At 71.2% G+C, this 56,882-nt stretch carries 51 protein-coding genes and 1 tRNA gene (2 of these 52 only partly in view); 21 read left to right on the forward strand and 31 right to left on the reverse strand.

What is annotated here, in order from left to right:
- Together galE and galT are read right to left on the reverse strand one after the other, a co-directional pair.
- Positions 1-199, reverse strand: the start of a protein-coding gene (gene galE, locus ACFYWX_RS18480) for a UDP-glucose 4-epimerase GalE (RefSeq protein ID WP_389425088.1). Its footprint begins 770 nt before the window's first position; the window shows 199 of its 969 coding nt (coding positions 1-199); its start codon is at positions 197-199; its stop codon lies beyond the left edge, outside the window.
- The gene (gene galT, locus ACFYWX_RS18485; protein WP_389425089.1) at positions 196-1,257 is read right to left on the reverse strand and encodes a galactose-1-phosphate uridylyltransferase; all 1,062 of its coding nucleotides are present in this window, start codon (positions 1,255-1,257) and stop codon (positions 196-198) included. The genes galE and galT overlap by 4 nt, the downstream gene beginning before the upstream one ends.
- 141 nt (positions 1,258-1,398) lie before the next feature.
- Here galT and ACFYWX_RS18490 point away from each other — a divergent pair, with 141 nt between their 5' ends.
- Together ACFYWX_RS18490 and ACFYWX_RS18495 are read left to right on the forward strand one after the other, a co-directional pair.
- Entirely contained in the window at positions 1,399-3,078 is a 1,680-nt protein-coding gene (locus ACFYWX_RS18490; RefSeq protein ID WP_389425090.1) for a sodium:solute symporter family protein, read from the forward strand.
- Between the two features lie 36 nt (positions 3,079-3,114).
- Positions 3,115-3,486, forward strand: coding sequence for a hypothetical protein (locus ACFYWX_RS18495; protein ID WP_389425091.1), 372 nt, complete (start codon positions 3,115-3,117; stop codon positions 3,484-3,486).
- A 247-nt stretch (positions 3,487-3,733) separates the two neighbouring features.
- Here the strand turns inward: ACFYWX_RS18495 and ACFYWX_RS18500 are convergent, their stop codons facing one another.
- The 10 genes from ACFYWX_RS18500 to rsmI all read right to left on the reverse strand — a co-directional run bounded on the left by ACFYWX_RS18500 (position 3,734) and on the right by rsmI (position 16,500).
- A complete protein-coding gene (locus ACFYWX_RS18500) occupies positions 3,734-4,423 on the reverse strand; it encodes a LuxR C-terminal-related transcriptional regulator (RefSeq protein ID WP_389425092.1) in 690 nt (229 codons plus the stop codon).
- Between the two features lie 261 nt (positions 4,424-4,684).
- Positions 4,685-6,517, reverse strand: coding sequence for a PQQ-binding-like beta-propeller repeat protein (locus tag ACFYWX_RS18505; protein ID WP_389425093.1), 1,833 nt, complete (start codon positions 6,515-6,517; stop codon positions 4,685-4,687).
- Between the two features lie 64 nt (positions 6,518-6,581).
- Entirely contained in the window at positions 6,582-8,435 is a 1,854-nt protein-coding gene (locus ACFYWX_RS18510) for a PQQ-binding-like beta-propeller repeat protein (RefSeq protein ID WP_389425094.1), read from the reverse strand.
- 212 nt (positions 8,436-8,647) lie between these two features.
- The gene (locus ACFYWX_RS18515; protein WP_389425095.1) at positions 8,648-10,450 is read right to left on the reverse strand and encodes an ABC-F family ATP-binding cassette domain-containing protein; all 1,803 of its coding nucleotides are present in this window, start codon (positions 10,448-10,450) and stop codon (positions 8,648-8,650) included.
- A gap of 166 nt (positions 10,451-10,616) precedes the next feature.
- A complete protein-coding gene (locus ACFYWX_RS18520; RefSeq protein WP_389425096.1) occupies positions 10,617-11,510 on the reverse strand; it encodes a 4-(cytidine 5'-diphospho)-2-C-methyl-D-erythritol kinase in 894 nt (297 codons plus the stop codon).
- Positions 11,507-12,376: a 16S rRNA (adenine(1518)-N(6)/adenine(1519)-N(6))-dimethyltransferase RsmA gene (gene rsmA / locus ACFYWX_RS18525; RefSeq protein WP_389425097.1), complete on the reverse strand. Its 870-nt coding sequence runs from the start codon at positions 12,374-12,376 to the stop codon at positions 11,507-11,509. Before rsmA ends, ACFYWX_RS18520 begins: the two co-directional genes overlap by 4 nt.
- A gap of 150 nt (positions 12,377-12,526) precedes the next feature.
- Positions 12,527-13,927 (reverse strand): ubiquitin-like domain-containing protein, encoded by a 1,401-nt coding sequence (locus ACFYWX_RS18530; RefSeq protein WP_389425098.1) that lies wholly within the window; start codon positions 13,925-13,927, stop codon positions 12,527-12,529.
- 108 nt (positions 13,928-14,035) lie between these two features.
- Positions 14,036-14,962 (reverse strand): TatD family hydrolase, encoded by a 927-nt coding sequence (locus ACFYWX_RS18535; RefSeq protein ID WP_389425099.1) that lies wholly within the window; start codon positions 14,960-14,962, stop codon positions 14,036-14,038.
- 48 nt (positions 14,963-15,010) lie between these two features.
- Positions 15,011-15,391, reverse strand: a complete 381-nt coding sequence (locus ACFYWX_RS18540; RefSeq protein WP_389425100.1) for a hypothetical protein — start codon at positions 15,389-15,391, stop codon at positions 15,011-15,013.
- A gap of 263 nt (positions 15,392-15,654) precedes the next feature.
- A complete protein-coding gene (gene rsmI / locus ACFYWX_RS18545) occupies positions 15,655-16,500 on the reverse strand; it encodes a 16S rRNA (cytidine(1402)-2'-O)-methyltransferase (RefSeq protein ID WP_389425101.1) in 846 nt (281 codons plus the stop codon).
- 85 nt (positions 16,501-16,585) lie between these two features.
- Between rsmI and ACFYWX_RS18550 the strand changes: the two genes are divergently transcribed.
- The 3 genes from ACFYWX_RS18550 (at position 16,586) to ACFYWX_RS18560 (ending at position 21,922) form a co-directional block, all read left to right on the forward strand.
- On the forward strand, positions 16,586-18,328 hold the full coding sequence (locus ACFYWX_RS18550) for a dolichyl-phosphate-mannose--protein mannosyltransferase (RefSeq protein WP_389425102.1): 1,743 nt from the start codon (positions 16,586-16,588) through the stop codon (positions 18,326-18,328).
- A 150-nt stretch (positions 18,329-18,478) separates the two neighbouring features.
- A complete protein-coding gene (locus tag ACFYWX_RS18555) occupies positions 18,479-20,128 on the forward strand; it encodes a penicillin-binding transpeptidase domain-containing protein (protein WP_389425103.1) in 1,650 nt (549 codons plus the stop codon).
- Positions 20,129-20,242: 114 nt separating this feature from the next.
- Entirely contained in the window at positions 20,243-21,922 is a 1,680-nt protein-coding gene (locus ACFYWX_RS18560) for a penicillin-binding transpeptidase domain-containing protein (RefSeq protein WP_389425104.1), read from the forward strand.
- A 92-nt stretch (positions 21,923-22,014) separates the two neighbouring features.
- On the opposite strand, the gene ACFYWX_RS18565 is transcribed toward ACFYWX_RS18560, so the two are convergent.
- The gene (locus tag ACFYWX_RS18565; RefSeq protein ID WP_389425105.1) at positions 22,015-22,371 is read right to left on the reverse strand and encodes an SsgA family sporulation/cell division regulator; all 357 of its coding nucleotides are present in this window, start codon (positions 22,369-22,371) and stop codon (positions 22,015-22,017) included.
- A gap of 188 nt (positions 22,372-22,559) precedes the next feature.
- Here ACFYWX_RS18565 and ACFYWX_RS18570 point away from each other — a divergent pair, with 188 nt between their 5' ends.
- The 6 genes from ACFYWX_RS18570 to ACFYWX_RS18595 all read left to right on the forward strand — a co-directional run bounded on the left by ACFYWX_RS18570 (position 22,560) and on the right by ACFYWX_RS18595 (position 27,491).
- Positions 22,560-23,606, forward strand: a complete 1,047-nt coding sequence (locus ACFYWX_RS18570; RefSeq protein WP_389425106.1) for an energy-coupling factor ABC transporter permease — start codon at positions 22,560-22,562, stop codon at positions 23,604-23,606.
- Between the two features lie 4 nt (positions 23,607-23,610).
- Entirely contained in the window at positions 23,611-24,372 is a 762-nt protein-coding gene (gene cbiQ / locus ACFYWX_RS18575) for a cobalt ECF transporter T component CbiQ (RefSeq protein ID WP_389425107.1), read from the forward strand.
- A complete protein-coding gene (locus ACFYWX_RS18580; protein ID WP_389425108.1) occupies positions 24,360-25,133 on the forward strand; it encodes an energy-coupling factor ABC transporter ATP-binding protein in 774 nt (257 codons plus the stop codon). Before cbiQ ends, ACFYWX_RS18580 begins: the two co-directional genes overlap by 13 nt.
- A 53-nt stretch (positions 25,134-25,186) precedes the next feature.
- Complete coding sequence (locus ACFYWX_RS18585) at positions 25,187-25,657, forward strand: MarR family winged helix-turn-helix transcriptional regulator (protein WP_389425109.1); 471 nt, start codon at positions 25,187-25,189, stop codon at positions 25,655-25,657.
- Between the two features lie 134 nt (positions 25,658-25,791).
- On the forward strand, positions 25,792-26,256 hold the full coding sequence (locus ACFYWX_RS18590; protein ID WP_389425110.1) for an organic hydroperoxide resistance protein: 465 nt from the start codon (positions 25,792-25,794) through the stop codon (positions 26,254-26,256).
- Between the two features lie 74 nt (positions 26,257-26,330).
- The gene (locus ACFYWX_RS18595; RefSeq protein WP_389425111.1) at positions 26,331-27,491 is read left to right on the forward strand and encodes a serine hydrolase domain-containing protein; all 1,161 of its coding nucleotides are present in this window, start codon (positions 26,331-26,333) and stop codon (positions 27,489-27,491) included.
- A gap of 15 nt (positions 27,492-27,506) precedes the next feature.
- Here the strand turns inward: ACFYWX_RS18595 and ACFYWX_RS18600 are convergent, their stop codons facing one another.
- The gene (locus ACFYWX_RS18600; RefSeq protein WP_389425112.1) at positions 27,507-27,782 is read right to left on the reverse strand and encodes a DUF1876 domain-containing protein; all 276 of its coding nucleotides are present in this window, start codon (positions 27,780-27,782) and stop codon (positions 27,507-27,509) included.
- 116 nt (positions 27,783-27,898) lie between these two features.
- On the opposite strand from ACFYWX_RS18600, the gene ACFYWX_RS18605 reads away from it, so the two are divergent.
- On the forward strand, positions 27,899-29,194 hold the full coding sequence (locus tag ACFYWX_RS18605; protein ID WP_389425113.1) for an MFS transporter: 1,296 nt from the start codon (positions 27,899-27,901) through the stop codon (positions 29,192-29,194).
- Positions 29,195-29,355: 161 nt separating this feature from the next.
- Entirely contained in the window at positions 29,356-30,042 is a 687-nt protein-coding gene (locus ACFYWX_RS18610; protein WP_389425114.1) for a maleylpyruvate isomerase N-terminal domain-containing protein, read from the forward strand.
- A gap of 258 nt (positions 30,043-30,300) precedes the next feature.
- Here the strand turns inward: ACFYWX_RS18610 and ACFYWX_RS18615 are convergent, their stop codons facing one another.
- Together ACFYWX_RS18615 and ACFYWX_RS18620 are read right to left on the reverse strand one after the other, a co-directional pair.
- Positions 30,301-32,502, reverse strand: coding sequence for an MMPL family transporter (locus ACFYWX_RS18615; RefSeq protein WP_389425115.1), 2,202 nt, complete (start codon positions 32,500-32,502; stop codon positions 30,301-30,303).
- A 156-nt stretch (positions 32,503-32,658) separates the two neighbouring features.
- Entirely contained in the window at positions 32,659-33,258 is a 600-nt protein-coding gene (locus tag ACFYWX_RS18620) for a TetR/AcrR family transcriptional regulator (protein ID WP_389425116.1), read from the reverse strand.
- Between the two features lie 180 nt (positions 33,259-33,438).
- On the opposite strand from ACFYWX_RS18620, the gene ACFYWX_RS18625 reads away from it, so the two are divergent.
- The gene (locus tag ACFYWX_RS18625; protein WP_389425117.1) at positions 33,439-36,684 is read left to right on the forward strand and encodes a S41 family peptidase; all 3,246 of its coding nucleotides are present in this window, start codon (positions 33,439-33,441) and stop codon (positions 36,682-36,684) included.
- A gap of 135 nt (positions 36,685-36,819) precedes the next feature.
- Here ACFYWX_RS18625 and ACFYWX_RS18630 read toward each other — a convergent pair whose 3' ends face one another.
- The 4 genes from ACFYWX_RS18630 to ACFYWX_RS18645 all read right to left on the reverse strand — a co-directional run bounded on the left by ACFYWX_RS18630 (position 36,820) and on the right by ACFYWX_RS18645 (position 40,447).
- Positions 36,820-37,032: a hypothetical protein gene (locus tag ACFYWX_RS18630; protein ID WP_389425118.1), complete on the reverse strand. Its 213-nt coding sequence runs from the start codon at positions 37,030-37,032 to the stop codon at positions 36,820-36,822.
- Positions 37,033-37,119: 87 nt separating this feature from the next.
- Positions 37,120-38,004, reverse strand: coding sequence for an SDR family oxidoreductase (locus ACFYWX_RS18635; RefSeq protein WP_389425119.1), 885 nt, complete (start codon positions 38,002-38,004; stop codon positions 37,120-37,122).
- The gene (locus ACFYWX_RS18640) at positions 38,001-38,924 is read right to left on the reverse strand and encodes an alpha/beta fold hydrolase (protein ID WP_389425120.1); all 924 of its coding nucleotides are present in this window, start codon (positions 38,922-38,924) and stop codon (positions 38,001-38,003) included. Before ACFYWX_RS18640 ends, ACFYWX_RS18635 begins: the two co-directional genes overlap by 4 nt.
- A complete protein-coding gene (locus ACFYWX_RS18645; RefSeq protein ID WP_389425121.1) occupies positions 38,921-40,447 on the reverse strand; it encodes a flavin-containing monooxygenase in 1,527 nt (508 codons plus the stop codon). Before ACFYWX_RS18645 ends, ACFYWX_RS18640 begins: the two co-directional genes overlap by 4 nt.
- A gap of 163 nt (positions 40,448-40,610) precedes the next feature.
- Here ACFYWX_RS18645 and ACFYWX_RS18650 point away from each other — a divergent pair, with 163 nt between their 5' ends.
- Positions 40,611-41,231: a MerR family transcriptional regulator gene (locus ACFYWX_RS18650; RefSeq protein ID WP_389425200.1), complete on the forward strand. Its 621-nt coding sequence runs from the start codon at positions 40,611-40,613 to the stop codon at positions 41,229-41,231.
- 35 nt (positions 41,232-41,266) lie between these two features.
- Here ACFYWX_RS18650 and ACFYWX_RS18655 read toward each other — a convergent pair whose 3' ends face one another.
- Positions 41,267-42,010 carry a helix-turn-helix domain-containing protein gene (locus ACFYWX_RS18655; RefSeq protein WP_389425122.1) on the reverse strand — a complete coding sequence of 248 codons (744 nt, stop codon included), beginning with the start codon at positions 42,008-42,010 and terminating at the stop codon, positions 41,267-41,269.
- Positions 42,011-42,263: 253 nt separating this feature from the next.
- On the opposite strand from ACFYWX_RS18655, the gene ACFYWX_RS18660 reads away from it, so the two are divergent.
- From ACFYWX_RS18660 to ACFYWX_RS18670, 3 genes are read left to right on the forward strand one after another with little or no spacing between them, the layout of a single operon-like run.
- Complete coding sequence (locus ACFYWX_RS18660; RefSeq protein ID WP_389425123.1) at positions 42,264-42,935, forward strand: DUF4097 family beta strand repeat-containing protein; 672 nt, start codon at positions 42,264-42,266, stop codon at positions 42,933-42,935.
- Between the two features lie 30 nt (positions 42,936-42,965).
- Entirely contained in the window at positions 42,966-43,934 is a 969-nt protein-coding gene (locus tag ACFYWX_RS18665) for an ATP-binding cassette domain-containing protein (RefSeq protein WP_389425124.1), read from the forward strand.
- On the forward strand, positions 43,931-44,722 hold the full coding sequence (locus ACFYWX_RS18670) for an ABC transporter permease (RefSeq protein WP_389425125.1): 792 nt from the start codon (positions 43,931-43,933) through the stop codon (positions 44,720-44,722). The genes ACFYWX_RS18665 and ACFYWX_RS18670 overlap by 4 nt, the downstream gene beginning before the upstream one ends.
- A 118-nt stretch (positions 44,723-44,840) precedes the next feature.
- Here ACFYWX_RS18670 and ACFYWX_RS18675 read toward each other — a convergent pair whose 3' ends face one another.
- On the reverse strand, positions 44,841-45,644 hold the full coding sequence (locus ACFYWX_RS18675) for an exodeoxyribonuclease III (RefSeq protein WP_389425126.1): 804 nt from the start codon (positions 45,642-45,644) through the stop codon (positions 44,841-44,843).
- 80 nt (positions 45,645-45,724) lie between these two features.
- Between ACFYWX_RS18675 and ACFYWX_RS18680 the strand changes: the two genes are divergently transcribed.
- The gene (locus ACFYWX_RS18680; protein WP_389425127.1) at positions 45,725-46,207 is read left to right on the forward strand and encodes a GNAT family N-acetyltransferase; all 483 of its coding nucleotides are present in this window, start codon (positions 45,725-45,727) and stop codon (positions 46,205-46,207) included.
- Here the strand turns inward: ACFYWX_RS18680 and ACFYWX_RS18685 are convergent.
- Entirely contained in the window at positions 46,197-46,811 is a 615-nt protein-coding gene (locus ACFYWX_RS18685; protein WP_389425128.1) for a response regulator, read from the reverse strand. The genes ACFYWX_RS18680 and ACFYWX_RS18685 overlap by 11 nt on opposite strands.
- Positions 46,812-46,828: 17 nt before the next feature.
- A complete protein-coding gene (locus ACFYWX_RS18690) occupies positions 46,829-48,163 on the reverse strand; it encodes a sensor histidine kinase (protein WP_389425129.1) in 1,335 nt (444 codons plus the stop codon).
- Between the two features lie 134 nt (positions 48,164-48,297).
- Here ACFYWX_RS18690 and ACFYWX_RS18695 point away from each other — a divergent pair, with 134 nt between their 5' ends.
- Together ACFYWX_RS18695 and ACFYWX_RS18700 are read left to right on the forward strand one after the other, a co-directional pair.
- A complete protein-coding gene (locus tag ACFYWX_RS18695; protein WP_389425130.1) occupies positions 48,298-49,050 on the forward strand; it encodes an ABC transporter ATP-binding protein in 753 nt (250 codons plus the stop codon).
- Positions 49,044-51,482, forward strand: a complete 2,439-nt coding sequence (locus ACFYWX_RS18700) for an ABC transporter permease (RefSeq protein WP_389425131.1) — start codon at positions 49,044-49,046, stop codon at positions 51,480-51,482. The genes ACFYWX_RS18695 and ACFYWX_RS18700 overlap by 7 nt, the downstream gene beginning before the upstream one ends.
- Before the next feature lie 48 nt (positions 51,483-51,530).
- Here the strand turns inward: ACFYWX_RS18700 and ACFYWX_RS18705 are convergent.
- From ACFYWX_RS18705 to galU, 7 genes are all read right to left on the reverse strand, one after another.
- Positions 51,531-51,604 (reverse strand) — tRNA-Ala (locus ACFYWX_RS18705).
- Between the two features lie 94 nt (positions 51,605-51,698).
- Entirely contained in the window at positions 51,699-52,958 is a 1,260-nt protein-coding gene (gene glpR / locus ACFYWX_RS18710; protein WP_389425132.1) for a gephyrin-like molybdotransferase receptor GlpR, read from the reverse strand.
- A gap of 187 nt (positions 52,959-53,145) precedes the next feature.
- Complete coding sequence (locus tag ACFYWX_RS18715) at positions 53,146-53,808, reverse strand: GNAT family N-acetyltransferase (protein WP_389425201.1); 663 nt, start codon at positions 53,806-53,808, stop codon at positions 53,146-53,148.
- Entirely contained in the window at positions 53,805-54,347 is a 543-nt protein-coding gene (locus ACFYWX_RS18720; RefSeq protein ID WP_389425133.1) for a molybdenum cofactor biosynthesis protein B, read from the reverse strand. The genes ACFYWX_RS18715 and ACFYWX_RS18720 overlap by 4 nt, the downstream gene beginning before the upstream one ends.
- A complete protein-coding gene (moaC, locus tag ACFYWX_RS18725; protein ID WP_389425134.1) occupies positions 54,344-54,856 on the reverse strand; it encodes a cyclic pyranopterin monophosphate synthase MoaC in 513 nt (170 codons plus the stop codon). The genes ACFYWX_RS18720 and moaC overlap by 4 nt, the downstream gene beginning before the upstream one ends.
- A gap of 85 nt (positions 54,857-54,941) precedes the next feature.
- On the reverse strand, positions 54,942-56,264 hold the full coding sequence (gene glp / locus ACFYWX_RS18730; protein WP_389425135.1) for a gephyrin-like molybdotransferase Glp: 1,323 nt from the start codon (positions 56,262-56,264) through the stop codon (positions 54,942-54,944).
- A protein-coding gene (gene galU / locus ACFYWX_RS18735; protein WP_389425136.1) for a UTP--glucose-1-phosphate uridylyltransferase GalU crosses the window boundary here: on the reverse strand, positions 56,261-56,882 show its 3' portion. 290 nt of this gene lie beyond the right edge of the window; 622 of the gene's 912 nt are visible here — the last part of the coding sequence; its start codon lies off the right edge, out of view; the stop codon is at positions 56,261-56,263. Before galU ends, glp begins: the two co-directional genes overlap by 4 nt.

A 56,882-nucleotide genomic window follows, 5' to 3' on the forward strand; every position in this document is an offset into this window, starting at 1 on the left:
CGTCGAAGGAGGCGTCGAGCCACTTGGCGGCGTCACGGATGTCGCCCTCCACGAAGGAGGCACCTGCCGGGACGCCCTCGCGGAAGCCGGTGGAGAGGTTGTCGAGGACGACGACCTCGTGCCCCGCCTCCAGCAGGTGCTGGGCGACCACGCTGCCGACGTACCCCGCACCACCCGTGACCAGATACTTCGCGCTCATGAACTCGCTACCTCTCGCAGTCGCTCGGCCGCGCGCTCCGGCGGCACGTCGTTGATGAACACGTTCATGCCGGACTCGGAACCCGCGAGGAACTTCAGCTTGCCGGAAGTGCGGCGGATGGTGAAAAGCTCGAGGTGGAGCGCGAAGTCGTCGCGGTTGACGCCGTCGAACTCCTCCAGCTGGCCGAACGGCGCCTGGTGCCAGGCGGCGATGTACGGCGTCGGAGGCTCACCCTCGCCGAAGATCCGGTCGAAGCGCTTCAAGAGTTCCAGATAGACCTTGGGGAACTCTGTGCGCGCCTCCTCGTCGAGTCCGAGCAGGTCGGGGACGCGGCGCTTGGGGTACAGGTGGACCTCGTAGGGCCAGTGCGCCGCGTATGGCACGAATGCCACCCAGTGTTCACCCTCCAGGACGACACGCTCGTCGGCGAGTTCACGCTCCAGGACGGCGTCGAAGAGGTTCTCCCCTCCGGTCGCGTCCTTGTGCGCGGCCAGCTGGCGCAGCATCAGGGCGGTGCGGGGCGTGGTGAAGGGGTAGGCGTAGATCTGCCCGTGCGGGTGACCCAGGGTCACGCCGATCTCGGCGCCGCGGTTCTCGAAGCAGAACACCTGTTCCACGGAGGACAGATGCGACAGCTCGGAGGTCCGGTCCGTCCACGCGTCGAGCACCAGTCGCGCCTGCTCCTCGGTGAGGTCGGCGAAGGCCGCGTTGTGGTCGGAGGTGAAGCAGACGACCTCACAGCGGCCGGAGTCGCCGGCGAGCGAAGGGAAACGATTCTCGAAGACGACGACGTCGTACGACGAGTCCGGGATCTCGCTGAGCCGGTCGCCCTGGGAGGGGCACAGGGGGCATTCGTCGGCGGGCGGGTGGTAGGTGCGGCCCTGTCGGTGTGAGGCGATGGCGACCGAGTCGCCGAGCAGCGGGTCGCGGCGTACCTCCGAAGTGGTGACGGTCCGCTCCAGGGGGCGCAGGTCCACCGCGTCGCGCAGCGAGTCGTCCTTCAGGTCGTAGTAGATCAGCTCACGACCGTCGGCCAGCCGGGTCGAAGTCTTCTTCACGCCGGACTCCCCATCCGTACACCGCTATAGGCGCTCAAGGCACTCAAAGCACTCAACAGAACCGAACACATCAAACCACAAACCCCCACGCTCGTCACCATCATAATCAAACAAAGAACACCAAAACGAAGCGAGCAGTGCATGCGAACCCCCACATACCTCGCGGCGGAGCTCCGGCTCCCCACAAACTGGCTCGACTACACGATCCTCGGGATCTACTTCGTCGTGGTTCTGGGCATCGGCTTCGCCGCCCGCCGCTCGGTGAAGACCAGCCTGGATTTCTTCCTCTCCGGCCGTTCCCTGCCCGCGTGGATCACCGGCCTCGCCTTCATCTCGGCCAACCTGGCCGCCACCGAGATCCTGGGCATGGCCGCCAACAGCGCGCAGTACGGCGCGTACACCGTCCACTGGTACTGGATCGGTGCCATCCCGGCGATGGTCTTCCTCGGCCTGGTGATGATGCCGTTCTACTACGGCAGCAAGGTCCGCTCGGTCCCGGAGTTCCTGCTGCTGCGCTTCGACCGCGGAGCCCACCTGCTGAGCTCGGCCCTGTTCGCCTTCGCCGCCATCCTGATCTCCGGCGTGAACCTGTACGCGCTCGCGATCGTCGTCGAGGCGCTGCTGGGCTGGCCGCAGTGGGTGGCGATCGTGGTCGCGGGCTTCTTCGTCCTGGCGTACATCACGCTCGGCGGCCTGTCCTCGGCGATCTACAACGAGGTGCTCCAGTTCTTCGTGATCCTCGCGGCACTGATCCCGCTGTCCGTGCTCGGCCTGAAGAGGGTGAACGGCTGGGACGGCCTGACGGACTCACTGACGACGACGCACGGGGACGACTTCGTGACGGCGTGGGGCGGCACGGGCATCGGCAGCGACAACCCGCTGGGGGCGAACTGGCTGACGATCGTGCTGGGCCTGGGGTTTGTTCTTTCGTTCGGTTACTGGACGACGAACTTCGCGGAGGTGCAGAGGGCGCTCTCGGCGAAGAACCTGTCGGCGGCGCAGCGCACGCCGCTGATCGCGGCCTACCCGAAGATCTTCATCGTGTTCCTGGTGATGATCCCGGGGCTGGTGGCGGCGGTGCTGGTGCCGAAGATCGGCACGGCGGACTCGGACCTGCAGTACAACGACGCGATTCCCTATCTGATGTCGCAGCTGTTGCCGAACGGGGTGCTGGGGATCGCGGTGACGGGTCTGCTGGCGGCGTTCATGGCGGGCATGGCGGCCAACGTGTCGTCCTTCAACACGGTGTTCACGAACGACGTGTGGGCGAGGTACGTGGTGCGGGGCCGGGAGGACGCATACTACGTCCGCTTCGGCCGGCTCATCACGGCGATCGGCGTCGCGGCCTCGGTCGGCACGGCATTCCTGGCGTCGTCGTTCTCGAACATCATGAGCTACCTCCAGACGCTGTTCAGCTTCTTCAACGTGCCGATGTTCGTCGTCTTCATCGTGGGGATGTTCTGGAAGCGGGCTTCCATGAAGTCGGGCTTCTGGGGGCTGCTGGCAGGCACCACGGCGGCGATGATCAACTACTTCGTCTTCTACAAGCAGGACGTCATCTCGATCCCCACCGATCAGGGCGCGAACTTCGTGTCGGCGATCGCCGGCTTCGTGGCGGGTGCGGTGGTGATGGTGGCGGTGTCGCTGTTCACGGCACCGAAGCCGGAGGAGGACCTGCAGGGTCTCGTGTACGGCACCCGCTCCCCGGGGATGGCCGAGCCCCCGGCCGCCGGTGACGACGCCTGGTACCGGAAGCCGGCGCTGCTGGGCTGGGGTGCCGTGATCCTGGCGGCGGCCTGCTACATCCCGTTCTCGTTCTGAGCCTGCTGGTGCGTATCGCAGGAGGATGGAAGAACCATGGCTGAGCAATTCGAACCCGACAAGCGCGCCGAGGCTGCCGAGCGGCTGCGGCGGGCGGGGTACTCCGAGGCGGACGTCCAGCGGGAGGTCACCGAGCTGGAGGAGAAGTCCGCGACCGCGGCCCGCATCTTCGACCTGCGCCGCATCATCGGTGGCCTGTTCGTCCTCTACGGCGTCATCCTCACGATCACCGGCCTGACCGACGGCGACGCGGCGATCGACAAGGCCCAGGGGGTCAACATCAACCTCTGGACGGGGCTCGGGATGCTGGCCCTGGGGATCTTCTTCCTGGTGTGGCTGTGGGTGAGGCCGGCTGCGCCGACTGCGCCGCCGTTGCCGGTGGCGGAGGAGAAGGGGGCGCCGGAGTAGGGGTGGTGTTGGGCGACGGGGCCGGAGTTCGCAGCAACGGGTCCGGCCCCGTGCGGCATACGCACCGGCTCGCTCTGACCCCTTCCGTCAAGTGGCCGTTGGGGCGGCCCTCGCGTCTGTTGAGGGGTGGGGCCGGCTCTTGGCGGATGTGGGCCAGGGCGTCGGGCGGAAGGCCCAGGAATGGGTGGTTCGGTGTGGCACACATCCGCCAATTACTCCCAGGGTCCGGCCCCGGGTGCGCCCAGGGCTAGGCGTCCGGGGTCGTGCCCAGGTGGGAGGCCGCTCGGTCCAACAACCCCGTTCTTGCTGCCAGGGCCGCTGCTTCCAGGCGGGAGCCGACGCCGAGTTTCATCAGGACGCGTTGGACGTGGGTGCGGGCGGTTGAGGGGGCGATGCCCATTCCTGCGGCGATGAGGCGGGTGTCCTCGCCCTCGGCGACGCGGACCAGGACCTCGACCTCGCGGGGCGTGAGCATCTGCAACAGGCGCTGGCCCTCGTCGTCCGGTTGGGCCGCGGGGTTCAGCAGTTCGCTGAAGGCCTGCTGCAACAGCTGCGGGGCCACTGCCGCCTCGCCTGCCCTTGCCTTCATGATCGCGCGCTCCACGCCCTCGATGCGTTCGTCGTGGCGTACGTAACCGGAGGCGCCCGCGGCGAAGGCCGCCGCGATGCCTCGGGGGCTCGGCACCGGGCCGAGGACGAGGACCGCCACCTGCGGGCGCTCGCGCTTGATGCGGACCACCGGGTCGAACATGCCCGGCTCGGCCGGTGTCGCCGTCCCCAGCAGGCACACCTCCGGCGCCCGGGTGATCACCAGTTCCGCCGCCCCGGCGGCCGGCGCCGCCGCGGCCAGCACCCGGTGCCCCCGCAACTTCAACGCCGAGGCGAGCGCCTCGGCCAGCAGTCGGTGGTCGTCGACCACCATCAGCCGCACTCCCATTGAGCAAACCCCCCAGTCCCCCCAATGGACCCCCACCGTGGATCGCCCACTATGGATGCCACTGGCCCACATGGACAGAGGGCGCCCCCCGGCACCCCCGCCCTTCATGCCCCCGGAAGCTACACGCTTGTTCGACGTTGCGCTTCCCCTACCGTTCAGAAGTGCCCTGGATCGCCGAAATTCCCCTCATTCGAGGGTGATGAGCGGTAAGTGAATGACCCCGCCCCTGAGCAGGGACGGGGTCGAGAGCGCGGGCGGGCGTCAGCTCTTTGTGCCGAAGCCGACCGCCAGGTACTCCTTCTCGCCGCTGCTGGAGGAGTCCGCGTACACCTGCGACATGAACAGGTGCCCCTGGGAGTACAGGATCTCGGAGTAGTCCGGGGACATGCTGGTCTCGATGTCCCGCACCGACTCGGTGTCCGGGTTCTGCAGCAGCTTCGTCTGCTTGAAGGAACCGCCGGCGATGCTGACGATCTGACCGCCCTCGTCGTACGGCGGACGCTTGTACGCGATCAGGTTGCTGCCGTCCATGCGCAGCGGAGTGATCTCGTAGCCGTCCCCGGCGTCGGCGCGCTGGCCGGTCTGCTTGCCGGTGCCCAGGTCGAAGGCGACGACCTCGTTGGTCCGGCTGTACTCACCGGTGCCGTCGTGTTCCTCCGTGGGGATGTAGAGGCGGTCGTTGCCGACGACCAGACCCGAGCAGTACTCGATCCTGGTGATGCCGTCGCAGCGGGCCGCGTACTGGTCGCCCGGCGCCGAGATACGGGTGCGCAGCTTGCCCGTCTTGTTGTCGATGGAGAAGAAGTCCGAGATGCCGCTGCCGTCACCGGCGCTGTCGCCGACGTCGGCGGCCACGACCAGGGGGTCGGTGGAGACGATGCTGGCGTATTCGATGCCCTTGGCCAGCTTGTACTCGGAGATCACCTTGCCGGAGGCCGGGTCGATGGTCTGGATGTGCAGCTCGCGTGCGTCGTAGTCACCGCACTTGCGCACAGCGACCAGCTTCGGGCCGCCGCCGTAACCGTCGTCGTAGCAGGTGTCGGTCGCCTTCGGCTGCCACAGCACCTTGCCGGAGCCGATGTCGAAGGCGGCGCCGCCGTCGGAGCTGCCCACGGCGACGGTCTTGCCGCTGAGGGTGATGTTGTCGAAGGTGATCGGGTAGTCACCGGATTCGACGGTCTTCTCCCACAGCTTCTTGCCCCCGGCGAGGTCGATCGCCGCGACCTGGCTGCAGCCGGCGGAGTCGTTCTTGGACGACATCTTGGGCCGGAAGACGATCGCCGTCTTGTCGTCCTCGGTGGCGAACCGGCTGGCCTGGCACACCTCGCCGGGCAGCTTGATGGTCCACAGCTTGGTGCCCTGGTCGAGGTCGTAGCCGACGATCTCGGCGAAGCCGGTCTTGACGTACGCCTTGTCGGTCAGCCAGGAGCCGTTCACCGCGGCGCTGTCGTCCTCGCCGACCTGTGGCGAGGGGACCTTGAAGAGGACCTGGGCGCTGGGGTCGGCGGGCGCCTTCTCCTTGCCGCCGGAGGACGTGCCGCCGGAGCCGCCCTTGTCGTCCTTGCCGCCGGTGCCGCCGCTGGAGCTCGCGGTGTCGTCCTTCTTGCTGTCGTCACCGGACGAGGACGCGTACCAGACACCGCCGCCGATGATCAGCGCGATCGCCACGACGGCCGCGACGATGATGGCCACCGGCGCGTTGAACTTCCGCCCGCCGCCACCGGCCTGCGGCTGCATCGGCATGGTCGGCTGGCCCGGGTAGCCGTAGCCGTTGCCGTAGCCGGGCTGCTGCTGGCCGTACGGGTTCGGCGGCTGGCCGTACGGCGGCTGCTGCTGCGTGTACGGGTTCGGCTGCTGAGGCGGCTGGCCGGGGTAGCCGTAGCCGGGCGGCGCCTGCGGGGGCTGGGGCTGCTGGCCCGCCTGCGGATACCCGTAGCCCGGCTGCGGAGCCGGCGGGGTCGGCGGGGCGGGCGGGGGCTGCGGCGCGCCGAAGCCCGGCTGCTGCTGCGGTGGCGTGTCCTGGGGCGGCTGGGGTGCGCCGAAGCCGCCCCCCTGCGGGGGCTGGTTGGGCGGTGGGGGCGGCGGCTGGGTCATGGTGTGGGTACCTCAAGAAGACGGAGCGGGAGAAGTCGGGGGTGGGGCGGGGGCGTCGGCCGGCTCACTTGCCGAAGGCGAGCATCAGCTTCTCCTTCGCCTCGTCCCTGCCCGACAACTGCGTGCTGGAGATGTAGAAGCGCCCGTCGACCCAGTCGATGTCCCGCGAGAAGAAGCTGTTCTCGATCTCGGAGGTGGCCTCCGGCAGTTGCAGCAGCTTCGTCGTCTTGTGGCTGCTGCCGATCGTCGGGATCGACACGACCTGCCCGGCGGCGTCGTACGACGGCTCGACGTACGCGATGAGCTTGCCGTCCTCGACCTTGATCGGCAGCATCGACTCGTCGGCCGGAGACTTCACGCGCCACTTCTCCTTGCCGTCGGCGAGGTTGATGGCGACGATCTCGTTGGCGCCACTGTTCGCCTCGGTGGGCAGGTAGAGGGTGGCCGCGTCGGCCGCGACGGCCTCGCAGCCGGTGAGGTCGCGCTGCAGGACGGTGAAGCCGCAGTCGGGGGCGAAGTTTTCGTCGAAGCCGACCTGGGAGCGGAAGCCACCCTCGGACTTGAACGTGGCGATGTTCCAGGCGTTCTTGTCCTTGTTGGTGCTGTAGACGACCAGCGGGTCGACGGAGAAGGTGTGTGAGACCGTCCAGCCCTTGTCGAACTTCTGGGTCCACTTGACCTTGCCGGTCGTCGGGTCCAGCTCCTGCATCTCGTCGTGCTCATTGGCGCCGGTGGCGTCGCAGGACGCGACGGAGATCAGCTTCGCGCCGCCCGCGAACGCGGACGGGAAGCAGGCGTCGCCGTACTTCGTCTTGTCGAACAGCTTCTTGCCGGTCTCCACGTCGAACGCCGAGCCCGACTGCGAGCGGCCCACCATCAGCGTCTTGCCGGTGATGGAGAGCTCGATGGAGAGCGCGCTGTCGAACAGCTCGCCGTCGGCGACGGTGCCGCTCCAGCCCTTCTCACCGGTGTTGAGGTCGATCTGCTGGAGCTGGTTGCACTTGGCGCGGTCGCTGGAGCCGCTCATGTACGCGACGACGATCTTGTCGTCGGAGGTCTTCTGCGGGGTGACCGCGCAGATCTTCTCCTTGAAGGTGATGGCGTCCCAGGTGGGCGTGCCGTTACCGACGTTGTAGGCGACGAGCTCCTTGTAGGCCGCCTTCACCGCGGTCTTGTCGGTGATCCACATGCCGGGAGCGTCGGCGCCGGAACCGGGCGCGTCGGGCGCCTCCTTGTACCAGAGCACCTTCGCCTCGCCGGTCTGTCGGTCGGCGTTGAAGTCCTCGGGGTCCTCGCCGCCGTCGCCGCTGCCGTCACCGGGGTTGACCGGGCTGTCGGTGGCGGTGGGCTTGGCGTCGTCGCTCTGCTTGGCGACCGGCTTCTTCTTGTCGCCGTCGTCGCCCGAGACGGCCCACACGGTGCCGCCGATGACGAGCAGCGCCGCCACCGCCGCCCCGATCACGATCGCGGGCTTGCCCTTGAAGGGGTTGCGCGAACCGGAGCCCGGCGGCGGGGTGCCGGGCGCGCCGGGGAACTGGGGCTGGGGCGGGTAGCCGTAACCGGGCTGGCCGTACGGGCCCGGCTGCTGCGGTTGCCCGTAGGGGCCCGGTTGTTGGGGCTGGCCGTAGGGGCCCGGCGTGCCGTACGGGCCGGGCTGCTGGGTGCCGGGGGCGCCAGGGGTGCCGTACGGGCCGCCGGGCTGGCCGTAGGGGCCGGGCTGCTGCGGGTAGCCGTAACCGGGCTGTTGGGCGGGCGGGCCCTGCGGTGCGGCGGGCGGTGGGCCCTGCGGCGCGGGCGGGCCCTGCGGTGGCGGCGGGGTCTGGGGAGCGCCGAAGCCACCGCCGCCCTGCTGCGGCGGCTGGTCCTGCGGTGCTCCGAAACCACCCTGCTGGGGCGGTTGGTTGGGCGGCTGAGTCATCAGCGTGTGTCCCCCTCGCTCACTGATTTTTAGCCACGCCCTGAGGTTTGTGAAGGACTCAGAGTCGTACTCATGCAGTTACAGACGGCTCTTTCTATCACCCGGCACCGACAGCGCACCGGCCCGGATCCGCCGCTGTTCCCAAGGGCGAACCGGGCCGTGATACCCCCGTTATGCGCCTTCACGCCCCCTTCACGCGGCGCGCGCGCCGCCTACGCGTCCTCGGCGAGTTCCAGCCAGCGCAGCTCGAGTTCGTCCCGCTCACCAGCCAACCCGCGCAGTTCGGCGTCGAGTTCGGCCACCTTGGCGAAGTCGGTGGCGTTCTCGGCGATCCGCGTGTGCAGCTTGGACTCCTTCTCCGAAATCTTGTCCAACTGCCGTTCGATCCGCTGGAGTTCCTTCTTGGCGGCGCGCTGGTCGGCGGCGTTCTTCTCCGGCGCGGGCCGGGCCGCCACGGGCGCGGCGGCGGCCGCGGCCTCCTCCATGCGCTGCCTGCGCTCCAGGTACTCGTCGATGCCGCGCGGCAGCATCCGCAGCGCGCCGTCGCCGAGGAGGGCGTACACCTTGTCGGTGGTCCGCTCGACGAAGAACCGGTCGTGGGAGATGACGATCATCGAGCCGGGCCAGCCGTCGAGGACGTCCTCCAGCTGGGTCAGGGTCTCGATGTCGAGGTCGTTGGTGGGCTCGTCGAGGAAGAGGACGTTGGGCTCGTCCATCAGCAGCCGCAGCAGCTGGAGCCGGCGCCGCTCACCGCCGGACAGGTCGCCGACCGGCGTCCACTGCTTCTCCTTGCTGAACCCGAACGTCTCGCACAGCTGCCCGGCGGTCATCTCGCGCCCCTTGCCGAGGTCGACGCGCTCACGCACCTGCTGCACGGCCTCCAGCACGCGCAGGGCCGGGTTCAGTTCGGCGACCTCCTGGGAGAGGTAGGCGAGCTTGACGGTCCTGCCGACGGCGACCCGCCCGCCGACGGGCTGGCGTTCCCCGTCGCTGCGGGCGGCCTCGGCCATGGCCCGCAGCAGGGACGTCTTCCCGGCGCCGTTCACCCCGACCAGGCCGATACGGTCGCCGGGGCCGAGCTGCCAGGTCACATGCTTCAGCAGCACCTTCGGCCCGGCCTGGACCGTGACGTCCTCCAGGTCCATGACGGTCTTGCCGAGCCGGGAGGAGGCGAACTTCATCAGCTCGGAGCTGTCCCGGGGCGGCGGCACGTCGGCGATGAGCTCATTGGCGGCCTCGACCCGGAAGCGGGGCTTGGAGGTACGGGCGGGCGCCCCGCGCCGCAGCCACGCCAGCTCCTTGCGGACCAGGTTCTGCCGCTTGACCTCCTCGGTCGCGGCGATGCGCTCGCGCTCGGCGCGGGCGAAGACGTAGTCGGAGTAGCCGCCCTCGTACTCGTGGACCGTGCCGCGCTGGACGTCCCACATGCGGGTGCAGACCTGGTCCAGGAACCAGCGGTCGTGGGTGACACACACCAGCGCGGAGCGGCGCACCTGGAGGTGCCGGGCGAGCCAGGAGATGCCCTCGACGTCGAGGTGGTTGGTCGGCTCGTCCAGGACGATCAGGTCCTGCTCGTCGATGAGCAGCTTGGCGAGCGCGATACGGCGCCGCTCGCCGCCGGAGAGCGGTCCGATGACGGTGTCGAGGCCCTGTGGGAAGCCCGGCAGGTCGAGCCCTCCGAACAGTCCGGTGAGTACGTCCCTGATCTTCGCGTTCCCGGCCCACTCGTGGTCGGCCATGTCCCGGATGACCTCGTGGCGGACGGTCGCCTCCGGGTCGAGGGAGTCGTGCTGCGTGAGCACGCCCAGTCGCAGCCCACCGGAGTGCGTGACCCGCCCGGTGTCCGCCTCCTCCAGCTTGGCGAGCATCCGGATCAGCGTCGTCTTGCCGTCCCCGTTGCGCCCGACGACCCCGATCCGGTCCCCCTCGGACACGCCGAGCGATACACCGTCGAGCAGGGCACGGGTCCCGTACACCTTGCTGACGTTCTCGACATTGACCAGGTTGACGGCCATTTCACTCCTGCCAGGGGATGGATCGACCCTCCAGGGTAGTCGGCTCGCACGCGGAGGATCGGGGGGATGCGTGGTGGGGCGGCTGCGGGTGCGTTGTGGTTGCTCGCGCCCACGCGGCGGAGCCGCACATCGATACAACCCCGCCCCCAGGGAGTTGGTGGGAGCGTCACACCACCGTCGCGCCCTGTGCGGGTCCCGACGCAATACGTACGGTCCGACATGATCCGGAGACTCCCAGCGCCTCCCCCACCTTCGCCGCCGACTCCGCGTCCCGCACCAGGAACGCCGTCGTCGGGCCGGAGCCCGAGACCAGCGCGGCGAGGGCACCCGCGGCGCGGCCCGCCGCGAGGGTGTCGGCGAGTTCGGGGTAGAGGGAGAGCGCGGCGGGCTGGAGGTCGTTGGAGACGGCCGCCGCGAGGGCGTCCGGGTCACCCTCGGCCAGGGCGTCGAGGAGTCGCTCGGAGGCGACGGGCTCGGGGATGTCCGTGCCCTCGCCGAGCCGGTCGAACTCCCGGAAGACGGCCGGCGTCGACAGCCCCCGCTCGGCCATCGCGAACACCCAGTGGAACGTGCCGCCGACCTCCAGGACCGTCAGCTTCTCGCCCCGCCCGACCCCGAGAGCCGCCCCACCCACCAGGCCGAACGGCACATCACTGCCCAACTCGGCGCAGATGTCGAGGAGTTCCTCGCGTGAGGCGCCCGTACCCCACAGCGCGTCGCACGCCACCAGCGCGCCCGCGCCGTCCGCACTGCCGCCCGCCATGCCCCCGGCGACGGGGATGTCCTTGGCGATGTGGATGTGGACGGCCGGGTCGATGCCGTACCGCGCGCCGAGCGCCTCGGCCGCGCGTGCCACCAGGTTCGTACGGTCCAGGGGGACCTGGTCGGCGCCCGGGCCCTCGCAGGTGACGGCCAGCTCGTCGGCCGGGGTCACCGTCACCTCGTCGTAGAGGCCGACCGCGAGGAAGACGTTGGCCAGGTCGTGGAAGCCGTCCGCGCGGGCCGCGCCCACGGCGAGCTGGACGTTGACCTTGGCGGGCACGCGCACGGTGAGGCTCACGCAGCGGTCTCCTTGTTCTCGGCGATGCGCGCGAACTCCTCGACCGTCAGCGACTCCCCGCGCGCCTGTGGCGAGACGCCCGCCGCGACGAGGGCTACCTCCGCCGCGGCCGCCGACCCGGCCCACCCGGCGAGCGCGGCGCGCAGCGTCTTGCGGCGCTGTGCGAACGCCGCGTCGATCACCGCGAAGACCTCCGCCCTCGACGCCGTGGTCTTGATCGGCTCGGTCCGCCGGACCAGCGAGACCAGTCCGCTGTCGACGTTCGGCGCGGGCCAGAAGACGTTGCGGCCGATGGCACCGGCCCGCTTGACCTCGGCGTACCAGTTGGCCTTCACGGAGGGGACGCCGTACACCTTGGAGCCCGGCGGCGCGGCGAGCCGGTCGGCGACCTCGGACTGGACCATGACGAGGGTGCGCTCGATGCTCGGGAAGGTCTCGAGCATGTGCAGCAGGACGGGCACGGCCACGTTGTAGGGCAGGTTCGCGACCAGCGCGGTCGGCGGCGGTCCCGGCAGCTCGGTGATGTGCATGGCGTCGGAGTGGACCAGCGCGAACCGGTCGGCGCGCTCCGGCATCCGCGCGGTGATCGTCGTGGGCAGCGCGGCGGCCAGCACGTCGTCGATCTCGACGGCGATGACCCGGTCGGCGGCCTCCAGCAGCGCCAGCGTGAGCGAGCCGAGCCCTGGCCCGACCTCGACGGCCACGTCCTCGGGGCGGACGTCGGCGGTGCGGACGATACGGCGGACCGTGTTCGCGTCGATCACGAAGTTCTGGCCGCGCTGTTTGGTGGGACGCACGCCGAGCGCGGCCGCCAGTTCGCGGATGTCGGCGGGGCCCAGCAGGGCGTCAGGGGTGGGGCTGCTCACGGCACAAGGGTACGGGGCGTTGGAGGCGGCCCGGTTTGTCGGTCACCGGTGCTGAGGCTGGGGTGTGGGTGGGTTCGCTCGCCCACGCTCGCGGGGTGCCGCTGCGCCCACCTGTGCCGCCCCAGCGGCACGACTGCCCGCAGCTCTGCCTTACCCGTGCAATCGCCCCCCGCAATGCGGCCACGGCGTAGCCCCCCGCCGCATGTACAGCTTCTTCGCGCGGTACGTCTGCTCCGCCGCCGACGCGTCCTGGGGCCGTCCGCTGCCGCCGAGGCTCTGCCAGGTCCGGGTGTCGAACTGGTAGAGCCCGCCGTAGGTGCCCGAGGGGTCGACGGCGTCGGGGCGCCCGCCCGACTCGCAGACCGCGAGGCCCCGCCAGTCGAGCCGTTCCGCGCCACCCATCGACGTCGGCAGCGGCTTGGTGCCCACGCGCACGACCTGCACCCGTGGCTCGCGCACCACCTCGGTCCTGGTCCGGCGCGGCTTCTGCCGTACCCCGTTGACGGTGCGCAGGAGGTACGTGATGCGGCGCAGCCCCGCCTGGCCCGCGCGGTCGACGACCTCCGTGCCCCGGAACAGCGAAGGGTCCTCGGTGCGCCGTGCCGCGAACGGGATCGCCTCCTCGCGGACCTCCTTCGTGCCGGTGATCCGCAGCACGGTGACGGTCTGCCCGTCGCGCGGGAAGCTGCCGGGCGGGACGGAGGTGGTGTCCTGGCCGCGCAGGGTGATCCCGGCCTGCTCGACGGCCTCGCGGACGGTCGCGGCGTTGGTGCGCAGGGTGCGGGCCCGGCCGTCCGCCATGATCGTCAGGGAGCGCTCGGTGCGCACGTCCAGCGCGAGCCCCTCGCGCCCGATCCGCAGGTGGCGTGCGGCGGAGAGGTACGCGCCCTCCGCTCGCACCCCGAGCTCTTCGAGCGCCTCCTCCACCGTGCGCGCCGTCGTCCACACGTCGTGCCGCCGGCCGTCCAGGGTGAGCCGTACGGGACGCCCGTAGTGGACGGCGATCTCGTCGCCGCTGGTGAGCGCGGTGCCGGGGGCGGGCGCCACCATGTCGTGCGCCCCCATGTGGATGCCCTCCTGGGCGAGCAGTTCGGTCACGTCGTCGGCGAAGGTGTGCAGGGTGCGCGGCTTGCCGTCGACGGTCAGCTCGATCGCCTTGTCCTTGGCGACGAAGGCGGTGGTGCCGCCGGCGAGGAAGGCGACGACCAGTGCCTGCGGGAGCAGTCGGCGCAGCGGGCCGTCGACGCGCTCGGCGTACCGCGCCCTGCGCCGGCGCGTGGAGCGCCGCCCCGCCACGGCGCGCGCGGGCTCGGCACCGTCCGCCTGGCGGGGAACCGTCGGCTCGGGCACCTCGTAGGCGGGGCGGTAGGTGTCCTCGTACGCCCCGGGCGCCGTGCGGACCCCGTACACGAGCGTCGCCGCACTGTGCAGGTCGCCGCCGGGCACGCCGGGGGGACGGGGAATGCCCGGTGGCTCGGGCACCCCCGGCGAGCCGGAGCCGCCGTACGGCTCGCTCGGGCCGTACGTCTCGAACGTCTGGTAGTTGCTCACGCCGACACGCTCCAGAAGGCCAGAGGGGTCCGGATCGGGCCCCCAGAACCTAGCGGAGCGGCGGTCACTCTCCAAAGCGACGCGGCTACGGACAGTCAGTCGATACGGTCAGTAACCGAAGGCGCGGGCCGTGTTCGCGGCGAGCGCCGTGGCGAGGGCGTCCTCGTCGATGCCGCGCACGGCGGCCATGGCGCGCACGGTCACCGGCACGAGATACGGGGCGTTGGGCCGCCCGCGGTAGGGCGCCGGCGTCAGGAAGGGGGCGTCGGTCTCCACGAGGACCAGCTCCAGGGGGGCGACGGCGAGGGCGTCGCGCAGGTTCTGGGCGTTCTTGAAGGTGACGTTGCCCGCGAAGGACATGTAGTAGCCGGCGCGGGCGCAGATCTCGGCCATTTCGGCGTCGCCGGAGTAGCAGTGGAAGACGGTGCGCTCGGGGGCGCCCTCCTCTTTCAGGACACGCAGGACGTCGGCGTGGGCGTCGCGGTCGTGGATCACGAGGGCCTTGCCGTGCCGCTTGGCGATCTCGATGTGGGCCCGGAACGACCGCTCCTGCGCCGCCTTGCCCTCGGGCCCGGTGCGGAAATGGTCGAGGCCCGTCTCGCCGACGCCCTTGACGTGAGGGAGCGCGGCCAGGCGGTCTATCTCGGCGAGTGCCTCGTCGAGGCCGGCGTCGCCGCCCGGCTCGCGCGTCCCCTGCCGCGACCACCCGTCGGGGTCTCCGTGGACGATCCGCGGTGCCTCGTTGGGGTGCAGGGCGACCGTCGCGTGGACGCTGTCGTACGCGGCGGCCGTCTCGGCGGCCCACCGGGAGCCGTTCACGTCGCAGCCGACCTGCACGACGGTGGTGACCCCGACGGACGCGGCTTTCGCGAGCGCCTCCGCCACGGTCCCCGACTGCATGTCGAGGTGGGTGTGGGAGTCGGCGACCGGTACCCGCAGGGGCTCCGGGAGCGGCGGTGCGGCGTTCTTGTCGCTCTTACCGCTCTTGTCGTGCTTGTTGCTCTTGTCGTTCTTGTCGGAGGCGTTCGAAGGCATGCCCCGATCCTACGAAAGGGGCACGCCCCTGCCCTCGGACCCGTTCGCTCAGCTCGCCTTGCGCTGGAACGGGTGCAGGAGGTCGGACAGGTGCCAGTGGTGGTCCCTGGCCGCCTCGTCCTGCGGGTGGCCCTCCGCCTGATCCTCCACCGTGGCCCCCTGCCGGGGCACCGGCGGCTGTCGCCGCGCCGCGCTGAGCGCCGACGAGACCTGTCCGGCACGCATGATGCGCACGACGTGGCCGTCGCAGTTCCTGCACGCGGGCCGGCTCAGCGGCGACGGCACGGCACTGCCGTCGGCTATGTACGTCACGAACTCCCGGCCCTCCCCGTCGACGTGGTGCTCGATGTCGTACGACTGCTCCCAGCCGTGTCCGCAGCGCATGCAGACGAAGGAATACGACTCGTGGACGACGGCGGTCTCACTCATGCCAGCTCCTCTTGTCCGCCGGTTGAGGGGGACGGGTCTGTTCCCCTCAACCCAGTGGACGCCTCCACCGGCGTGAACGCATCGGGCCTGTCGAGTGTTGGAGCCGATTTGGACTTTCCTTGCCGAAGCGGCCCCGGACGAGGGGGCTGGGCTTTGCCTTTCGCGCCCACCCTTTAACCGCTCATGGGGCGCCCGCTCATCGGAAATGCGCCCTGCTCAGAGGGTGTTCCTGGCTGAAGTTCGGTGGTGTTTCCGGCCGCGCCTCAAGAGGCGTTCTTCGCCGCCACCACCGCGTCGAACACCTGACGTTTCGGCAGTCCCGCCTCGACCGCCACGGCCGCGATGGCCTCCTTGCGCCGCTCCCCCGCCTCCTCGCGCACCCGCACCCTGCGCACCAGCTCCGCGGCGTCGAGTTCCTCGGGGCCGCGCTCGGGCGCGCCCTCGACGACGACGGTGATCTCACCCCGTACGCCCTCGGCCGCCCACGCCGCCAGCTCGTCCAGCGGACCGCGCTTGACCTCCTCGTACGTCTTGGTCAGCTCGCGGCAGACGGCGGCCCGCCGGCCGGTGCCGAAGACCTCGGCCATCGCGGCGAGGGTGTCGTCGAGCCGGTGCGGGGCCTCGAAGTACACGAGGGTGCGCCGCTCCTCGGCGACCTCGCGCAGCCGCGACAGCCGCTCGCCGGCCTTGCGCGGCAGGAACCCCTCGAAGCAGAACCGGTCGACGGGCAGGCCGGACAGCGCCAGCGCGGTGAGCACGGCGGACGGGCCGGGGACGGCGGTGACCCGGACGTCCTTCTCGACGGCGGCGGCGACCAGCCGGTAGCCGGGGTCGGACACGGACGGCATCCCGGCGTCCGTGACGAGCAACACACGCGCGCCGCCGAGCAGTTCCTCGACCAGCTCGGGGGTGCGGGCGGATTCGTTGCCCTCGAAGTAGGACACGACGCGCCCCTTGGGCGTCACACCCAGCGCCTGCGTCAGTCGCCGCAGCCGCCGGGTGTCCTCGGCCGCGATGACGTCCGCGCCGGCCAGCTCCTCCGCGAGCCGGGGCGGCGCGTCCGAGATGTCGCCGATGGGGGTGCCCGCCAAAACAAGGGTTCCAGTCACATATCCATCCTCGCAGGGACCGGCCCCGGCCATGGTTGGGGCCCAAGCACGGGACTCACACAGAACGGTTCCCTACGATGGCGCGGTGACCAGTACCGCGTCCTCCATGGACACCCGGCAGGGCCAGGCGCCGCACGACCAGCGGCCGACGTGGCAGCAGCGGCTGCGCCGTTTCGGATACCCGGCGAAGCCCGCCTCCGACGTCCGCGAGCGGCTCGTGCCGCCGTTTGTCCAGCCCAGCCCCCGGTTGTGGCAGGCGTTCGGGGTGCCACCGGTGCTCGCCGAGCGGATCACGCGCTGGTCCGGGTGGGGCGGCCCGCTGCTCGTCACGCTCATGGCGGGCTTGATGCGGTTCTGGAACCTCGGGAGCCCGAAGCGGGTGATATTCGACGAGACGTACTACGCCAAGGACGCGTGGGCGCTCGTCCACCGGGGCTTCGAGGTCAACTGGGACAAGAACGTCAACGACCTCGTGCTCTCCTCGAACGGGCACGTCCCGATCCCGACGGACGCGGCGTACGTGGTGCATCCGCCGGTCGGCAAATACGTCATCGGGCTCGGCGAGCTGATGTTCGGGTTCAATCCGTTCGGCTGGCGCTTCATGACGGCGCTCCTTGGCACCCTCTCCGTGCTGATGCTGTGCCGCATCGGCCGCCGCCTGTTCCGCTCGACCTTCCTGGGCTGCCTGGCGGGCGCCCTCATGGCCGTGGACGGCATGCACTTCGTGATGAGCCGCACCTCGCTGCTCGACGGCGTGCTGATGTTCTTCGTGCTGGCCGCGTTCGGCTGCCTGGTCATCGACCGCGACAAGGCGCGGGAGAAACTCGCGGCGGCGATCCCGGCCGACGCGGACGGCCGGTACCGCCCCGACGTGCACACCGCCGAGACCACCCGCTTCGGGTGGCGCCCCTGGCGCTGGCTCGCGGGTCTGATGCTGGGCCTGGCCATCGGCACCAAGTGGAACGGCCTGTACATCCTCGCCGCGTTCTGCGTGATGGCGGTGCTGTGGGACATCGGCTCCCGCAGGGTCGCCGGCGCCCGCCACCCGTACACGGCGGTGCTGAAGCGGGATCTGGGCATCGCGTTCCTGGCGACGGTCCCGGTGGCGATCGTCACCTACATCGCCTCGTGGACCGGCTGGATCCTCTCTTCCACCAACGGCTCGGGCGGCTACTACCGCGACTGGGCCACCGCCAACGGCAGGTCCAGCAGCTGGTCCTGGCTGTTCCCGGACTGGTGGCTGAGCCTGTGGCACTACGAGCACGAGGTCTACAAGTTCAACATCAACCTCTCCTCGCCCCACACCTACGAGTCCAACCCCTGGAGCTGGATCGTCCTGGGCCGCCCGGTCTCGTACTTCTACGAGTCGCCCTCCCCCGGCAAGGACGGCTGCCCCGCCGACGCGGGCGAGAAGTGCGCCCGCGAGGTCCTGGCCCTGGGCACGCCGCTGCTGTGGTGGGCCGCCTGCTTCGCGATCCTGTACGTCCTGTGGCGCTGGTTCTTCCGCCGTGACTGGCGCGCGGGCGCCATCGCCTGCGGTATCGCCGCCGGCTACCTCCCCTGGTTCCTGTACCAGGACCGCACGATCTTCCTCTTCTACACCGTCGTCTTCGTCCCCTTCCTCTGCCTCGCGGTGGCCATGCTCATCGGCGCCCTCGCCGGCCCACCCGGCTCCTCCGACACCCGCCGCGTCGCCGGCGCGACGGGCGCGGGCGTCCTGGTGCTGCTGATCGCGTGGAACTTCATCTACTTCTGGCCGCTGTACACGGGGACGGCGATTCCCATCGACTCCTGGCGTTCACGGATGTGGCTGGATACCTGGGTCTGAGTCATATCCCTGATCTCCGTTCGGACAACTTCTGTAAACACCCGTCACAACCGGTCCCTGTTCCGCTTACAGTGCGAAGCACGACCAGCTTTCTGAACGCGTTCAGAAAACGCGGGGGAAGCTCAACGGGGAACGGGGAAGGGAACGGGCATGCGCAAGGGGGCCAAGGCCGGCATAGTCGGCGCGGTGTTCACCGTGATGGTGGGCGGGGCCGGGTACGGCGCCTACAACTTCCTGTCCGCGCTGAACGGCGACGGCGGGACGGGCGGCACGAGCACAAACCAGGCAGGCACCGCGACGACGAAGAAGAGCGGTCCGCCGAGCAGTTCGGAAGTGAAGGAGACGACGGCCAAGTTCTTCGCGGCCTGGGAGAAGGGCGACGCGGCGACGGCGGCGGCGTACACCAACAACGCGGAGAAGGCCGAGCCGCTGCTGACCTCGTACGGCGAGACCGCGCACATCACCGGCGTGAAGATCACGCCCGGGACGGCGAGCGGCGACACGGTGCCGTTCACGGTCAAGGCGAAGGTCGCGTACGACGGCAAGTCCAAGCCGCTGGACTACAAGGGCACGCTGACCGTCGTGCGCGGGGTGTCGACCGGGAAGGCGCTGGTCGACTGGCAGCCCTCCCTCGTGTACCCCGGGCTGAAGAACATGGACGACACGCTCGTCACCGGCGAGTCGGCGAGCCCGCCCATCGAGGCCGTGGACCGCAACGGCAAGGTCCTGACGAAGGAGAAGTACCCCTCGCTCGGCCCGATCCTGGACGAGCTGCGCGCCAAGTACGGCGAGAAGGCGGGCGGCACCCCCGGCGTCGAGCTGGCGATCCACCACGCCGACCCGAACACCGCCGACACCTCGCTGCTGACCCTCGCCAAGGGCAAGGCGGGCAAGCTGACGACGACGATCAGCGCGAGCGCGCAGGCGGCGGCCGAGCAGGCGGTGAAGAGGTACGCGCAGTCCTCGGTGGTGGCCGTGAAGCCGAGTACCGGCGAGGTGCTGGCGGTCGCCAACCACCGCACCGACGAATGGAACGCCGCGTTCCTCAGCGAGGTCCCGCCCGGCTCCACGATGAAGATCGTCACCGCGGCCACGCTCATCGACAAGGGGCTCACCACCGCGAGCGGGCCCGCGCCCTGCCCCGACAGCGTGATGTGGGAGGGCCAGACCTTCCACAACCTCAAGAACATGAAGCCCAACGAGAGCGCCACGCTCGCCGACAGCTTCGCCCGCTCCTGCAACACCGCCTTCATCAAGTACGTGAAGTCCCTGCAGACCGAGTCGCTGACCGAGGAGGCCCAGAGCCGCTTCGGGCTCGGCCGGGACAACTGGAAGACCGGCATCCCGTCCTTCGACGGCTCGATCCCGGCGGCCGGCGGCCCGGACAAGGCGGCCAACCTCATCGGCCAGGGCCAGGTCCAGATGAGCCCGCTGAACATGGCCTCGGTGACGGCGACCGCGATGACGGGCACCTTCCGGCAGCCGGTGATCGTGGCGCAGAGCCTCGACGACCGTGAGCTGGCCACCGCGCGGGGCCTGTCCGCAAGTACGGTCCAGCAGCTGCGCGCCATGATGAACCGCACCGCCACCAGCGGCACCGCGGCCGGCGTGATGTCGGGCCTCAGCGGCCGGATCGGCGCGAAGACCGGCTCCGCCGAGATCGGCGGCCAGACCAACTCCGACAGCTGGTTCACCGGTTACCGCGACGACATCGCCGCCGCCGCCATGGCCCAGGACGGCGGTCACGGCAGTGACGCGGCCGGTCCGATTGTCGCAGCCGTGCTACGAACTGGAGGCTGACGTCACCCACGGAGATCGGGACTCTAGTGTGGTTGCCGTCGTTGGGGTGTGTGAGGACAACGAGGGCAAAGGGGCTGTGGGGGCGCCCCGCGATCACGCGGAGGAACGCAAACAGTGGGCAACAGAGGGCGCGCCGCCGAGCGGCGAAAGACGAAGCCCGCCGTCATCGGCGGGATGATCGCCGTGGTCGTCGGCGGCGCCGGAATCGGCGTCTACGCGCTGTACGGGGGCGGGGCGGCGGCCGACGACGGTACGACGGCGTCGGCCTCGGCCGGCAAGAAGTCGCCGTCGGTCAAGACCGGCCCGCTGTCGGCGACCGAGGTGACCACCGCGGCCCGGACGTTCCTCACTGCATGGCAGCAGGGCGAGGTCACCAAGGCGGCGGCCGGCACGGACGACTCCACGGCCGCCGCATCCCTCCTGACCGGCTACACCAAGGACGCCCACCTCAAGAACGTCACCCTCACCGCGGGCACGCGCGCGGGCGACAAGGTGCCGTTCTCCGTGAAGGGCACCGTGGACTTCAAGGGCGTCAGCAAGCCGCTGGCGTACGACAGCGCGCTGACCGTCGTCCGCCGGGCGAAGGACGGCAAGCCGCTGGTCGACTGGCACGCCTCCGTGGTCCACCCCGACCTGCAGGACGGCGACACGCTCGTCACCGGCGAGTCCGGCACCCCGCCCGTCAAGGCGCTCGACCGGGACGGCGGCGAGCTGACCACGAAGAAGTACCCGTCCCTGGAACCTGTCCTGGACGGACTGCGCGAGAAGTACGGCAAGAAGGCCGGCGGGAAGGCGGGCGTCGAGCTGCGGGTGATCCGCGGGAAGGCGTCGATCGCGAAGAAGGCGTCCGACAAGACGCTCCTCGAACTCAGCAAGGGCACGCCGGGCACGGTGAAGACGACGCTGAGCCCGGGCCTCCAGGCCGACGCCGAGCAGCAGGTGGCCAAGAAGGCACGCGCGTCGGTGGTGCTGCTGCGGCCGTCGACGGGCGAGATCCTCGCGGTGGCCAACACCAGCCACGGCTTCAACACCGCCTTCCAGGGCTCCCTCGCGCCCGGCTCCACGATGAAGGTCATCACCTCCTCGCTGCTGATCGACAAGAAGCTCGCCTCGGCGGACAAGGCGCATCCGTGCCCGAAGTACTTCAAGTACGGCGGCTGGAAGTTCCAGAACGACGACAAGTTCGAGATCAAGGGCGGCACGTTCAAGGCGAGCTTCGCCCGCTCCTGCAACACGGCCTTCATCAGCCAGGCGCCCGACCTCGAGAACGACGACCTGACCAAGCAGGCGCAGCAGGTCTTCGGCCTGTCGATGAACAACTGGGCGATCGGCGTCCCGACCTTCGACGGCCGGGTGCCGGTCCAGTCACAGGCCCAGATGGCGGCGTCCCTCATCGGCCAGGGCGGGGTGCGGATGAACCCGCTGAACATGGCGTCCGTGGCCGCGACGGTCAAGGCGGGCACCTTCCACCAGCCGTACCTGGTCGCCCCGTCGGTCGACGACCGCACCCTGGCCACCGCGTCGCGCACCATGTCCGCTTCCACGCTGTCCCAGCTGCGTGAGCTGATGCAGTACACCGCCGCCGCCGGCACCGCCGCCGAGGCGATGTCCGGGCTCGGCCCCGACTACGGCGCCAAGACGGGCTCGGCGGAGGTCGACGGCCAGAAGAAGCCCAACGGCTGGTTCACCGCCTACCGCGGCGACCTCGCCGCCGCCGGCGTCGTCCAGGCGGGCGGCCACGGCGGCGACACGGCGGGCCCGATCGTGGCGGCACTGCTCAAGGCGGGCGGCTGAACACCCACCGGCGCTGAACGCCCGTCAGTGCCGGACGCCCGTCAGTGCCGGACACACGTCAGTGCCGGACACACGTCAGTGCCGGACACACGTCAGTGGGGCACCGGCTTGGCCGCCGCCATGTATGTCCGGCGCAGGAAGCGCAGCAGCGTCTTGGACTCGAACTGCACGACCGAGACGCCCTGGGCGGAGTGGAACTCGACGACGGCCTGGACGCGTCCGCACGGCCACACGCGGACGTCTCCGGCGCCGGTCGGGGCACGCAGGCCCTGTTCGAGCAGGGAGCGCGAGAAGGTCCACTCGTGCGTGTCGGGGAGACGGACCCGGACCGAGCGGGGGTCGGTCTCCGGGTCGTAGCGCAGGATCACGGGGACGGCCTCGTGTTCTTCCTCGACCAGGTCCGCGTCCGTGACGACGTGGGCTCGCGCGTACTGCTCGACTACGGACATCGGACCGGCCCCTTACGCTGCGTGACCTGTGCGAAAGCTGTGCATCCGCTTCCCATCCAATGTCGCATATTTTCCGGGGCGCGCTTCTTGGGACCGACGTATCTCACATGTGCGATATACGCGATACACGCGATACACAAGTGATGCGCTCTTGCGAACCGTTCGCATCAAGCCACTATCATCGAACGGTGCACGTACCTGACGGATTCATCAACGCTCCGACCTCCGCCGTGACCGGAGTCGTCGCCGCCGGCGCCATCGCCGTGAGCCTGCGCGGCGCGCGCCGCGAACTCGACGAGCGGACGGCACCGCTGGCCGGTCTGGTGGCCGCGTTCATCTTCGCGGTACAGATGCTCAACTTCCCCGTGGCGGCCGGAACCAGCGGTCACCTCCTGGGCGGTGCGCTCGCCGCGATACTCGTGGGCCCCTTCACCGGGGTCCTGTGCGTGTCGGTCGTCCTGCTCATGCAGGGCATCCTCTTCGCCGACGGCGGGCTGACCGCGCTCGGCGTGAACATCACCGACATGGCGATCGTGACGACGGTCGTGGCCTACGCCGTCTTCCGCGGCCTGGTGAAGGTGCTGCCGCGCACCCGCCGCTCCGTCACCGCAGCCTCCTTCGTCGCCGCGCTGCTCTCCGTCCCGGCCGCAGCCGTCGCCTTCACGCTCCTGTACGCGGTCGGCGGCACCACGGACGTCGCGATCGGCAAGGTCGCCACCGCGATGATCGGCGTGCACGTGCTGATCGGCCTCGGCGAGGCCGCGATCACCGCACTGACCGTCGGTGCCGTCATCGCCGTACGGCCGGACCTCGTCTACGGCGCTCGTGGCCTCCAGCAGAAGCTGAAGCTCCGGGTGAACGGCGAGCTCGTCGACGCGCCGGCCGCCGAGCCGGTGCCGGTCGCCGCCCGGTCCCACCGCAAGGTGTGGATCACCGGCCTGGTCACGTCCCTCGTCCTCGCCGGGTTCGTCAGCTTCTACGCCTCGGCCAGCCCCGACGGCCTGGAGAAGGTCGCCGCGGACAAGGGCATCGACAAGAGGACCGAGGAGCACGCGTCCTCCGACTCCCCGCTCGCCGACTACGGCGTGAAGGACATCAAGGACGCCCGCCTCTCCGGCGGCCTCGCGGGCGTGATCGGCGTCGGCGTCACCGTCGTCGCGGGCAGCGGCGTGTTCTGGGCGGTGCGCAGGCGCCGTACCGCGGACGCGTCCCCCACGGCCGTCGAGAACGTCTGACGTCATGGGTGCCGGACACGCGCACAAGCTCTACCGGCACGGGCACTCGCCCGTGCACGGTCTGCCGCCGCACACCAAGCTCGCCGCCGTGTTCACCTTCGTGGTGGTCGTGGTGTCCACACCGCGGGAGGCGATGTGGGCGTTCGGCCTGTACGCGGTGCTGCTGGGCGTGGTCGCCCACCTCGCGCGCGTGCCGGCCGGCTTTCTGCTGCGCCGGCTGCTGATCGAGGTGCCGTTCGTCGCGTTCGCCGTGCTCATGCCGTTCGTGGCGGAGGGCGAGCGGGTCGAGGTGCTGGGCATGTCCCTGAGCGTGAACGGCCTGTGGGGCGCCTGGAACGTCCTCGCCAAGGGCACCCTCGGCGTCGCCGCCTCCGTCCTCCTCGCCTCCACCACCGAACTGCGCGAACTCCTCCTGGGTCTGCAGCGGTTGAAGCTGCCGCCGCTGCTCGTGCAGATCGCGTCCTTCATGATCCGCTACGGCGACGTCATCACCGACGAGATGCGCCGCATGCGGATCGCCCGCGAGTCCCGCGGCTTTGAAGCGAAAGGCATACGGCACTGGGGTGTGCTCGCCAAGTCGGCGGGCGCGCTGTTCATCCGCTCCTACGAGCGCGGCGAGCGCGTGCACCTGGCCATGGTCAGCCGCGGGTACGCCGGTTCGATGCCCGTCATCGACGAGGTGACCGCCTCCCGGGCGCAGTGGTCCTACGCCCTCGCCCTCCCGTTCGCCGCCCTCGTCGTCTGTCTGCTGGGATGGACCCTGTGACTGCTTCCCTTTCCCTGGAGGTCTCCGGCCTCGCCTTCGCCTACCCCGACGGCCACCAGGCCCTGTTCGGCGTGGACTTCTCGATCGAGCGCGGCGAGCGCGTCGCGCTGCTCGGGCCGAACGGCGCCGGCAAGACGACCCTCGTGCTGCACCTCAACGGCATCCTGAGCGGCGGCACGGGCACGGTGACGGTCGCCGGGCTGCCCGTGAGCAAGCGGCACATGGCCGAGATCCGGCGCAAGGTCGGCATCGTCTTCCAGGACCCGGACGACCAGCTGTTCATGCCGACGGTCCGCGAGGACGTCGCCTTCGGCCCGGCCGCAGCCGGGATCAGGGGCGCCGAGCTGGAGGAGCGCGTGGAACGTGCGCTTATGCGGGTCGGCATGGCGGAGTTCAAGGAGCGCCCGCCGCACCACCTCTCCTTCGGCCAGCGGCGCCGGGTGGCCGTGGCGACCGTGCTGGCGATGGAGCCGGAGATCCTCGTCCTGGACGAGCCCTCCTCCAACCTCGACCCCGCATCCCGCCGCGAACTCGCCGACATCCTGCGCTCGCTGGACGTGACCGTCCTCATGGTCACCCACGACCTGCCGTACGCGCTGGAGCTGTGCCCCCGCTCGCTGATCCTGAGCGACGGGGTGATCGCGGCGGACGGGAAGACGGCGGAGCTGCTCGGCGACGACGAGCTGATGCGCGCCCACCGGCTGGAGCTCCCGTTCGGCTTCGACCCGCGTTCCGTGTCGGCGGGCACGAATCGTCCGTGACATTCGGCCCATGCCGCGACGGGGTGCACCGGCCGTCCGTGACAATGGGGCGCGTGACGAACGAGGAGACCACCGCGGAGGGCGCCTCGCTGCTCCTCGACGAGCAGCTGTGCTTCGCGCTGTACGCGGCCCAGCGCGCGGTGACGGCCGCGTACCGCCCGCTCCTCGACGAGCTCGGCCTCACCTATCCGCAGTACCTGGTCCTGCTGGTGCTGTGGGACCGGGGCGAGACCACGGTCAAGGAGCTGGCCGAGGCGCTGCGGCTCGACTACGGGACGGTCTCGCCGCTGCTGAAACGGCTGGAGGCGGCCGGGCTGGTACGGCGGGAGCGCTCGGCGCGGGACGAGCGCTCGGTGCTGGTGGCGTGTACGGGGCGCGCGGAGGACCTCAAGGAGCGCGCGACGCGCGTACCCGGCGCGCTTCTCGAGTCGACGGGGCTCGACGTGGCAGCGGTCGGGCGGTTGCGCGAGGAACTGTGGCAGCTCGCGGAGAAGGCGAACGGCGCGGCGGGACGGTCCCGCTGAGACTCGCTGAGGCCGCTGAGACCCCACCTGGAGTTACCCCCGGTTACTACCCCCTGGTAGCCGAACCCCTCCCTACCGGTCGGTACCTTGTGCACGATGTAATTGGGGAGAATGAATTCCGGGGGAGGTCCGCCGTGACAGAAGGCGCTGCCGTCGACTCCGTCGACACCGTCGACACCCGTCCGACGAAGATCATGTACGTCGCCGAAGCCACCGCGCACGGCGGCCGGGACGGCTATGTCACCAGCCAGGACGGCCAGATCGAGCTGAAGGTCGCGATGCCCCCGGCACTCGGCGGCGACGGCAACGGCACCAACCCCGAGCAGCTGTTCGCGGCCGGCTACAGCTCCTGCTTCCACAACGCCCTCGTCCTCGTCGGCCGCCGGGCGGGCTTCGACCTCACCGGCTCCACGGTCGCCGCGAAGGTCGGCATCGGCCCCAACAAGCAGCGCGGCTACGGCCTCGCCGTCGCCCTGAGCGTCTCCCTCCCGGTCCTCGACGCGGACATCGCCGGCAAACTGGTCGACGCGGCCCACGAGGTCTGCCCGTACTCCAACGCGACCCGCGGCAACATCGAGGTCACGATCCTGCTCGGCTAGCGCAACCAGGGAATCGCAGGCTCTTTCCGGGTGTTGCCCGCACAGTCGCAGGCGAGCCGGAGGGAAGTGCGGGCGTGGACGTGAACGGCACAGTGGCCGAGGGCTTCGAGCCGGTCAGGGAGGCGTTCGCGGGCAACTTCGAGACGCTCGGGGAGCGGGGCGCCGCGGTGACCGTCTATCGCGACGGGCACAAGGTCGTCGACCTGTGGGGCGGCACGAAGGACGTCGACGGCACGGCCCCCTGGGAGCAGGGCACCGCCCAGATCGTGCGCTCGGCGACCAAGGGCGTCGCCGCCGCCGTACTCCTGCTGCTGCACCAGCGCGGAGAGCTGGACCTGGACGCCCCGGTCGGCGAGTACTGGCCCGAGTACAAGGCGGCCGGCAAGGAGCGGACCCTCGTACGGCACCTGCTCGCGCACCGCGCGGGCGTGCCCGTGCTGGACCGCCCGCTGACGCCCGCCGAAGCCGCCGACCCGGTGCTCGGCGCGGAGGCCGTCGCGGCGCAGGCACCGGTGTGGGAGCCGGGGACCGAGCACGGGTACCACGCGCAGACGTACAGCTGGCTCACCGGCGAGCTGGTGCGCCGGATCACCGGCCGTCCGATCGGCGAGTGGATCGCGACCGAGATCGCCGGCCCGGCCGGAGCGGACCTCTGGCTCGGACTGCCCGCGGGCGAGGCCGGGCGCGTGGGCCGGGTCGGCAAGGTCGAGGCCCCGGTCCAGGCGGGCGCGCTGCGGACCCGCCCCAAGCGGGCGGTCTCCGAGGCCTACGCCGACCCCGAGTCACTCACCCGCCGCGCCTTCGCCGCGATCACCCCGCTGCCGGACGAGAACGACCCCGCCTACCGGGCGGCCGCCCTGCCCGCCTCCAACGGCATCGCGACCGCGGAGGGCCTGGCCCGCTTCTACGCCTCACTCATCGGCGAAGTGGACGGCGGGGTACGGCTGTTCACCCCGCCGACCATGGAACTGGCGCGCGGCGAGCAGTCGGCGGGCCCCGACCGTGTCCTGGTCATCGGCACCCGCTTCGGCCTCGGATACATGCTCCACGGCAGCGCGTCCCCCCTCCTGTCCGTTGGCTCCTTCGGCCACCCCGGCCGCGGCGGCGCCCTCGGCTTCGCCGACCCGGACTCCGGCATCGCGTTCGGCTACGTGACGAACGGCTTCCGCAAGAGCGTGACGGCGGATCCGAGGGCGCAGGCGTTGGTACGGGCGCTGCGAACCGCGCTCGCGTGACAGACCTCGCGTGACTCAGACGTTGATCGGGTGCGAGGTCCGGCCGGACGCCGCGTCGATCTCCTCGTGCGCTTTGGTCAGCAGCTCCATCGCGAGTTCGTTGAGCGCGCGCGCCCCGGCGATCTCCTCACCGACCCTCGGCTGATTGGAGTCGGTGTGGTGCCGGCTTGCGTGCCCGCGCGCCCTTACCTCGGAGCCATCGGGCAGCCGCACGAGCGCGGCCGCCCGCGTGTGCTCGTCGTCCTCCTGGAACTCCAGCTCGACATGCCATCCCACTGTGGTGTGCATCATGACGATCACCTCCGGAACACCTGCTTCCAGGGTGCTCCTACGGAGGGGCGGGCGCACCCACGGGGCGGTGGGTGTATAGAAGAGAGCGAGAATTGAAGAGGCGCGGAGGTGCGGGCTTGGGGGGCGGGCGGGCTCTGGGACGGCAGTTCAGGTGGCTGTGGACGGCGTACACGGTCAGTACGTTCGGCACGTGGATCGCCTTCGACGCGTTCCCGCTGATCGCGATCACCGCGCTGCACGCCGGTACGGCCCAGGTGTCGCTGCTCGCGGCCGCGGGGCTCGCGGTGGGGGCGGCGGTGGCGGTGCCGCTCGGGCCGTGGGTGGAGTTCCGCCGCAAGCGGCCGGTGATGATCGCGACGGACCTCGTCCGGTGCGCGGCGCTGCTGAGCATCCCGGCGGCCTTCGCGCTCGGCGGACTCTCCTTCGCCCAACTGCTGGTCGTGGCCATCGTCGTCGCCGCGGCCGACATCACCTTCAACGCGGCGAGCGGCGCCTGCCTCAAAGCCCTCGTACCGCCCGAGAACCTGCTCGTCGCCAACTCCCGCTTCGAGTCCACGACCTGGACCGCCACCGTGGTCGGCCCACCGCTCGGCGGGGCCGCGATCGGGCTGTTCGGCCCGGTGACGACGGTACTGGCCGACGCGGTCAGCTACCTGCTGTCGGCGGCGGGCATCCGGGCGATCGGGGGGAACGAGCCTCGCCCGGCGCCTCGCCCGGCGCCGAAGGACGCTCCGCGACTGCGGGTCGGTGACCTGCTGGAAGGCTGGCGGTACATCCTCACCCACCCCTCCCTGCGTCCCCTGTTCCTCAACACCGTGCTGGTCAACGGCCTGATCATGGCGCCCACCCCCCTCCTCGCCGTCCTCATGCTGGGCCCTCTCGGCTTCGCCCCCTGGCAGTACGCCCTCGCCTTCGCGGTGCCCTGCACGGGCGGCCTGATCGGCTCCCGGCTGGCCCGCCCGCTCGTCGCCCGCTTCGGCCGGCCCGCGGTGATGCGCACCACGGGCATCCTGCGCGCCTGCTGGGGCGTCGGGCTGGCGTTCGTCCACTCCGGCACGACGGGGCTGCTGCTCGTGATGGGCGTGGAGTTCGCGCTGATCACGTGCTGTGCCGTGTACAACCCGGTGTACGCGACCTACCGGCTGGAGATGACGCCGACGGACCGCACGGCCCGTACCCTCACCGCCTGGTCGGTCACCAGCAAGGCGACGACCGCGGCGCTGACGGCGCTGTGGGGCCTCCTGGCCACCCTGACCGGCCCCCGCACGGCGATCGCGATGGCGGGCGCCCTGCTGCTGGCGACGCCGCTGCTGCTGCCCCGGCGGGTGGAGGAGGGGGGCCGGGAGGAGCAGGGCGAGCGGGAGGAGCAGGGCAAGCGGGAGGGGCGGGATGAGCAGGCCGGCGCCCGTTGACGTCGGGGGACTCACCCGGGTGGGGGCGGGCGGGCTCACCCGGCCCGCAGCATCAAAGAAGAACACCGCCCCGATGGCCGCACCCACGATGATCGATCTGTCCCTCAGAGCGCGTTGAAGCTCTGCTGCTGCACCAGTTCTGGCCGGGTAACTTGATCGGCATGAACCAGGGGCGGGTAGTTGAAGCGTTTCGTCTTGAGGCTGGGCAGCTCACACAGGCGATGGCCGGGGCCTCAGCGGCCGAGTGGCGTCTGCCGACGCGGTGTGTGCCGTGGACAGTGAGCGAGTTGCTGGCGCATGTCCGTGTGGTGATTGCCTGGCTGCCGGGCATGCTGGCCGAGCCGGCACCGACCCGTGCCGAGGTCTCGGCAGTGGAGTACTACCGCCCCGACGACCGTTTCGCTCCGGATACCAACGCGGCTCGGATCGCTCTGGCCCAGGACCATGCGGCCGAGCAGCTCAGCGGTTCTGCGCTTGCCGAGGACTTCAACGCCACCTGGCAGAAGGTGGATCGACTGTGCCAGGCCGAGCCGGAAGGCCGTGTGGTTCGCACCCGGCACGGCGATCCGATGCTTCTGTCGGAGTTCCTGCTGACGCGGGTGGTTGAGATCGCCGTGCACGGCCTGGACCTGGCCGACGCCCTGGGGCGCAAACCGTGGCTCACTTCCCAAGCCGCAGATTTGGTGCAGGATCTTCTGCTCGGCGGCCCGGATGGCGCTGCGGCGCTGGACAAGCTGGGCTGGGGTCAGCTTCGCTTCTTGCGTAAGGCGACGGGGCGCGAGCCGATCACCAGAGAGGAAGCCTTGGACGTCAGCCGCCTGGGCATCCGCTGGCTCACACTCGGTTGAGAACATCTTGCGCCCCGGCAACCGCACACAGTCCGCGCCCCCCGAGTGGGTGGGTGGAATTGGCGGGGTTGGGCCATGCTCCAGCCCACTGGCCCGCTGGGATCGGCCCGCGCCCTGGCGCGAACCCTCCAACACGGCCCACTCGGGCTGCCTGACGGATGGCTCTGGCCCGAAGAGGCCCGCACGAAAGAAGCCGGTGAAGGCAGCCCCGTCCCCACGGAAGCCCTCACCGGCCGGTCTTTCAGAGGAGCCTGTGCGTCAGGCGCGGACCAGTTCCTTGTCACGGTCCTCGTCATGCACGCGCAGGCCCTCGCCCTCGACGTCCACGTTGGGCAGGACGCGGTCCAGCCACTTCGGCAGCCACCAGGCCTTCTTGCCGAGCAGCGCCAGGACCGCCGGGACGATCGCCATGCGGACGATGAAGGCGTCGAAGAAGACCGCGATCGCGAGGCCGAAGCCGATCATCTTGATCATCGACTCGCCGGAGCCGATGAAGCCGGCGAAGACCGCCATCATGATCACCGCGGCCGCCGTGACGACCCGTGCGCCGTGCTTGAAGCCCGTGACGATCGCCTGGCTGGGCTTCTCGCCGTGGACGTACGCCTCCCGCATCCGGGTCACGAGGAACACCTCGTAGTCCATCGCGAGGCCGAAGACCACGCCGACCATGAAGATCGGCATCATCGACATGATCGGGCCGGTCTCCTCGACGCCCATGAGGCCGGACAGCCAGCCCCACTGGAAGACCGCGACCACGGCGCCGAGGGCCGCCATCACGCTCAGCAGGAAGCCGAGGGCCGCCTTCAGCGGGACGAGGATCGAGCGGAAGACCACGATCAGGAGCAGGAAGGCGAGACCGACCACCAGCACCAGGTACGGGATCAGCGCGTCGTTCAGCTTCTGCGAGAAGTCGATGTTCATCGCCGTCGTGCCGGTGACCAGGACGTCCGCGTCGGTGTCGGCCTTGATGCCCGCACCCGCGTCACGGATGGAGTGGACCAGGTCCTCGGTGGCGACCGACGACGGCTTGGAGTGCGGGATGACCGTGATCGTCGCGGTGTCGCCGGCCTTGTTGGGGGCCGCCGGGGTGACGGTGACGACGTCCTTGAGCCCCTTGATCTCGTCGCCGACCTTGGTGAAGGCCGCCTTCGGGTCCTTGCTGCCCTGCGCGTCGACGACGACCATCAGCGGGCCGTTGAAACCGGAGCCGAAGCCCTCGGAGAGCAGGTCGTAGGCGCGGCGCTGGGTGGTGGAGGTCGGCTGGGAGCCGTCGTCCGGCAGGCCCAGTTCGAGGGAGGCGGCCGGGACGGCGGCGGCGCCGAGGCCGATCACGCCCATCATCAGGACGGCCACCGGACGGCGTACGACGAAGCTCGCCCAGCGCGTGCCCATGTTCGGCCGCGACGGCTTCTTCTCGGCGCGCTTGCCGCCCAGCATCCTGCTCTTCTCGCCCATCGGGCGGACCTTGCGGCCGGCATAGCCGAGCAGGGCGGGGATCATGGTGAGCGCGATGAGGACCGCGATCGCCACGGTGCCGGCGGCCGCGACGCCCATCTTCGTCAGCATCGGGATGTTGACGACCGACAGGCCGACCAGCGCGATGACGACCGTCAGGCCCGCGAAGACCACCGCGGAGCCCGCCGTGCCGACGGCCCGTCCCGCCGCCTCCTCGCGCTCGCGTCCCTCGGCGAGTTCCGCGCGGTAGCGGGAGACGATGAACAACGCGTAGTCGATGCCGACCGCGAGGCCGATCATCATGGCCAGCGTGGAGGTGGTGGAGCCCAGGTCGAGGGTGCTGGCCAGGGCGGTGATCCCCGAGACGCCGATGCCGACGCCGATGAGTGCCGTGAGCAGCGGGAGTCCGGCCGCGACCAGTGAGCCGAAGGTGATGACGAGGACGACCGCGGCAACCGCGATGCCGATGATCTCCGTGGCGCCGGTCTCGGGGGTCGTCTGGAGCGCGTCACCGCCGATCTCCACGGTCAGCCCGGCGTCCCGCGCCTTCTGCGCGGTCTCCTCCAGGGCGTCGCGGGAGGAGTCCTGCAGCTCCATGCCGGAGACCTCGTACTTCACCGACGCGTACGCGACCGTGCCGTCCTTGCTGACGGCGTTGGCCTTGTAGGGGTCGGCGACGGAGACGACCTCGGAGCCGTCGGACAGCTCCTTCACCGTCTCCTTGACGGTCGCCTTGTTCGGGGCGTCGGTCATCTTCTCGCCGTCGGGGGCCTTGAAGACGACGCGTGCGGTGGCGCCGTCGGCGCTCATACCGGGGAAGCGCTGTTCCAGCAGGTCGAAGGCCTTCTGGGCCTCCGTGCCGGGGATGGAGAAGGAGGAGCTGCCGGCGGCGGGGGCGCTCGCCGCGCCGACGCCCGCAAGGGTGAGCAGCGCCACCCATACGAGGGCGACGACATGCCTTCGCCGGAAGGCGAACCGGCCGAGTTTGTAGAGGAACGTGGCCACGAGGGCGTACTCCCGGTCAGGTCGTGGGGTGTAGGCGCCCGGCCGGGTTCCGGCACAGGCCCCTGGGGCAGGGGTGACCAACCCGGCGGGGAGGCAGGGGTGATCGGCCCGACGACGAGAGCGGTGACGTCAGGTGGGGCAGCGACCTGGGGACGGTCAGGTGGTGCGAACGCCGAGGGCAGGGAGCACGACGGCGTCGATGTACGACTGGATGAATGCCTGGGTGGGCGGCTGGGCCTCCAGGAGCGTGCGCGTGGCGAACGCCCCGACCAGCATGGGCAGCAGGAAGTCCAGCGCCGGGCAGTCCGCGCGGACCTCGCCCCGGTCGATGGCCCGCTGCAGGACGCGGCGGAACGCGACGATCTCCGGTTCGACGACCTGCGTACGGAAGGCTCCGCGCAGATCCTCGTTGTTGTGGATCGCCATGGCGACGCCCCGCATCAGCGCGGAGTTCCGCTCCATCTCGCAGTCGTCCTCACGGATCGCGAGAGCGTGCATGTCGCCGCGCAGGGACCCGGTGTCGACCTCGTCGGCCGGTCCGGGCTTGCCGTGCTTCAGGGCCTTCACGACCAGCTCGGCCTTGCCGCCCCACTGGCGGTAGAGCGTCGCCTTGCTGGACCGTGTGCGGGTGGCGACGGCGTCCATGGTGAGGGCGTCGTAGCCGACTTCGCGGAGCAGGTCGAGCACGGCCGCGTAGAGCTCGGCCTCGCGCTCGGGCGTGATGCGGCTGCGCCGCGCTGCTGCGACCTCAGCCATGCCACTCACCCTTTCCGCTCCGACGGTCTTCCGCGTACGGCACTGTTTCGTACAGGACGAATGTAGCGCACCCCACAGCGAAACGAAACTGTTTCGTACGTGTCCTGGGTCACGCGTGTGCGACTCAGGTACGTTTCCTCCGATTTGCCCCTTTCTTGCTCGCCGGAAAAGCTTGGGGAGGTGAGCTATCTGCGCCTGCCGCACCTGAGCGGTGACCTGCTGTGCTTCGTGGCCGAGGACGACCTCTGGCTGACCTCCCTCGACGGCCCCGGCCGCGCCTGGCGGCTGACCGTCGACCGGACCAAGGCCGGCCACCCCCGCTTCTCCCCCGACGGCCGCCACCTCGCGTACACGAGCTGGCGCAGCCTCGTCCCGGAGATCCACCTGGTGCCGGTGGACGGCGGTTTGGCCCGTCGGCTCACCCACTGGGGCAGCCCCGACACCCAGGTCACCGGCTGGACGCCGGAGGGTGACATCCTCGCCGTCGCCTCCCACGGCGAGCCCTTCTCGTACTTCACCTGGGCCTACAAGGTCACCCCCGACGGCGACCCCGGCCGCAAGCTGCCCTGGGGCCCGGTCTCCGACATCCAGGTCGCCGACATCGAGGGCGAGCGGAAGACCCTACTGCTGACCGGCACTCCGCCGCACGAACCGGCCGCCTGGAAGCGCTACCGGGGCGGCGCCACGGGCCGGCTGTGGCTGCACGGCGAGCGGCTCCTGGCCGACATCGGCGGCCATCTGCACTCCCCCCTGTTCGTCGGCGGCCGGATCGCCTTCCTCTCCGACCACGAGGGCGTCGGCAACCTCTACTCGTGCGCGTACGACGGCTCCGACCTGCGCCGTCACACCGACCACGACGCCTTCTACGCCCGGCACGCCTCCAGCGACGGCACCCGGGTGGTCTACCAGTGCGCCGGTGACCTCTGGATCGTCGACGACCTGTCCCCCGGCTCCGTGCCGCGCCGGCTCGACGTCCGGCTGAGCGGGCCGCGCGCGGGGCGCCGCCCCTACCAGATCCCGGCCGCGCAGCACGTGGACGGCCTGTCGGTGGACGAGACGGGGCGGGCCAGTGCCGTCGTCGTGCGCGGAAGCCTGTACTGGCTGACCCACCGCGACGGCCCCGCCCGCACCCTCATCGACACCCCGGGGGTACGGATCCGGCTCCCGGAGATGCTCGGCGAAAGCGGTCAGGTCGCGTACGTCACCGACGCGGAGGGCGAGGACGCCGTCGAGATCGCCCACCTGCCCCGCGCGACCGGCGCCCGCGAGCCCCGGCGGCTGGCCTCCGGGAAGCTGGGCCGGGTCCTGGAGCTGGTCTGCGATCCCCAGGGCGAGCGGCTCGCCATCGCCTCGCACGACGGGCGACTGCTGCTCCTCGATGCCACGGAGGACGCCGGCGGCGAGGTGACCGAGCTGATCCGGTCGATCAACGGACCGGTGCGCGACGTCGCCTTCTCGCCGGACGGGGCGTGGCTGACGTGGTCGCATCCGGGGATCGGGCGCTCGCTGCGCCAGATCAAGATGGCGCGGATCTCCGCCGACGGAAACGGCGACTCGCTGGTCGTCGACGTGACCAACGGCCGCTTCGAGGACGAGAACCCCGTCTTCACCAGGGACGGCCGCTATCTCGCCTTCCTCTCCTGGCGCGGCTTCGACCCGGTGTACGACGTCCACACCGGCGACCTCTCCTTCCCGCTCGGCTGCCGCCCCTACCTGGTGCCCCTGTCCTCCGCGACCCCCTCCCCCTTCGCGGTGAACCCCGAGGGCCGTCCGGCCGCCGGGGGCCTGGACCCCGCCGAGGACGACGAGGGCGGCGACGGCACGGTGACCGTGGAGATCGAGGGGCTGGAGAGCCGGGTGACGCCGTTCCCGGTCACCGCCTCCAAGTACTCGGCGCTGTACCCGGTCGCGGGCGGCGGTCTGGTCTGGCTGCGCTGGCCGATCTCGGGCGCGCTGGGCGAGACCTTCGCCAACCCGGACGACACCACCGGCCGTCCGACCCTGGAGTACTTCAACATCAGCAAGGCGAAGAAGTCCGAACTCGTCGAGCACCTCGACTGGTTCACGGTGAGCGGGGACGGCACCCGGCTGGTCGTGGTCGACGAGGGCGACATGCGGGCCGTGCCGGCCACCGAGTCCGGCGATCCGGACACGACCGTCTGGATCGACCTGCGGCGCATCCTGCACCAGGCCGACCCGGCCGCCGAGTGGCGCCAGTCGTACGAGGAGGCCGGGCGGCTGATCCGCGCCCACTTCTGGGATCCGGGGATGTGCGGCATCGTCTGGGACGCGGTCCTCGACCAGTACCGGCCGCTCGTCGAACGGGTCGCGTCCCCGGACGAGTTCGCCGACCTGCTGCGCGAGGTGCTGGGCGAGCTGGGCACCTCGCACGCGTACGTCAGCGCCTCCCGCCGCAACGAGGGGCCGCCCCACTACCAGCGCCGGCAGGGCCTGCTGGGCGCCAACTTCGTCCACAGGGACGGCGGGTGGGCCGTCCGGCGGATCCTGCCGGGCGACTCCTCCGACTCCAAGGCCCGCTCCCCGCTGGCCGGCACCGGGATCCGCGAGGGCGCGATCCTGACCCATGTGGACGGACGGCCGGTGGATCCGGTGACGGGCCCGTATCCGCTGCTCGCCGGCGCGGGCGGTACGACGGTGGAACTCACCTTCACCGCGGCCAACGGCGAGACCGGGCCCCCTCGCCGGGTGGCGGTGGTGCCCCTCGCCGACGAGCGGCCGCTGCGCTACCAGGACTGGGTGGCCAAACGCCGTGAGGTCGTACGGGAGTTGAGCGGCGGCCGCTGCGGCTACCTGCACATCCCGGACATGGGCGGCTCCGGCTGGGCCCAGTTCAACCGCGACCTGCGCATGGAGGTGTCCCGGCCCGCGCTCATCGTCGACGTGCGCGGCAACGCGGGGGGACACATCAGCGAGTTGGTCATCGAGAAGCTGACGCGCAGGGTCCTGGGCTGGGACCTGACCCGCGACGCCCAGCCGGTGTCGTACACGTCGAACGCCCCGCGCGGTCCCGTGGTCGCCCTCGCGGACGAGGCGACCTCCTCCGACGGCGACATGATCACGGCGGCCTTCAAACTCCTCGACCTGGGCCCGGTGGTGGGCCAGCGCACCTGGGGCGGAGTGGTCGGCATGACCGGCCGTCACCAACTGGGCGACGGCACGGTGATCACCGTACCGATGAACGCGGCCTGGTTCGACGCGTACGGCTGGTCCGTCGAGAACAAGGGCGTCACCCCCGACATCGAGATCCTGCGCACCCCCCTGGACTGGGCCGAGGGCCGCCACGCCCAACTCTCCGACGCGGTCTACCTGGCTCTGGAACTCCTGGAATCCAACCCCCCAGCAACCCCACCGGACCTCCGCAACGCCCCGAACCGATCAAGGCCACAGCTGCCCCCGCGTACCTAGGGGCGCGGGGAACTGCGCGAACAACCCCCACCCACCCGCACCCGACGACGCACCGAACAACGCAAGCAAAACGTGGGGCGCCCTCAAAGAAACAGAGGGCACCCCACGCTTCATGGTTCAAGCCGAGCGCAGCGGCTACGCGTCGTAGTCCTGCGCGAAGCGGTCCTCTTCCTCGCGCTGCTGACGCTCGCGCTCGGTCTCCTCGTCACGCCGGCCGCGCTCGGGGCGCTCACCGCGCTCGCCACGCTCGCCACGCTGCGGCGCCCGCTCCTTGGCCTGGCCCACCTTCTCCCGGGCCTGCTGCTGCCACTGCTCGGACTTGTCCTGGAACTGGTCCTTCATGCCCATGTGGGTTCACTCCCGTAGTGAGTGGGATTTGGCCCCTCGGTGGGGCCTCGACCAGATTCACACGGCAGGACAACCCTCGCATTTCGATCAACTACGCTGCGTAGCACGGGCCTCCTCGTCGGCCGCCCCACCTGCGCCGACGAGTCCCGTCCGCATCCCCTGCAGGCGGGGCGCGAACCGTTTCATCTCCCGCTGTCCGACGGTGCCGATGAGCCCGGGGAGGTACCCGCGCACGCCCTGCATCCCGCGCAGCCACCACTGCCCGTACACATGGCTCGACCGCCGCTCGATCCCGGCCACGATCCGGTCCACCGCGGGCCCCAGCGGGTACGTCTTGTCGGCCGGCCACGGCAGCCGCTGCCGCAGCTCCCGCATCACCTCCTCCTGATCGGCCCCTCGCACCATGTCGGTGTCGGTCCACGACAGGTAACCGACGCCCACCCGCACGCCCTTGTAGCCGACCTCGGCGCGCAGGCTGTGCGCGTACGCCTCCACGCCCGACTTGGACGCGCAGTACGCGGTCATCATCGGCGCCGGGGTCATCGCGGCGAGGGAGGCGATCTGGAGCAGGTAGCCGCGGCTCTCCGTCAGCACCGGCAGGAAGGCGCGGGCCGTCACCGCCGAGCCGATGAGGTTGACCTCGATGACGCGCCGCCACGCCTGCGGGTCGGAGTCGGCGAAGGGGCCGCCGGTCGCGACGCCCGCGTTGGCGACCACGATGTCGACCTTCCCGAACCGTTCCTTGACCTCCTGCGCGACCCGGGCCATCGCCTTGTGGTCAGTGACGTCGGCGTACCAGTGGGCACTGTCGCTGTGCAGCCGCTCGGACACCTGCTTGAGGGCGTCCGGTTCCAGGCCGACCAGCGCCACCTTCACCCCGCGCGCGGACAGCTTGCGGGCCAGCAGCTCACCGACACCCCGCGCGGCTCCGGTGACGACGGCGACCTGTCCTTCGAGGCTCACCCTGCTCATGCGCCCTCCTTGATCCCTACGTAGGTGGTGCCGAGTTCGCGGACGATGCGGGTCACCGTCGCGGGTGCCTCGACCGGTGTCATGTGGCCGACCCCGGGCAGTTCGGTGAGTCCGACGCAGTGCGGCAGCGCGGCCACCAGCGAGCGGGCGTGCACCGGCGGCGTCAGCCGGTCGGCCGTGCCGGTGACGACGGCGGTGGGCACCGTCAGCTCCCGCACCCCGTGGTCGAGGTCGAGCAGTTCGAGCACGTGCGACCAGGCGTACCGGACGCGGCGCGGGCAGGCGTGCACGATCCGCGCGCACGCCTCGACCATGTGCGGGGCCGAACCCGGGCCCATCGTCCCGTACTTGAGGATCCGCCTGGCCAGTGGAGTGACCGGCCCGAGCGGCGCCCTCGACCCGAGGATGTGCCGGGTCAGCCAGGTCCGCAACCGCCCGGGCCTGAGCGGTACGACGGTCGACTCGGCGACCAGCGCCGAACTGCCCGTGCTGCACAGCAGGACGGCCGCCGCGTGCTCCCGGAAGCCTGGCCGCGTCGAGGCCGCCATCACCGTCATGCCGCCCATGGAGTGACCGACGATCACCGCCTTCTCGCCCGGCGCGAGCGTCGCGTCCAGGACGGCCACGAGGTCGTCGGCGAGGGCGTCCGTGGTGCACGCCGGGCTCGCCGGGCTGCGTCCGTGGCCGCGCTGGTCGTAGGCGATGACGCGGTGGTCGACGGCCAGGTCGCGTATCTGGGCCGCCCAGAAGGCGGTCGAGCAGGTCCAGCCGTGCGCGAGGACGACGGCGGGCGCGTGGTCGGGGCCGTGCACCTCGACGTGCAGCCGGGCGCCGTCGGCGGAGACGGCGGTCAGTTCACGGGAGGGGGTGGGCGGGGTGTAGGGGCCCGTGGTGACACGGGCGCGCGTGAGGCGGCTCATGCGGACGCCTCCGCGTTCTTCTTCGCGTCGGCCGCTTCGGGGGCGGTCTTCTTCCGCGCGGGAACGCGCAGCACCTCGTACTCCGCCAGGTCCACGCGCCGCGTGACCCGCCGGAACTCGCTCGTCGTACCGGGCCAGATGGTGGTGTTGCGGCCGCTCGCGTCCAGGTACCAGCTGGTGCAGCCGCCCGTGGACCACACCGTGCGCTTCATCCGTTCCTGCACCCGGTGGTTCCAGGCCCGCACGGCGCTCGGGCGGGCGTCGAGGGCGACGCGGCCGCCGAGGACGTCCAGCTGCCGTACGAAGTCGACCATGTAGTTCAGCTGCGACTCGATGATCAGGATCATGGAGGAGTTCCCCAGGCCGGTGTTGGGCCCGATGATCGACAGCCAGTTGGGGAAGCCGGCCGCCGAGGCGCCGCGCAGGGCCTCCATGCCGCCCTGCCACGCCTCCGCGAGGGTCCGCCCGTCCGCGCCGACCACCCGCTCGGCGATCGGCATGTCGGTGACGTGGAAGCCGGTGCCGAAGACGATCGCGTCGGCCTCGGCCTCGCTGCCGTCGGCGGCGACGAGGGTGGCGCCGCGGACCTCGGCGAGCCCGCTCGCGACCACGTCGACGTTGGGCCGGGTGAGCGCGGGATAGTACGCGCTGGACAGCAGGATCCGCTTGCAGCCGATGCGGTAGTCGGGGGTGAGCTTGGCGCGCAGGGCCGGGTCCTTGACCGCGCGGGCCATGTTGCGCTTCGCCAGCTGCTCCACGAAGCCGAGCTCGTCGGGGTGCTTGGTGAACGCCTGGACCTGCACCTCCCGGATGCCCCACAGCAGCCCGCGCCTGAGGCGGGTGGTGAGGGGAAGCCGGCGGTGCACCCACCGTTCGGCCTCTCCGATCGCGCGGTCCACACGGGGCATGACCCACGGCGGGGTGCGCTGGAAAAGGGTGAGCCGTGAGACCTCCGGCTGGATGGACGGCACGATCTGGATCGCGGAGGCCCCGGTCCCCACCATCGCCACCCGCTTGCCGCTCAGGTCGTAGTCGTGGTCCCAGCGGGCGGAGTGGAACACCTTGCCCGGGAAGGAGTCCAGGCCCGGGATGTCCGGGATCCTCGGGTCGGACAGCGGTCCGGTGGCGGAGACGACGACGTCGGCGGAGAGGTTTCCGCTACTGGTCTCGATGTCCCAGCGCAGCCGCTCGGCGTCCCAGGTCATCCGCTTCACCTCGGAGTCGAAGCGAAGGTGCGGGCGCAGCCGGAAGACATCGGTGACGTGCTCCAGGTAGGCGCGGATGTGTTCCTGCCCGGAGAAGGTGCGCGGCCAGTCCGGGTTGGGCGCGAAGGAGAAGGAGTACAGGTGGGACGGCACGTCGCAGGCGCACCCGGGGTAGCTGTTGTCCCGCCAGGTGCCGCCGACGCTGTCGGCGCGTTCGAGGACGACGAAGTCCGTGACGCCCTCGCGCCGCAGCCGCACGGCGGCCCCGAGCCCGCCGAACCCGGACCCGATCACCGCCACCCGCACATGCTCGGTCATGCCGACGCCTCCTGCCCGCGCACAATCCTGCCAGTGAACACTGGCGCAATGGGGAGGGTAGAGCAGCGCCGTACCGATGGGTAGGGGTCGCGCCACGAAAGTAACCGCCGGTACGCCCTAGGCTGCTGACGTGGCAGAAGACGGCGAACGACGCGAGTACCGCATGGAGGAGCTGGCCCGGCTGGCCGGCATCACGGTGCGCACCCTGCGCTTCTACCGCGAACGCAAGCTGATCCCGCCGCCCCGCCGCGAGGGCCGTATCGCCTGGTACGACGACCACCACCTGGCCCGCCTGCGCACGATCTCCGCGCTGCTGGAACGCGGCCACACCCTGAACGGCATCGCGGAACTGGCGGAGGCCTTCGACCACGGCCGGGGCGTCGGCGACCTCCTGGGCATGGACACCCCGACGGAGGAGATACCGGTCCACCTCACCCCCGGCGAACTCGCCGACCGCTTCGCGGGCGAGGTCACCCCGGAGAACCTCGCCGCCGCGATGGAGCTCGGCTATCTGGGCATCGACGGCGAGGAGATCGTCCACATCAGCCGCCGTCTGCTGGACGTGTCCTCCGCCCTGGTCCGCGAGGGCATCCCCCTCGCGGAGGTCCTCACCGCCGGCCGACGCGTCCGCGAACACGCCGACGCCCTGGCCGAACTCTTCACCGGCCTGATCCTCCGCCACGCCCCCGAGGAGGACGTCCAGCGCCTGCGCCCCCTGGCCAGGAGCGTGATGGAGGCGGAACTGTCACTGGCGCTGGACCGCAGGATGCGGAAGGCGCCCTAGAGGCCCCGGGGATCCGTTGAGGTCGTGCGGGTTCCTCAGCCTGTCGTTTCCGTTGTCGTTCCCGTCGTTTCGGCTTTCGTGTGGAGGAGCTCGCGGGCCTGCTCCGCGGCGCGGACGATGCTCTCGGAGACGAAGTCGACGTAGCGGGCGATGTTCTCGAGGCGGACGGCGGCCGGGGTGCCGGGGCCGAGGACACCGACGCCCTGTCGTGCGGTTTCGGCGAGGTGGGCGGTACTGCGGGCACTGGCCATCATGGACTCGTACATGACGTCGTCGTCGACGACGTAGCGCTCGCGACGGCGTTCGTCGCGTTCCCGGCGGACGAGGCCCTGGCTCTCCAGGAACCCGATCGACTTGGAGATGGACGCCGGGCTGACCTGGAGGCGCTGGGCGAGTTCGGGCGCGGTGAGGCTGCCCGCGTCGGTGGTGAAGAGGCAGCCCAGCACCCGGGACACCATTTTGGGAGCGCCTGACTGCATGAAGACGGTCGTGAGCATCTCCTCGTACTCGCGCACCGCCTCGGCGTCGCGCCCGTGGGCCTGCGGGGGCGTCTTCGAGTCCCGGGGCGCGGCCTGCCTGCGGCGGTGGGCGCGCTGTTCGGTGGCGCGGTGAGCGAGGTCGGAACGGTAGGCGGTGGGGCCGCCGTTGCGCATGACCTCGCGTGTGATGGTCGAGGTCGGGCGGTCGAGGCGCCTGGCGATCTCCGCGTAGGCGAGGCCGTCGGCCAGTCCCAGCGCGATCTGCTGACGTTCCTGCTGGGTGAGCCTGCCTCCCGGCATCGCGGTCTCCTTCGTGGTCTTTCGTGGTTCCAGATGTCTTCACCATAGCGTTCACTCTCGATTCATTGCAACAGACAGGGGCGGGCTTGTTGCGTTACATTCAGAACCGTTGCAACGATTTCTAGGCTCTCACCTGCAACGATGTCGAGAACATGCAACGACTTTATTGCCAGATTCATGAACGCAACGTAGCTTTTCCATCGTCAGAAACGGCGAGCCGAAGGGGCTCGCGATACAGACGAAGGAGCGCACGATGCAGAAGTTCGACACCCCCGCCCCGGTGACCGCCGTCCTCGACATCCCCGCGGGACGTATTCAGCTCATCGCCGCCGACCGCACCGACACCAGGGTCGAGGTCCTGCCCGCCGACGCCTCCAAGAGCCGCGACGTGAAGGCGGCCGAGGAGATCGTGGTCGTCTACGGCGACGGCGTCCTGCGGATCGAGGCCCCGGCGGCGAAGAACCGGGTCCTCGGACAGTCCGGATCCGTCGAGGTGACCGTCCAGCTGCCCGTCGGCTCCCGCGTCGAGGCGAAGGCCGGCGCGGCCGAACTCCGCGGCGTCGGACGGCTCGGCGACGTCGCCTTCGAGGGCGGCTACCGCTCGGTCAAGATCGACGAGGCCGCGAGCGCCCGCCTCACCGCCCACGACGGCGACGTCTCGGTCGGCCGCCTGGGCGGCCCCGCGGAGATCAGCACCCAGAGGGGCGACATCCACATCACCGAGGCCGCGAGCGGCACGGTCACCCTGAGCACCCAGAAGGGCGACATCTCGGTCGGCGCCGCCCGCGGAGTCTCCGCCTCCCTCGACGCCGGCACCAGCTACGGCCGGATCAACAACACGCTTCTGAACACCGACGGTGCCACCGCCGGCCTGAACATCCACGCGACCACGTCCTACGGCGACATCACCGCCCGCAGCCTCTGAAACCCGCAGCCCGTAGAAGGAGCACCCCTCATGACCAACCTGGCCATCGCCGCGAACGGGCTGCGCAAGTCCTACGGCGACAAGGTCGTCCTCGACGGCGTCGACCTGGCCGTCCCCGAGGGAACGGTCTTCGCCCTGCTCGGCCCGAACGGTGCCGGCAAGACCACCGCCGTCAAGATCCTCTCCACCCTCATCTCCCCCGACCCCGCCTCCGGCGCGATCCGCGTCGGCGGCCACGACCTCGCCGCCGCCCCGCAGGCGGTCCGCGCCGCGATCGGCGTCACCGGGCAGTTCTCCGCCGTCGACGGCCTGATCACCGGCGAGGAGAACATGCTCCTCATGGCGGACCTGCATCACCTGTCCAAAAGCGAGGGGCGGCGGGTCGCCGCCGAACTCCTCGAACGCTTCGACCTGGTGGAGGCCGCCAAGAAGCCCGCCTCCACCTACTCCGGCGGCATGAAGCGCCGCCTCGACATCGCCATGACCCTGGTCGGCGACCCGCGGATCATCTTCCTCGACGAACCCACCACCGGCCTCGACCCCAGCAGCCGCCACACCATGTGGCAGATCATCCGCGAGCTCGTCACCGGCGGCGTCACCGTCTTCCTCACGACCCAGTACCTGGAGGAGGCCGACCAGCTCGCCGGCCGTATCGCCGTGCTCAACGACGGCAGGATCGCCGCCCAGGGCAGCGCCGAGGAACTCAAGCGACTGATCCCCGGCGGCCACGTACGGCTCCGCTTCTCCGACCCGGCCGCGTACCGGTCCGCCGCCTCCGCGCTGCGCGAGACCAACCGGGACGACGAGGCGCTGGCCCTGCAGATCCCCAGCGACGGCAGCCAGCGCGAGCTGCGCGCCATCCTCGACCGGCTGGACTCCGCCGGCATCGACGCCGACGAGCTGACCGTGCACACCCCCGACCTCGACGACGTGTTCTTCGCCCTGACCGGCGCCGACGTGCCCGCCCAGCCGAACCAGCCCAAGGAGGCCGTCCGATGAGCTCCCTCTCCCTCGCCGTACGCGACTCGACCACGATGCTGCGCCGCAACCTCCTGCACGCGCGGCGCTACCCGTCCCTCACCCTGAACCTGCTGCTCACGCCGATCATGCTGCTGCTGCTCTTCGTCTACATCTTCGGCGACGCGATGAGCGCGGGCATCGGCGACGGCGGCGCCGACCGCTCCGAGTACATCGCCTACCTCGTGCCGGGCCTCCTGCTGATGACCATCGGCAGCACCACGATCGGCACCGCGGTGTCCGTCTCCAACGACATGACCGAGGGCATCATCGCCCGCTTCCGCACCATGGCCATCCACCGCGGCTCCGTGATCATCGGGCACGTCATCGGCAGTGTGCTGCAGTCGATCGCCAGCGTGGTCCTCGTGGGCGCCGTCGCCGTGGCCATCGGCTTCAGGTCCACGGACGCCACGGCCCTGGAGTGGTTGGCGGCGTTCGGGCTGATCACGCTGTTCGCCCTGGCACTCACCTGGATCGCGGTCGGCATGGGCCTGATCAGCCCCAACGCCGAGGCCGCCAGCAACAACGCGATGCCGCTGATCTTCCTCCCGCTCATCTCCAGCACCTTCGTCCCGGTCGACGCGATGCCGGGCTGGTTCCAGCCGATCGCCGAGTACCAGCCCTTCACACCCGCCATCGAGACCCTGCGCGGGCTGCTGCTCGGCAGCGAGATCGGCCACAACGGGTGGCTCGCGGTCGCCTGGTGCCTGGGGCTCGCGGTGCTCGGCTACTTCTGGTCGGCCTCGAAGTTCAACAGCGACCCGAAGTAACCGCCATGACAGCGCGGGCCGCCTCCCGCAACCCGTCCCACCCGAGGGCGGCGTACACCGACACTGCGTCGGCGCACGCCGCCCCGTTCGCGTCCCCCGCACCACACCGCTACGGCACTCAGAGGTCGTACACCACGGTGACCGGCGCGTGGTCGGACCACCGCTCCGCGTGCGTGGCCGCCCGCTCCACGAACCCCTTGACCGCCTTGCCGGCGAGACCCGGCGTGGTGACGTGGTAGTCGATGCGCCAGCCCGTGTCGTTGTCGAAGGCCCGCCCCCGGTAGGACCACCACGTGTACGGCCCCTCCACGTCCGGGTGCAGGGCGCGGACCACGTCCACGTAGCCGCCCTCCTCCGGTGTGAGGACCTGGGTCAGCCACTCGCGTTCCTCCGGCAGGAAGCCGGAGTTCTTGGTGTTGCCGCGCCAGTTCTTGAGGTCGGCCTGCTGGTGGGCGATGTTCCAGTCGCCGCAGACGAGGACCTCGCGGCCGTCGGCGGCGGCGCGTTCGCGCAGACCCTTGAGGTGGGCGAGGAACTCGCCCATGAAGCGGACCTTCTCGTCCTGGCGCTCGGTGCCGACCTCGCCGGAGGGCAGATAGAGGGAGGCCACCGTGACGCCGGGCAGGTCGGCCTCGACGTAGCGGCCGCTGCCGTCGAACTCGGCGGAGCCGAAGCCGACGCGGACGGCGTCGGGTTCGCGGCGGGTGTAGAGGGAGACGCCCGCGCGGCCCTTGGCAGCGGCGGGGGCGTGCACGACGTGCCAGCCCTCGGGGGCGCGGACGTGCTCGGGCAGCTGCTGCGGCTCCGCACGCACCTCCTGAAGGCACAGCACATCGGCGGAGGTCTCGGCGAGCCACTCCACGAAGCCCTTCTTCGTGGCGGCCCGCAGTCCATTCACGTTCACGGAGGTCACAGTCAGCACCCGCGGCACAATACCGGCCGCCCAGAGCCACACTGGACGGCGTCCGGGCTTCGATCCAGTACAGATGTACGATCATGCGCATGCATATACGCCGGGTTCCGTTCGACCACCCCGATGCCGTGAAGCTCAACGACGCCGTCCAGGCCGAATACCACGTGCGCTACGGCGACGGCGGCGACGCCACCCCGCTGGAACCGTCGGACTTCGAGCCGCCGAACGGCGTGTACCTCATCGCCTACGACGAGGCGGACCGGCCCGTCGCCACCGGCGGCTGGCGGCGCCAGGACGCCAACGGCGAGGGCAACGAGGACGGCGACGCCGAACTCAAGCGCATGTACGTCATCGACGCCATGCGCGGCCGCGGTCTCGCCCGGCGCGTCCTGACCGCCCTGGAGGAGGACGCCCGCACGGCCGGCCGCGTCCGCATGGTCCTGGAGACGGGCACCGAACAGCCCGAGGCCATCGCCCTGTACACCTCCAGCGGCTACGAGCCGTGCGTCAAGTTCGGCTACTACCGCCACTACGAGAGCAGCCGGTGCTACGCGAAGAAGCTCAGCTCCTGAGGTAGGTGAGCACGGCCAGGACCCGGCGGTGGGTGTCGTCCGCCGGCGGCAGGTCCAGCTTGGTGAGGATCGAGCCGATGTGCTTGCCGACGGCCGCCTCCGACACCACCAGTTCGCGCGCTATCGCCCCGTTGGACTTCCCCTCCGCGACCAGCGCCAGCACCTCCCGCTCGCGCGGGGTGAGCCGCGCGAGCGGATCCCGCCGCCGGCGCAGCAACTGCCGTACGACCTCCGGATCGACGACCGTGCCGCCGGCCGCGACCTCGCGGAGGGCCTCCACGAACTCCTCGACCTGGCCGACCCGGTCCTTCAGCAGATAGCCGACGCCGCTCCCGTCGCCGGAGTCGAGCAGTTCGGCGGCGTACGCCCGCTGCACGTACTGGCTGAGCACAAGAACCGGCAGCCCCGGCCGCTCCTCGCGCAGCCGCACGGCCGCGTGCAGCCCCTCGTCCTGGAACCCCGGCGGCATCCGTACGTCCGTCACGACGACGTCCGGCTCGTGCGCGGCGACGGCGGCGAGCAGCGCGTCCGCGTCGCCCACGGCGGCCACCACCTCGTAGCCGAAGCGGGCGAGCAGGCCGGTGAGCCCGTCGCGCAGCAGCACGCTGTCCTCGGCGAGGACTACGCGCAGCGGTCGGCCCCCGCCCCCTGCACCGGTATCTCCTCCATCGGCTCTCCCCCCATTGGCCTGCACGGCATCTCCACACGCAGCACGGTCGGTCCGCCCGGCGGGCTGGACAGCGCAAGTCTCCCATCGAGCACTGACACCCGGTCGGCGAGTCCGGTGAGACCGCTGCCGCGGGCGCCGTCCGCGCCGCCGCGCCCGTCGTCACGTACCTCGACCCGCAGCCGTCCCCGTTCGTGGCGTCCCCGCACCCAGGCCCGCTCGGCGCCGCTGTGCCGGGCCACGTTGGCGAGGGCCTCGCAGACCACGAAGTACGCGGCGGCCTCCACGGACTCGGGCAGCCGGCCCGGCAGTTGGACGTCCACCTCGACCGGCACGGGTGAGCGGTCGGCGGCGTCGGCCACGGCGGCCTCCAGGCCGTAGTCGGCGAGCACCTTGGGGTGGATGCCGTGGATCAGCTCGCGCAGTGCGGCGAGGGCCGTGCCCGCCTCCTCGTGGGCCTTGGCGAGCTGGTCGGCGAGAGGGCCGGGCGGGGCGTCGAGGCGGGCCAGGCCGAGCGTCATGGTGAGGGCCACGAGCCGCTGTTGGGCCCCGTCGTGCAGGTCCCGCTCGATCCGGCGCCGCTCCGCCTCGAACGCGTCGACCAACCGGACGCGGGAGCGGGTCAGTTCGACCACCCTCTCCCCCAACTCGCCCTCGCGCGGGGCGACCAGCAGCCGCGTCAGCGCCGCCCGCGCCCCGGCCGCCACACCGAGGACGTACGCGCCCGCGGCCAGCAGCAGCACGCCGAGCACGGCGGCGGCGCAGGCGGTGGGCCAGTCGGTGACCGTCCACTGCTTGAGCACCTTCGCCTCCCGGCCGTCGCCGACCGTGGCCATCAGCAGCGGTGTCGCGACCACCGACAGCGGCAGGAGCAGGGCGACGGTGACCACGAGCGCCTCGGCCGGCCACAACAGGCAGGCCCACAGCAGGGCGTGGCCCAGCTCCCGCCAGGTCGCCTGCTCCCGCAGCCGGGTGCCGAGCCAGCTCCGCAGCCCGGGTGCGGCGGGCTCCGCGTGCGCTCCCCGAGCCGCCTCCCCGTCGACGAGCCGCAGGCGCCGCCGCTCCAGCGCGCCCACGGGCAGCCCGGCCAGCGCGGTGACGGCGAGCAGGGGCAGTCCGACCAGGACGACCGCCAGGACTCCGCCGGCCACGACCAGGGCCACGAGCACCACCAGGACGGCGCCTCCCACCACCACGCCCGTCAGCAGGTAGGCGGCGGCGCGCCAGGGCCACGGCGACAGCAGGAAGGCCGGGCGGGACATGGCCTGCCACAGGGTGCGAGGGTGCATGCGGACCACCGTAGAAGGGCCGCCGGGGGCGGGCCATCGGTCCAGGGGGTGAGCCGGGGGTATGCCTGGCCCTACCCCAAGTCTCGGTCCTGCCACAGTGATTGAGGGCGGGGTCGCGCGGTTTCGTTGTCGCCATGAACACCCACGCCATCGAACTGCGCTCAGTGAGCCGGGCCCACGGCTCGGGCGACGGCCGCGTCATCGCGCTCGACCAGGTCTCCCTCGCGTTCCCGCGGGGCACCTTCACCGCCGTCATGGGCCCGTCCGGCTCGGGCAAGTCGACCCTGTTGCAGTGCGCCGCCGGCCTCGACCGGCCCACGTCCGGCTCCGTCCGCATCGGGGACACGGAGTTGACCGGGCTGAGCGAACGCGGGCTGACCCTGCTGCGCCGTGAGCGCATCGGCTTCGTGTTCCAGGCGTTCAACCTGCTGCCGTCCCTCACCGCCGAGCAGAACGTCGCCCTGCCGCTGCGCCTGGCCGGGCGGCGCCCTCCGAAGGCCCGGGTGCGTGAGGCGCTGCGCCAGGTCGGGCTGGCCGACCGTGCCCGCCACCGCCCCTGCGAGCTCTCCGGCGGACAGCAGCAGCGGGTCGCGCTGGCCCGGGCCCTGATCACCCGCCCCGAGGTCCTCTTCGGCGATGAACCGACCGGCGCGCTCGACACCCGGACGGGTAGGGAGGTGCTCACCCTGCTGCGCGCTCTCGTCGACCGTGAGCAGCAGACGGTCGTGATGGTCACCCACGATCCCGTTGCGGCGTCGTACGCGGACCGCGTGATCTTCCTGGTGGACGGGCGGGTGAGCGGGGAGCTGGTGGGTGCGGGAGCGGAGGCGATCGCGGCGCGGATGGCGGGCGAGCCGGGGGCTGTTCAGGAGGTCGCGCCGTGCTGAGCATCGCCCTGCGCACCCTGCGTGCCCGCTGGGTCACCTTCGTCGGCAGCTTCGTCGCGCTGTCGCTCGGCGTCTCGCTGATCGCCGTGATGGGACTGGCGCTCGCCTCCTCCCAGGACGCGCCGGAACGCCGGCCGGAGCGGTTCGCCGCGGCGCCGGTCGTCGTCAAGGGCCGGGACACCCTGCACGTCCCCACTCCGATCGGCGAGCGCACCTCGAAGCTGCCGCAGCCCCAGCCCGTCCCCTCGGCCGCCGTCACCGCCCTGAAGAGACTGGGCCCGGTCACCGAGGACCGTGCCTTCCCCGTACGGGCCGAGGACGGCCCCGGCGACCTGGTGGGCCATCCCTGGTCGGTCGCGAAGTTCGCCCCGTACGAGCTCGGCGCGGGACGCGCCCCCAGAAGCGCCGGCGAGGTCGTGACCACCGGTGACCGGAGCGCCCTGGGCGAGCGGCTGCGCACCGCCCACGGCACGGTCCGGGTGGTCGGGACGGTTTCGGCGCGCGGCTTCGAGAACGCCGTCTTCTACACGGACGCGCAGGCCGCCCGGCTCTCCCCGCTCAGCACGCAGCTCGTCGTGGACACCGAAGACGTCACCGCCGTACGCGCGGCCGTGCGCGGCAGCGACGGCGTGCGGGTCCTCACCGGTGACGCCCGCCGCCTCGCCGACGCCGACCCGGACCGCGACGCCAGGTCCCTGACCGCGCTGAACGCCCTGTTCGGCACGGCCGGCGGCGTGACCGGCTTCGTGTCGGTGTTCGTCGTGGCCTCCACGTTCGCCTTCGCGGTCGCCCAGCGGCGCCGGGAGTTCGGCCTGCTGCGCACCGCGGGTGCCACGCCGGGCCAGCTCCGTCGGATGGTCCTCGCGGAGGCGCTGCTCGTCGGCGTCCTCGCCTCGGCCGCGGGCTGTGCCCTCGGCGCGTACGGTGCCCCGCGGCTGGCCGCCCGGGTGGTCGACGGCGGCCTGGCCCCGGCGTGGTTCACGATCGGCGACGCCGTGTGGCCCTACCACCTGGCGTTCTGGACGGGGCTGCTGGTGGCCCTGTGCGGGGCGGTGGCCGCGTCGTGGCGGGCGGGGCGCACGGGACCGACGCAGGCGCTGCGCGAGGCGTCCGTGGACAGCGGCACGCTGACCTGGGGCCGTCGGCTGTGCGGCGCGGCCCTGCTGGTCGCCGCCGTGGCGACCCTGGCCCACGCGCTGCTGACCGAGCCGGGCGACCTGCTGCACCGCAAGACGTACGTCAGCCGCCCGATGCTCCTGATCACCGCGGTCGCGCTGCTCTCCCCTGCCCTGGTCCGCCCGCTGACCCGGCTGCTGGCCCGGCTGCCCGCCCGGCTGCCCGGCGCCCTCGGCCTGTTGGTCCGCGAGAACGCCTCGACCGGCGTCCGGCGCACCGCCGCCGTCGCGGCACCCGTCCTCGTCACGGTCGCCCTCGCCGGTTCCCTGCTCGGCGCCACCTCGACGCTGAACGAGGCGAGGGCGCAGGAAGTGGCCCGCCGGACGACGGCGGACTTCGTGGCGAGCACGGGTGCAGGCTTCGACTCCGCGACGCTCGCCCGTCTGCGGCGGACAGCGGGCGCCGATGTCTCCGCCACCGCTCCGACGGCCGTCCACGTCCTCGAGGACGGCGTCGCCCTCGTCAAGTCCGAGGCGCGCGCGGCCGATCCGGGGCTGCTCGCGGCGACCGTGCGGCTGCCGGTGACGGCGGGTCGGATCGCCGACCTGGACGACGACTCGATCGTCGTGAACGAGGAGTGGGCCCGGCACACGGTCGGCCAGCGCGTCGAGGTGTGGCTCGGCGACGGCACCCGCAGATCCCTGCGGATCGCCGCGGTCCTGGCCACCGGCACCGGCGACAACGGCGTGTACGTGACCCCGGCCAACGCCCCCGGCGCGGCGGCCGACCGGATCGACGTGAGGGTGCGCGACGGCGCGGACCCGGCCGCCGTGGCGACGGCCCTGCGTGAGGCGGTACGGCAGCAGGGGCAAGTCCTCACGAAGTCGCAGTGGGTGCAGTCGACTTACCCGGAGACCAACTCCACCACCCGGCTCGGCCTGCTCCTGGTCCTGGGCATCGCCCTGCTCTACACCGGCATCTCACTCGCCAACACCCTGGTGATGGCCACCTCCGACCGCATCCGCGACCTCACAGCCCTACGCCTGGCCGGTGCGACCACATCCCAGGTACTGCGCCTGGTCGGTGCGGAGGCCCTGACGGTGGTGGCCGTCGGCGCGCTGCTGGGTGTGCTGGTGACGTTCCTCAACCTGATCGGCATGGGCGCGGCGCTCCACCTGCTGGCCGCCCCGGCCCCGCTCTCCGTCCCCTGGCCGGCGCTCGGCGCGACGACCGCGGCATGCGCCGTACTCGCGGTGCTGTCGGCGACGGCTCCGGCGGCGCTCGCCCTGCGGCGGGTCGGTGTTTTGTCCCACTAACACGATGGAGCCCCAGTCGGCTTTCGCCGACTGGGGCTCCATGCTGCGTGGACCTGTGGGGATTTGAACCCCAGACCCCCTCGATGCGAACGAGGTGCGCTACCAGACTGCGCCACAGGCCCTTGCAACGAGTGAAACTCTAGCATCCCCGTCCGGGTGCTTGGAAATCCGTTCCGCGCCGACCAGGGGCGGAGCACCCGGCGGGCGGTAGGCGCGTCACTCGTTGGCCGCGCGCGGCCGTTCGCCGTCCTCGTACTGGTCGAACAGGGGCGTACGGCCTCGCTCGCGCGCCCGGCGGGCGGAGGCGGCGCGGCGCGCGTCGGTGCGGCCGTCCGCCGACGGCTTGTCCTCGGTGCCGGGCGGCGGCTCCGCTGCTTCCTCGTGCTGCGCCTCCGGCTCCGGCTCCGGAGTGACGGAGCTCGACCGGGCCGAACTCCACGCGTCCGGTGCCCCCAGGTCGACGTCGGCGGTGGCGCGCGGAGCGACCGGGGCGGTCACGTACGTGGGCAGCGGGACCGGTACCGGTTCCCAGCTGTCTCCGTGGCCGGGCCGCCGCTGCCGTTCGCGCTGCTGGTCGACCCACTCGGCGTGGTCGGTCTGCTCGACCAGGGCGCGGCGGTCGGCGGCGAGCGCCGACAGCCCGGGGTCCGTGTCCACCTCGGGCCCCTCCTCGGGTTCGTCGACGGTGTCGTCGACGCCGGTGTCGAGGGTGGGGCGGCGGCGCGGCTGGCGGGCGCGCTCCCGCAGCCGCTGGGCGGCGACCTCGGCCCGACGCCGGTCCATCTGGAAGGCGAAGCGGCGGCGCTCCTGGGCGCGCAGGTACCCGATGTAGGCGCTGAGCATCAGGGCGGGCACGCCCGGTGCCCACAGGAAGGCCAGGCCTCCGACGGCGGCGACGATCGCGCCGAGTGTGAAGGCGAGGAAGAGCATCACCGTGGTGCGCCGACGGCGCGCGAGCGCCTTGGAGCGCCGGGCGCGGGCCGCGTCGGCCTGCGCGGAGGGCGTGCGCCGGGGGGCGGGGACGCGCTGGCGGGCCGGTGCGGTACCGGATTCGGGGAGCCGGCCGGCGTCGCCCGCGGTCGGCGCCGGCTTGGCGGCCGGTCCGCGCGCGGCCCTGGCCGCCTGTTCCCGCTCCGGGTCGCGTGCCGGTTCCGGCCGCCCCTGCTCCTGTGCCTGGACCGGCGCCTTCACCTGCGGGCGGGTCGGAGGCACGGCGAAGGCCCGGACGTCCACCGAGTCGGTGACGGCGTCCGGAACACGGGCGTCGTGCTCCCCCTCCTCGGTGGAGCGCGCCCGCAGGTCCTTGGCGTATCGGCGCTCCATGCCCGCTCGTCCGGACAGGAGCCGGATGGCGGTGCTGAAGCGTTCCGTCGGACGGGCCTCGTTCAGCTCGTCCTGCCTACGGAGCCACATCGGCACCAAGTAGGCGGCCCAGGCCCCGACAATGACTGCGTAGATGAGGCCGCTGCTGCTCACGCCTCACACGGTAGAGGGGTTTGCGTGAGGCCATCCGCCAATTGAGCCGGTGTGTCGCACGATCTGGCTGATATTTCGAGCTTTTTTTGTGACCGTTGCGATCAGCAGGCTGCCGACAGGGCGAATTCAATGCCCTGAGACGGTCATCGACCGATCATTTTCGAACACTTATTCAATTACTGGGATGTCAGTTCCCCGGGCCGGGGGTGTTCTGCGGTTTCTGTGAGTTCTGCGAGCTCGTCGAGTGGGTCCGGCGCCAGCGGGCGAGCAGTCCTTCCGGCACCTCCTCCGCGGTGAGCGCGAAGACGAGGTGGTCGCGCCAGGCCCCGTCGATGTGGAGATAACGGGGCCGCAGGCCCTCCTCGCGGAATCCGAGTTTCTCCACGACCCGGCGGCTGGGCCCGTTCTCGGGGCGAATGCAGACCTCGATGCGGTGCAGACCGACGGTGCGGAAACAGTGGTCTACGACGAGCGCCACGGCCGTCGGCATCACCCCGCGGCCGGCCACCGCCTCGTCCACCCAGTAGCCGACGTGGCCCGAGCACATCGAGCCCCAGGTGATCCCGGCGACCGTCAACTGCCCGACCAACTGGCCCTGGTACTCGATGACGAACGGCAGCATCCGGCCCGCGTGCGCCTCGTTGCGCAGATGCCGGACCATCTGGCGGTAGGTCGGCCGGTGCGCGATCGGCCCGGCGGGCGTGGGCGGCGGGATGGTCGCCTCCCAGGGCCGCAGCCAGTCCCGGTTGCGGCGGTTGACCTCGCGCCAGACCCGCTGGTCGCGCAGCTTTATCGGCCGGAGGAGGACATCGCCCTCCGCCAGTTCGACGGGCCAGGACGGGCTGTTCAGCTCACACCCCCACTGCCGGTGCCGGGTCTGGGGTGGTCGCCGCCGCGGAGCTGGTCGACGGCGTGGACCAGCAGGGGCTCCAGGACGGCCAGTCCGTCCTTCACCCCGCCGGTGGAGCCCGGCAGATTGACGATCAGCGTTTCTCCCGCCACTCCGGCCAGGCCCCGGGAGAGCGCCGCGGTCGGCACCTTCTCCCGTCCGAACGCCCTGATGGCCTCGGCGATGCCCGGCACCTCGCGGTCGATGACCCGGCGGGTCGCCTCGGGGGTGCGGTCGGTGGGCGAGATGCCGGTGCCCCCGGTGGTGACGATCACGTCGTACCCGGCGTCGACGGCGGCACGCAGGGCGGCCTCCACCGGGTCGCCGTCGGGGACGACCTGCGGGCCGTCGACGGCGAACCCGAAGCCCTTCAGGCCCTCGGCGATCAGCGGTCCGCCCTTGTCCTCGTAGACGCCCGCGGCGGCCCGGTTGGAGGCGGTGACCACCAGCGCGGCGTACGGAGCGGTCAGCGCACCGCCGATCGACGCGTCGAGTGTCATGTCCGGCTCCAGTCGCCCGACTTGCCGCCCGTCTTCTCCTCCACCCGTACGTCCGTGATGACCGCTCCCTTGTCGACCGCCTTGACCATGTCGATCACGGTGAGCGCGGCGACGGAGACCGCGGTGAGGGCCTCCATCTCTACGCCCGTACGGTCCGTCGTCTTCACCGTGGCGCGGATCTCCACGGCGTCGTCCGCGACCGACAGGTCCAGTTTCACACCGGACACCGACAACGGGTGGCAGAGCGGGATCAGGTCCGGGGTGCGTTTGGCTCCCATGATGCCCGCGATCCGCGCGGTGGCCAGGGCGTCGCCCTTGGGCACACCCTCCCCGCGCAGCAGCTCGACCACGCGGGGTGAGACCAGGACGCGTCCGCTGGCGCGGGCGGTGCGCGCGGTCACGTCCTTGTCGGACACGTCGACCATGCGGGCCGCGCCCGCGTCGTCGATGTGCGTCAGTCGGTCCTGCGCAGGGGGTCCGGGGGTCTCCCCCCGGGAAGGCACAGTCATGGTGTGTCGCGCTCCCGGTCCGGGCCCGTCGCGGTGCGGCGCTCGGGCCTGTTGTGCGCGACACGGTACCCCCAACTGGGACGACCTAGCCGAGCAGGACCACCTCGACCTCGGTGCCGGGCTCGACGGACTCCACGTCCTCGGGGACGACGATCAGCGCGTCGGCGTGCGCGAGGGCCGCGACCAGGTGGGAGCCGGCCCCGCCGACCGCGCGCACGGCGCCGTCGCTGTACGTCCCGCGCAGGAACTGTCTGCGCCCCTTCGGGGAGGTCAACGCCTTGTTCGCGGTGAGGGTCGCGCGCGTGGTGGGCCGGTGGACGTCCCCGAGCCCCATGAGGGTGCGGATCGCCGGCCGGACGAACATCTCGAAGGAGACGTACGACGACACGGGGTTGCCGGGCAGGGCGAGCAGCGGGGTGTGGTCGGGGCCGATGGAACCGAAGCCCTGGGGCTTGCCCGGCTGCATGGCGAGCTTGCGGAACTCGATGCCGCTGCCCTCCTCGTCCTCGTCGCCGACGTGCGACAGCGCCTCCTTGACGACGTCGTACGCCCCGACGCTGACACCGCCCGTGGTGACCACGAGGTCGGCGCGGACGAGCTGGTCCTCGATGGTGGAGCGGAGAGTCTCGGCGTCGTCGGCGACCGCGCCCACGCGGTAGGCGATGGCGCCGGCGTCCCGCGCGGCCGCGGTGAGGGCGAAGCTGTTGGAGTCGTAGATCTGGCCGCTGCCGAGGGCGTCGCCGGGCGGGACGAGTTCGCTGCCGGTGGACAGGACGACCACGCGCGGGCGGGGGCGCACGCGCACCGTGCCGCGTCCGATCGCGGCGAGCAGCGCGATCTGCGGCGGGCCGAGGACGGTGCCCGCTTCGAGGGCGCGGTCTCCGGCCTTCACGTCGCTGCCCTTGGCGCGCACATGCGCGCGTGCCTCGGCCGGGCGGTACACGCGGACCTGCCCGGCGGCACCCTCGGGGGCGAGGCTGCGGGCGCGCATCCCGCTCACCGGGCCCTCGCCGAGGCCGCCGTCGGTCCACTCCACGGGGACGACCGCCTCGGCGCCGTCCGGCAGCGGGGCGCCGGTCATGATGCGGGCGGCCTGGCCCGGCCCGACGTGGAGCAGGCCGCCCAGTCCGGCCGCCACGTCCCCGACGACGTCCAGGACGGCAGGGAACTCCTCGCTCGCACCTCCCACGTCCGCGACCCGCACCGCGTACCCGTCCATCGAGCTGTTGTCGAACGGGGGCAGCGAGAGGGGCACCGTGACGTCCTCGACGAGGACGCAGCCCTGGGCGTCGAGCAGCTGCAGTTCGATGGGCTCGAGGGGGCGGACGGTGGCGAGGATGTCCTCCAGGTGCTCGTCCACCGACCAGAGGTGGTCCTGACCCGTGGTGCGGGGCGCGGCGCTGCTCAACGTTGCTGCATCTCCTCGGTGACGTAACTGCGAAGCCAGGTCCGGAAGTCCGGGCCCAGGTCTTCACGTTCGCACGCGAGTCTGACAATGGCACGCAGGTAGTCGCCACGGTCGCCGGTGTCATAGCGGCGGCCCTTGAAGACGACGCCGTGCACGGGGCCGCCGGCACTCTCCTCCTGCGCGAGCTGCTGGAGGGCGTCGGTGAGCTGGATCTCGCCGCCGCGGCCGGGTTCGGTCGTGCGCAGGATGCCGAAGATGTTCGGGTCGAGGACGTAGCGGCCGATGATCGCGTAGTTCGACGGGGCGTCCGCCGGGTCCGGCTTCTCGACCAGGCCGCTCACCCGGACGACGTCGCCGTCCTCGGTCTCCTCGACGGCCGCGCAGCCGTAGAGGTGGATCTGCTCGGGCTCGACCTCCATGAGGGCGACGACGCTGCCGCCGTGCCGCTCCTGGACCTCGATCATCCGCTGGAGCAGCGGGTCGCGCGGGTCGATCAGGTCGTCGCCGAGCAGGACGGCGAACGGCTCGTGCCCGACGTGCGGGGCGGCGCACAGGACGGCGTGGCCGAGGCCGCGGGGGTCGCCCTGACGGACGTAGTGCATGGTGGCGAGGTCGCTG

Origin of the sequence: Streptomyces sp. NPDC002888 (assembly GCF_042888465.1) — a bacterium.
GTDB lineage: Bacteria > Actinomycetota > Actinomycetes > Streptomycetales > Streptomycetaceae > Streptomyces.

Bases quoted from the DNA above. Each gene is read 5' to 3' on its own strand.
- ACFYWX_RS18690 (WP_389425129.1), bottom strand. From the start codon at position 48,163: ATGCACCCTCGCACCCTGTGGCAGGCCATGTCCCGCCCGGCCTTCCTG.
- ACFYWX_RS18500 (WP_389425092.1), bottom strand. From the start codon at position 4,423: ATGGGAGTGCGGCTGATGGTGGTCGACGACCACCGACTGCTGGCCGAG.
- ACFYWX_RS18695 (WP_389425130.1), top strand. From the start codon at position 48,298: ATGAACACCCACGCCATCGAACTGCGCTCAGTGAGCCGGGCCCACGGC.
- ACFYWX_RS18620 (WP_389425116.1), bottom strand. From the start codon at position 33,258: ATGGCTGAGGTCGCAGCAGCGCGGCGCAGCCGCATCACGCCCGAGCGC.
- ACFYWX_RS18645 (WP_389425121.1), bottom strand. From the start codon at position 40,447: ATGACCGAGCATGTGCGGGTGGCGGTGATCGGGTCCGGGTTCGGCGGG.
- ACFYWX_RS18655 (WP_389425122.1), bottom strand. From the start codon at position 42,010: ATGCCGGGAGGCAGGCTCACCCAGCAGGAACGTCAGCAGATCGCGCTG.
- ACFYWX_RS18630 (WP_389425118.1), bottom strand. From the start codon at position 37,032: ATGGGCATGAAGGACCAGTTCCAGGACAAGTCCGAGCAGTGGCAGCAG.
- ACFYWX_RS18660 (WP_389425123.1), top strand. From the start codon at position 42,264: ATGCAGAAGTTCGACACCCCCGCCCCGGTGACCGCCGTCCTCGACATC.
- ACFYWX_RS18580 (WP_389425108.1), top strand. From the start codon at position 24,360: ATGGACCCTGTGACTGCTTCCCTTTCCCTGGAGGTCTCCGGCCTCGCC.
- ACFYWX_RS18555 (WP_389425103.1), top strand. From the start codon at position 18,479: ATGCGCAAGGGGGCCAAGGCCGGCATAGTCGGCGCGGTGTTCACCGTG.
- moaC (WP_389425134.1), bottom strand. From the start codon at position 54,856: ATGACTGTGCCTTCCCGGGGGGAGACCCCCGGACCCCCTGCGCAGGAC.
- ACFYWX_RS18535 (WP_389425099.1), bottom strand. From the start codon at position 14,962: ATGCCTTCGAACGCCTCCGACAAGAACGACAAGAGCAACAAGCACGAC.
- ACFYWX_RS18720 (WP_389425133.1), bottom strand. From the start codon at position 54,347: ATGACACTCGACGCGTCGATCGGCGGTGCGCTGACCGCTCCGTACGCC.
- ACFYWX_RS18640 (WP_389425120.1), bottom strand. From the start codon at position 38,924: ATGAGCCGCCTCACGCGCGCCCGTGTCACCACGGGCCCCTACACCCCG.
- ACFYWX_RS18600 (WP_389425112.1), bottom strand. From the start codon at position 27,782: ATGATGCACACCACAGTGGGATGGCATGTCGAGCTGGAGTTCCAGGAG.
- ACFYWX_RS18610 (WP_389425114.1), top strand. From the start codon at position 29,356: ATGAACCAGGGGCGGGTAGTTGAAGCGTTTCGTCTTGAGGCTGGGCAG.
- ACFYWX_RS18635 (WP_389425119.1), bottom strand. From the start codon at position 38,004: ATGAGCAGGGTGAGCCTCGAAGGACAGGTCGCCGTCGTCACCGGAGCC.
- ACFYWX_RS18665 (WP_389425124.1), top strand. From the start codon at position 42,966: ATGACCAACCTGGCCATCGCCGCGAACGGGCTGCGCAAGTCCTACGGC.
- ACFYWX_RS18505 (WP_389425093.1), bottom strand. From the start codon at position 6,517: ATGACCCAGCCGCCGCCCCCACCGCCCAACCAGCCCCCGCAGGGGGGC.
- cbiQ (WP_389425107.1), top strand. From the start codon at position 23,611: ATGGGTGCCGGACACGCGCACAAGCTCTACCGGCACGGGCACTCGCCC.
- ACFYWX_RS18565 (WP_389425105.1), bottom strand. From the start codon at position 22,371: ATGTCCGTAGTCGAGCAGTACGCGCGAGCCCACGTCGTCACGGACGCG.
- ACFYWX_RS18650 (WP_389425200.1), top strand. From the start codon at position 40,611: ATGGAGGAGCTGGCCCGGCTGGCCGGCATCACGGTGCGCACCCTGCGC.
- ACFYWX_RS18490 (WP_389425090.1), top strand. From the start codon at position 1,399: ATGCGAACCCCCACATACCTCGCGGCGGAGCTCCGGCTCCCCACAAAC.
- ACFYWX_RS18515 (WP_389425095.1), bottom strand. From the start codon at position 10,450: ATGGCCGTCAACCTGGTCAATGTCGAGAACGTCAGCAAGGTGTACGGG.
- ACFYWX_RS18670 (WP_389425125.1), top strand. From the start codon at position 43,931: ATGAGCTCCCTCTCCCTCGCCGTACGCGACTCGACCACGATGCTGCGC.
- ACFYWX_RS18495 (WP_389425091.1), top strand. From the start codon at position 3,115: ATGGCTGAGCAATTCGAACCCGACAAGCGCGCCGAGGCTGCCGAGCGG.
- ACFYWX_RS18540 (WP_389425100.1), bottom strand. From the start codon at position 15,391: ATGAGTGAGACCGCCGTCGTCCACGAGTCGTATTCCTTCGTCTGCATG.
- ACFYWX_RS18680 (WP_389425127.1), top strand. From the start codon at position 45,725: ATGCATATACGCCGGGTTCCGTTCGACCACCCCGATGCCGTGAAGCTC.
- ACFYWX_RS18510 (WP_389425094.1), bottom strand. From the start codon at position 8,435: ATGACTCAGCCGCCCAACCAACCGCCCCAGCAGGGTGGTTTCGGAGCA.